The organism is Paenirhizobium selenitireducens ATCC BAA-1503 (assembly GCF_000518785.1).
GTDB classification, from domain to species: domain Bacteria; phylum Pseudomonadota; class Alphaproteobacteria; order Rhizobiales; family Rhizobiaceae; genus Allorhizobium; species Allorhizobium selenitireducens.
Genome location: NZ_JAEG01000001.1, coordinates 453,015 through 510,215 on the forward strand (window position 1 = coordinate 453,015; position 57,201 = coordinate 510,215).

Below are 57,201 nucleotides of genomic sequence, written 5' to 3' on the forward strand. Positions count from 1 at the left end.
GGTCGTTGTGCTTGCCGCCGGCGCGCACGCATTTCTGCGCCGTTGCCGCCGTGGAATAAGGACGGTGCTCGAGCCCGGTAAAGACGTTCTTGAACTGCACCATGCCGGCATTGGTGAACATCAGCGTCGGATCATTGCGCGGCACCAGCGGGCTCGACGACACGATCTCGTGGCCGTTCGCCTTGTAGTAATCGAGAAAAGTCGACCGGATGTCGTTCACGCCGCTCATGTCATGCCCTTCATTCTGGCCGGAAACCAGCCAATCCGCGAAAATCAATGGCTTTTATCGCCCGCCATCCCCCCTGTCCAGCCGCCGAACGCAAAACCGGCCACACCTCTTTCGATATGTGGCCGGTCTTTGATCTGAAAAATGACAGAGCGCAGCAATTATGCGTCGCCGGCATCGCCCTCTTCGCTGTCCGGACCGCCGTTCTGCAGGAACTTTTCGGCAATCAGCCCGGCATTCTGCCGCAGCGCCATTTCGATTTCCTGTGCGAGCGCCGGGTTGTCGCGCAGGAACAGTTTGGCGTTCTCGCGGCCCTGGCCAAGTCGCTGGCTGTTGTAGGAGAACCAGGCGCCCGACTTTTCGACGATGCCGGCCTTGACGCCGAGGTCGACGAGCTCGCCGGTCTTGGATACGCCTTCGCCATACATGATGTCGAACTCGACCTGCTTGAAGGGCGGCGCCATCTTGTTCTTGACCACCTTGACGCGGGTCTGGTTGCCGACCACCTCTTCGCGGTCCTTGACCGCGCCGATGCGGCGGATGTCGAGACGGACCGAAGCGTAGAACTTCAGCGCATTGCCGCCGGTGGTGGTTTCCGGAGAACCGAACATCACACCGATCTTCATGCGGATCTGGTTGATGAAAATGACCATGGTGTGCGACTTCGAAATCGAAGCGGTCAGCTTGCGCAGCGCCTGGCTCATCAACCGGGCCTGGAGACCCGGCAGGCTGTCGCCCATCTCGCCCTCGATTTCGGCGCGCGGAGTGAGTGCGGCAACCGAGTCGATGACCAGAACGTCGATCGCGCCGGAGCGCACCAGCGTGTCGGTGATCTCGAGCGCCTGCTCGCCGGTGTCCGGCTGCGAGATCAAAAGATTCTGCAGATCGACGCCGAGCTTGCGGGCATAGACCGGATCAAGCGCGTGTTCGGCGTCGACGAAGGCGCAGATGCCGCCCTTCTTCTGCGCTTCGGCGATCGTCTGCAGCGCAAGCGTCGTCTTGCCCGAGCTTTCCGGGCCGTAAATTTCAATGATTCGCCCCTTCGGCAAGCCGCCGATGCCGAGCGCAATATCGAGGCTGAGCGAACCGGTCGAGACCGTCTCGATTTCGACCACGCTCTCGTTTGCCCCGAGCTTCATGATCGAGCCCTTGCCGAACGACCGTTCGATCTGCGAGAGCGCCGCTTCCAATGCCTTGCTTTTGTCCACCGATTTGTCCTCTACGAGCCGCAAAGAATTTTGTGCCATCTGGTCCACCTTTAGGTTATTGAAGCCGCATAGGCAATGAAGCAGCCGAAGGCCAAGATGTACACGTTTTGTTCCAATCTGGCAATACCCTGCCAAACTATTGGTTTTCTGCCGTATTCCGGCGTGCGTTCGCTTTTTGTCCGGATTGTCCGGATCCCCGCTGACATCAGCGCCAGACCGTCTTTTTCCACCGGCATTCGCAGCGTCGATTCGCAGCCTCCGGCCCACCCGAGGGATTACCGATGAGCCTCGACATCCTTGTGCTGGGCGGCGCCCATATCGACCGGCGCGGCCGCCTGGACGGTCCCACCCGCATGGGTGCCAGCAATCCCGGACGGTGGCTTGAGGAGCCCGGCGGCGGCGCCTTCAACGCCGCCTGCAACCTGGCCCGCCTCGAACGCCGGGTCCGCCTGGTCGCCCCGCGCGGCGGCGACGCCTATGGCGAACGGGTGGCGGCGGCGGCGGAACAGGCCGGCATAGAGGATTGTCCGGTTGTCTTTCTCGACCGCGCCACGCCGAGTTATACGGCGATCCTCGAAGCCGACGGCAACCTGATCGTCGCGCTCGCCGACATGGCCCTCTACGACCTGTTCTCGGCCCGACGCCTGAAGAGCCGGTCGATGCGGAACAGCCTGGCGCTGGCGCCCCGCCTGCTGTGCGATGCAAACCTTCCCGGCGAGACGATCCTGGCCCTGGCAACCAGCGCCAACCGGCTCGGCAAGCCGATTGCGGTGATCGCCATTTCTCCGGCCAAGGCGACACGGCTCAAGGCCTGCCTGCCGCTTCTCGACCACGTCTTCATGAACGCCGCCGAGGCCGAAATCCTGGCCGGCGGCCGCGCCGACGATCCGTCCGACTGGCCGGCCATGCTGCGACGGGCCGGCCTGCGCGCTGGCACAGTCACCATGGGCGCCGGCGCGACCGTTGCGTTCGACGATACATGTATCGCCCTGCTCGCCCCGCCGCATCTCGATCAATTCTCCGACGTGACGGGCGCTGGCGACGCCTTTGCCGCCGGCTACCTTTCGGCCAGCATGGCCGGGGAACCGATCGCTGAAGCGCTGCGCCATGGCACGGCCTGCGCCGCGATCACCCTGCTTTCGCCGCATGCCACGGCGCAAAACCTCACGCCCGATCTCCTAAAGTCGGGGCTGGCCCTTGTGCCGGCGGCCGCTATCCTGTCATGACACCTGCACGAGAATCCCGGACACGACCATGAGCAAATCCATTTCGCCCCTTCTGCCGATCGTCTATTCCAGCGAGGTCGTCGCCGCAAAGGCGCGCGGAGCCCCGATCGTCGCACTCGAATCGACCATCATCACCCACGGCATGCCTTATCCCGGCAATCTGGACATGGCCCGCAGCGTCGAGCAGATCGTGCGCGACAATGGCGCGGTTCCGGCCACCATCGCAGTGATCGAAGGCGTGCTGCATATCGGCCTCGAGGCCGAGCAGATCGCTGCCCTCGCGCAGATGAGCAGCGTGATGAAGCTGTCGCGCGCCGATCTTGCCTTCGCGCTCGCCGAGCGGCGCACCGGCGCAACCACGGTCGCGGCAACGATGATCGCAGCGGCCCGCGCCGGCATTTCGGTCTTCGCCACCGGCGGCATCGGCGGCGTCCATCGCGGTGTCGAGGAGAGCTTCGATATTTCCGCCGACCTCGAGGAACTGGCCCGCACGGCGGTCATCGTCGTCTCCGCCGGCCCCAAGGCCATCCTCGACATCCCCAAGACGCTCGAGGTGCTGGAGACCCGCGGCGTTCCGGTCGTCACCTACGACAGCGAGGAGTTCCCGGCATTCTGGTCGCGCAGCTCCGGTCTGCGCAGTCCGCTCAACCTGCCGAGCCCGGCGGCGATCGCCAATTTCCAGCGCATGCGCGAACAGCTCGGCATCGACGGCGGCATGCTGATCGCCAATCCGGTTCCGCTCGAGGACGAGATCGCGCGGGAAGAGATGGAAATCTATATCGGCCGGGCGCTGGCCAGCGCCGAGCGCGAGGAAGTCACCGGCAAGGAGGTGACCCCCTTCCTGCTCGACACGATTTTCCACATGACCAGCGGCCGCAGCCTGAAAACCAATATCGCACTGGTGGAGAACAATGCCCGTCTCGCCGCCGAGATCGCGGTTGCGATGAACGCCTGAAAAGTCGGCCGCTTCAGCTCAGATAGCCCAGCCGGACCGCCTCGCCTAGCGCATGCTCGAGACGGTCCGTGCCGAGCTTCCGGCAAAGAGAACCGACCAGATAGTTGACCGTGCGCGTCGACAGCGAAAGCCGTTGCGCGATCGCGTAGGTATCCAGACCGGATGCGGCCATCTCCAGACACTCGATCTCCAGGCTGGATATGCCGGTTCTCTGCCAGTCACGCCGCTTTTCCAGGGCCTCCATGCGGTCGAGAAGATGGATCGACAGGAAGCTGAACTCATCCAGTTCCGCCGCCGACAGGGGTTCTCGCTCGCCGTAGAGCCCGAAGATATGCTTGCGCCCGTCGAGCGTCGGCAAGGTAGCATAGGCGGCCCGGCTCATGCCGTGTGCCGCGAGAAGGGCCATCAACTGCTCCACCTGCGGTGACCTGCGGGCCCTGTCCGTCAGATCGCTCTCGTGCCACTGCCAGACAAGTCGATCGGACGAGACGAGAATGCGGACCGGCGCGACCGGAAGTCCGCCGATGGCATCGAACCCTTCGATAAAACCGGCAGGAACGTTGGTCAGGAGAATCTGGTCACGCAGCGTGTCCGTCGAGGCCGGGCGCGAGGAAAAGAGCTTGAAGTAGCGGAACTGGAAACGTTGCAGCAGGAAATCGATCGCGGTGCCGATCTCGCTCAGGCTTTGCGCCGTCTGGATACGGACGAGCAGGTCTCTGCTGCCGCCGTCTGACACCCCGTCTGCGTCCATCCCACCTCGACCAAATGCCGGATTGCCGGCCGGGCGACCTCTGCGCCCGACCGTTCAAATCACCAGGCGTGCGGCGAGAGACCGCCTGCGGGCAATTTGACAGAAGTCAAGAGCAGTAGGCCAAGGAACGGGGCAAATGTCAATTTGATCCGTCGAGCATTTCGCGCACGGCCACCGCAAGCTGCTTGAGGGAGAACGGCTTCGGCAGGAAGCCGAATTTCGCATCGGCCGGCAGATTGCGGGCGAAGGCATCCTCGGCATAGCCGGAAACGAAGATGAATTTCATGTCCGGATACTTCTTGCGCAGCTCGGTGAGCAGGGTCGGCCCGTCCATTTCCGGCATGACGACGTCGGAAACGACGATGTCGACGGCACCGTCGAGCTCTTCCAGGATGTCGAGCGCCTCGACCCCGGATCCGGCCTCGTGCACGGTATAGCCGCGGGTTTCCAGCATGCGCTTGCCGCCGCGCCGAACCGCCTCCTCATCCTCGACCAGCAGCACGACGGCGGACTTGCCGGTGAGATCGGCAGGTTCGTCCTTCGCGGCACCTGCTGCCCCCTGGGCAACACCGGAAGCGCGGTCGTCGCCGGTCGAAGCGACGCCCCCCGCCGCAGCGCTGGATGCAGTCGCCGGGACAATTTCGGGGATGTGGCGTGGCAGGAAGATGCGGAACTTGGTGCCGCGTCCGACTTCCGATTCCGGATAGATATAGCCGCCGGACTGCTTGACGATGCCGTAGACCATGGCGAGGCCGAGGCCCGTTCCCTTGCCCACTTCCTTGGTGGTGAAGAAGGGCTCGAAGATCTTGTCCATGATCTCCGGCGCGATGCCGGTCCCGGTGTCAGCCACCTCCACCAGGACGAACTCTTCCTCCGGCAGGCCGCGATAGTTGAACGCAGCGGCCTCGTCGGGCGAGATGTTGCGGGTCGTCACCGTGATCGTCCCGCCGTCCGGCATGGCATCGCGGGCGTTGACGCACAGGTTGATCAGCACCTGCTCGAATTGCGACAGGTCGGTCTTCACCGCCCACAGGTCGCGGCCATACTCGACCTTGAGCTTGACATTGCTGCCGGAGATCAGGCGGTCGACCAGCATGCGCAGATCGCCGATCACGTCGGTCAGGTTGAGCACGCTCGGCCGCATGGTCTGCTTGCGCGAGAAGGCGAGCAACTGGCGCACGAGAACCGCCGCGCGGTTGGCGTTGCGCTTGATCTCCATCAGGTCGGCAAAGCTGGAATCCGACGGCCGCGCCTGCAGCAGCAGATGGTCGGAGGAGAGGAGGATCGCGGTCAAGACGTTGTTGAAGTCATGCGCAATGCCACCGGCGAGCGTGCCGACGGCATTCATCTTCTGCGTCTGCGCCATCTGCGTCTCGAGCGCCTTCTGGTCGGTCACGTCGACCGCGTAGACGATCGCCGCCTCTTCCGGCGCCTCGTCGCTCTGGTCGATCACCGCATTGACGTAGAAACGGAAATGCCGCGTGTCGTTGACCGGGTGACGGCTGTCGATCGGCGCGATGTCGACCTGGCGATCCTTGGCCGCGGCCAGCGCCTCATGGAAGCGCTCGCGCTCGTTTTCGTGGATGACGACTTCCAGCTTGCCGCCGCGGTCGACGTCGTCGCGGCTGACGATGTCAGAGAACAGCTTGAGGAACGGCGCATTGGTGCGCAGGATCCGCCCCTCGCCGTCCACCGAGGCAATCGCCATGGGCGTGTTGTTGAAGAAGCGGGTGAAGCGCATCGAAGCGATCGACGCCGACTGGTCGCTGCCGCCTTCCTGACGTGCCAGCACGATCGAACGGCTTTCGCCGGGCGCGCCGTCGCGGGCCGAGCGGACCCGGTGGACGAGCCTGACCGGCAGGCTCTGGCCGTTGACGCGGCGAAGGTCGAGATCGAGCGTCTCGGTCTTCGACTGACCCGGCTCCGCCTGGACGGAATCGATCAGCGCCATACCCTCGCCGGCCACCAGATCGGCGATCGTCATCGAGCCGGGGCTGAACTGGGTCAGATCGACGCCCAGCCATTCGGCCAGAGTCGCGTTGAGATAGTAGATCTCACCCTTGCGGCCGGCCGAGAAGAAGCCGGCGGGCGCATGGTCGAGATAGTCAATGGCGTGCTGCAGTTCCTTGAAGAAGCGCTCCTGGTCGTCGCGCTCGGACGTGATGTCGCTGATCTGCCAGATATGCAGCTTCTTGCCGAGACTGCGCTCGCCCGACAGCAGCCGTGCCTTCAGCCGGTACCAGTGGGCGCCCGAGCCGCTCGCCGTGTGCGTGCCGAGCGGCTTCAGCAGCCGGAATTCCTCATAACCTTCGCGGCCTTCGCGAAGGCCATTGGTCAGGCGATAGAGCGCCTCGCTCGATTCGCGGTAGCGCGACAGCAGCGCCTCGAGCGTCTGCACCTCGGTCGCCTTCTTGGCGCCGGTCATGCGCCCATAGGAACCGTTGGCATAGACGACGCGGCCGTCCTCGTCGGTGATCAGGATGCCTTCCGGCTGGCTGGCGAGAAAACCGCGCGCCAGCGTGTCAGAATGCGACTGCGGCATCACCTCGACGAAACCGATCACGGCGGCGACGATGAAGAATATGCCCATCATCGCCAGGATGCCGAGAATGCCGAGCACGAACTCGTTGTCGAGCTGGCCCTTGAAGAGAACGAACGCGACCGCGGCCCCCAGCAACACGACGGCCAGCAGGATGACGCGCAGTGCCGTACCCGAACGCGTTGCCCGATCCACCAGGGGACCCTCGTCGTCTGCGCCCTTCGGCTCTCTTGTCATATATGCCTCGTGCTCGAACCCGGATGCCGCGTTGCCGCCTGCGATGATGGAAGGAATCGGGCGTGTCGATCATCTTTAGCAATTTGCGGCAGCCGCAAAAAGCTCCGTGCAGGCATATTGCGCGCGCCCATACACAGCAATCCCCACAGGAATGCCGCATTTTTCAAGGAACATGCATCTTTTACCCGAAGCGCCGGCCGAGCCGGCCTCCCTGCCCTTGCCGGATTGCGAAATAGACCGTCTTCTGCCAGAAAGCGGAAAAGGAGAGCCCGACATGTTTGACGAACTGAAGACCGCCTATGCGGACCGTTTTCTGGTCGCAGCACTCGGCGTCAGCCTTGCGCTTCTGTGCCTGTTCATCGTGCTGTGGCTGCTGCGCAACCGCGCGCCCTCGCCCTTCGTCCGCGGCGGTCGCAACCGCCAGCCGCGTCTGCAGGTCCTCGATGCCGCCGCGGTCGATGCCCGTCGCCGGCTTGTATTGGTCCGCCGCGACAATGTCGAACACCTGGTGATGATCGGCGGGCCGACCGACATCGTCATAGAAAGCGGCATCGGCGACGAGCGCGCCTATCTGTCGGCAACGCCGGTCCGGGACACACCCTTGCAGGTCGCTGCCGACCTTCCGCCAGCCGCACAGCCGCAACCCGCACCCGCTCCGCGCGCTCTCGACCGCATGGAGACCCCTGTGGCGCCGGCCGCAAGGCCCGAAGCCGTGCCCGCGACGCGACCCGAAGCGCCTGTCGCCGCCCGCCCCGTGACGCCCGCACCCGCCGCGGCACCGGCGCCGGTGTCCGCCGCCGCCGTAGCGAAGGCCGCTGCCCCAGTTGCAACCCCGGCACCAGTACAGGCGCCGCAGCTCCGGCCGGAACCGAGCGCGGAGATGCGTGCACCCGAAGCGCCGAAGGTCGAGGCGGCTCCCTCGCCGACGCCGAGGCCGGAACCTGCCGCACCGCTGCGGGATGCGGCCGATTTGGCCAGGCCGGAAGGCGTCCGAGCCGAACCCCCGGTCCTGCGCCCCGTCTCCGAGGTGCTTGCCCAGTCGCCGTCCGTCACCGCCGCAAGGCCCGAGCCGAAACCTGCCCAGCCCGTTCCTCCGGCGGCTCCGGTGATGCAGCCCGCCGCTCCGGCGCCTGTCGCTGTCCCCGCCCCAGCCGCCGCACCCGAGCTTCGCCCGGTCGAGGCTTCGGCGCGCTTTGCCACGCCGGCAGCCGCCGCCGTGATGGCGGCGCCATTCGTCGCGCCGTCGCCTGAAATTGCGCCAAGGCCCGCAGTCGATTTGCCGACCATCCCGCAGAGCGATGCCGCCGATATCCTCGAAGCCGCGCGCCAGCGCGTGCTATCGCCGGTATCCGGGCCATCACCGCGCAGCGACGCCCGCGCAGATCTGCCCTCCGCCGCACCGGAAGCCGCTATGCGGTCTGGAGAGCTAAGCGAGTTCGAACGCGTCCTGGAAGAAGAGATGGCGCTGCACCTGGCAGCAAACGACGCCCAGCCGATGGCGCCTGCACCGTTCCAGCCCCTGTTGCCCGAGACACGCGCCGACCGGCCCGTCGTTCCGCCGATGGCGACGCCCGTGCGCGTCGACCCGGCGCGTCCGTCCGCAGCCGCGTCGCAGGAGCCGGACCTGCAGAACGAGATCGCCCGCATCTTTGGCGAGATGTCCGCCGATCGCAACTGAACCGCGGCCCGCTTGCTCCTCAACGCAAAAATGCCGGCGCGAGCCGGCATTTTTCACATCGGCCTTGCGGCCGTTCGATCTGAAAGACAGGCTGCATCCAGCGCCGCCTTATTCGTCGCGATACACCTTTTCGCGCCGCTCATGGCGCTCCTGCGCCTCGATCGACAAGGTCGCGATAGGCCGGGCGTCCAGGCGCTTCAAGCCGATCGGCTCGCCGGTTTCCTCGCAATAGCCGTAGGTGCCGTCATCGATCCGCTGCAGGGCGGCATCGATCTTGGAGATCAACTTGCGCTGCCGGTCGCGGGCACGAAGCTCGATGGCACGGTCGGTTTCGGAGGATGCCCGGTCTGCAAGGTCGGGATGGTTGGCACTCTCTTCGGCCAGGTGGCCGAGGGTTTCACGCGCTTCCCGGAGGATGTCGTTCTTCCATGCGACCAGCTTCGCGCGAAAGTAAGCCCGCTGGCTCGCGTTCATGAACTCATCGTCTTCCGAGAGAACATAATTGCTAAGATTGATCTTCTCACTCAACGCGATTCTCCTGAAGAACATCTCAATGGCGGGCTGTATATCCTTTCGATAACCGGGGTTCAAGCCTAATGGGTGAATGTTAAGGCATTTTTAAATCTGTCATATTTTTAGGCTAAGGGCATATTTTTTCACCGCTATTTGGCACTTCGGCAGCACCTCGGCCGGCCGGGCCTACAGCGCCCGCATCCGACTGTGGTCTAATCGGTTTGAACGCCTGTTGACGGACCTCCCCGACAAAAGCTAGTTCAGGGTAAGAAAGCCCAGTCGCGGAATTCCTTCGGATGACCCTCCTAGCCTCGCCTCCCCAACGCATCTACCTTATGAGGCACGCGAAGTCCGGCTGGGCGAAACCCGGCGAGCGCGACTTCGATCGCCGCCTGGACGACGCCGGCTTGATCGAGGCAGAGCAGGTCGCAGGCGTGGCGGCCAAACGCGGCTATCGCCCCTCCATCGTGCTGTCGTCCTCGGCGGTGCGTTGCCGCCAGACCGCAGAAGCCTTGCGCCGCTCGATTGACGGGGCGACCGAATTCCGCTTCCTCGACGAACTCTACAATGCCCCGGCCGACGCCTATGTCGACCTGATTGAGCAGAGCCGGCAATTCGACTCCGTCATGCTGGTCGGCCACAATCCGGCAATCGAGGAACTGTTCGCCACGCTGGTCGGCATGGATGCCGTCAACCGCACCATCCCGGAAGGCTACCCGACCTCCGGCCTTGCGGTCCTCGACCACCAGGCCGCCGGTGGCGACTGGATCCTCACCGATTTCATCGCCTGACAGCCCCGGGCGCGGCCATTGAGAATCCGGCTGCGACGATCCGGGGGCCGTCCTGTCCTTTTTCCTTGGCCGTCCGCTTCCTATATGCGGGAGGCACATCACGCGGGGACGAATGAATTGCCGCCATCCTTGACCAGCTTCACCGACGAAGCCGCAATCGCACTCGACAATCTCGCCGACCGCGCGGCGAACCTCGTCAATCCGACCATCCGCCTCGGCGTCACCGGCCTGTCGCGCGCCGGCAAGACGGTGTTCATCTCCTCGCTGGTCCACAATCTGCTGCATGGCGGACGCCTGCCGCTGTTCGAACCGATCAGGTCCGGCCGCGTCACCGCCACGCGCCTTGAGGAACAGCCGGACGATGCCGTGCCGCGCTTCCAGTACGAGGATCACATCCGCGCCCTGGTGCGCGAGCGGATCTGGCCGGATTCGACCCGGGCGATCTCGGAGCTTCGCCTGACCATCGAATACAAGAGCGCCAGCGGCTGGAACCGCATGTTCTCGCCCGGCCGCCTGTCGATCGACATCGTCGACTATCCCGGCGAATGGCTGCTCGATCTGCCGCTGCTCGCCCAGGATTTTCGCCAGTTCAGCGACGCGACGGCGCAACTTGCGCTGACCGGCATCCGCACGGAGCTGGCGCGCGACTGGCTCGACCTGTGTGCCGCGATCGACATGGACGCGCCGGCCGACGAGATGGTCGCCCGGCAGCTGGCGACCACGTTCACCGCCTATCTGCGCGCCTGCAAGGCCGACGAGCGCTCGCTATCCACCCTGCCGCCCGGCCGCTTCCTGATGCCCGGCGACCTCGACGGCTCGCCGGCGCTGACCTTCGCGCCGCTCGTCGGCATGCCGGAGACGCGCGCGCCGAAGGGATCGCTGCGTGCCATGATGGAGCGCCGCTTCGAGGCCTACAAGACGGTCGTGGTGAAGCCCTTCTTCCGCGAGCACTTCGCAAGGCTCGACCGGCAAATCGTTCTGGTCGACGCGCTGCAGGCGATCAATCGCGGCCCCGAAGCCGTGCAGGATCTGGAACGTGCGCTCGCCGACGTGCTGGCCTGCTTCCGCGCCGGCACCAACAATGTGCTGACCTCGCTGATCCGCCGGCGGATCGACCGCGTGCTGGTGGCCGCCACCAAGGCCGACCATCTGCACCACGAAAGCCACGACCGGCTCCAGGCGATCACCCGGCGGCTGGTCGATCGCGCCATCCAGACGATCGGCATGTCGGGCGCCGGCATCGACGTCATGGCCATCGCCTCGGTGCGCGCCACCCGCGAGGCAACCGTCAAGCGCGACGGCCATGACCTGCCGGTCATCGTCGGCACGCCGATGGCGGGCGAGAAGGTCGGCGCCGAGCGCTTCGACGGCAATCGCAAGACTGCCGTCTTTCCCGGCGACCTGCCGGACGATGCGGAAGCCTTCTTCCGCTCGATCGACGAAGGCGCGGACCGTCTTGACCTGCCCGAGCTGGACATCGTGCGGTTTCGTCCGCCGCTGCTCGAGGAGACCGGCGGCGGGATCACGCTTTCGGTGCCGCATATCCGCCTCGACCGCGCCATGCAGTTCCTGTTTGGAGATCGCCTCGCATGAAAAGGCCCCCGTCACCGCCGCATGCCGCTCCGCGCCGTCCCGCGTCCTTCGCCATCGAGCAGGAGATCGCGGTAGCCCCGAAGGCCAGTGGCCCCAGGGCGCCGCAGAGTTTCGACGACGAGATCGAAATCACGCCCGACGAGGCCGACCCGTTCATCGGCGGCGACCTCGCCGCGGTCGAACCGCTGGCGATTGCCCGGCCGCGCCGCCGTGGACTGTCGCTCGGCAAGATCACCGCCGGCGCCTTCGGCCTGCTCCTGTCGCTGGCGATCGGCCTGTGGCTCGACGGCTTGATCCGCGACCTGTTCGCCCGCTCGGACTGGCTCGGCTATGCCGCGCTCGCGGTGCTGGCCGTCGGCCTGCTCGCCCTGTTCCTGTTGCTGGCGCGCGAGGCCGTCGGCCTCTACCGGCTCGAAGCGGTGCAGAACCTCAAGGCCGACGCCGAAAAGGCCGTAGCGGAAGGGCGCAAGCCCGCCGCCCGAACCGTTGTGCGGCAGTTGATGCGGCTCGTCTCGACCCGCCCGGAAACGGCGCGCGGCCGCGCCACGCTCGAAGCGAGCGAGGAGGACATCATCGATGCGCCGCAACTGATCGAGCTTGCCGAACGTGAACTTCTGGCGCCGCTCGACATCCGCGCCCGCGGCCTCATCCTCGGCGCCTCGAAGCGCGTCTCCGTGGTCACGGCCGTCAGCCCGCGGGCCATCGTCGACCTCGCCTATGTGCTGTTCGAGGTCTTCCGCCTGGTGCGGGCCATGGCCGAGCTCTATGGCGGCCGGCCGGGCACCGTGGGCATGTTGCGGCTCCTGCGCGACGTCATCGCCCACCTCGCCGTCACCGGATCGATCGCCGTCGGCGATGGCCTTGCCCAGCAGATCCTCGGCCACGGGCTCGCATCGCGGCTTTCGGCGCGCCTCGGCGAAGGCGTGATCAACGGCCTGATGACCGCGCGAATCGGCATCGCCGCCATGGACCTCTGCCGCCCTCTGCCGTTTCGCGCCGTGAAGCGACCCGGCATCGGCGATTTCATCTCCGACCTCACGCCCAGCATGACAGGCAGGCCGGATCAGCCTATGAAGTGACGACCGGCTGGGAGAATGGCCGCTTTTCCCGTTGCCCACGGCTTCTTTTGCGTCTAGGGCAAGGATGCATTAACCATCTCCCGTTAGTTTGACGGCAGGTTATTGGTTGCTCGTACCAAGGTTTGAGTCAATGTCGCTCCGTATCTTCTCGCCAGTCGGCCGCATTGCCGTCATGTCCGTCGTCGCATTGACGGTTACGGCACCGGTTGCCGATGCTGCATCGCGCGACAAGCGCTTCTTCCAATCGGTCGCCGGGGTCTGGAAAGGCCCGGGCGAGATTGTCGCCGGCAAGTACAAGGGCACCAAGTTCACCTGCAGCCTCACCGGCCTGCCAGCCGACGGCAACCTGACCGGCATCACGCTCGACGGCACCTGCCGCGTCGGCGTCTTCTCGCAGCCGATGAAGGCGACGATCGCAGAGGTCGGCGGCAAGTATCAGGGCCAGTTCCTCGACGGCGCCGAAGGCAAGGGCCTCGACATCGTCTCCGGCGCCGTGACCGGCGACCGCGTGGTCATGGGCATCAACCGCAACAAGCTCAACGGCGCCATGGTCGCCCGCCTGCAGAACGACAGCGCGATGAACATCACGATTTCGGTCAAGGTCGAGGATCGCATGGTCCCGGTGATCGGCCTGAAGCTCAACCGTCAGGCCGACGCCTACGCCGGCTCCGTCAAGAACTGACGCGCCGCGGCCAGTGCCGCAAGCGCCTGCTACCGCGATCGCCTGCCCTCTGCCGCGCCACCAGGCGCGGTTTTCGTTTGCGACGACGATGCCCTCGGCACTGCTCAAGGCGAGCCAGTCGGCGACCGCCCTGCCCTTCACCTTGAGATCGCCGGCGATATCGGCAAGCGGCATCAGCACGAAGGCGCGTTCCGTCATGCGCGGATGCGGCACGGTCAACGCCTGCTCGTCAATCTCCAGGCCGTCATAGGTCAGGACGTCGATGTCGATGGTGCGCGGCCCCCAGCGCTCGGTCCGCACCCGCTTCATGTCGCGCTCGATGTCGAGGCAGGTCTCGAGCAGCTTGAGCGGCGAAAGACGCGTCTCGATGGCGGCGCAGGCATTGTAGAAATCGGCCTGGTCGATCTTGCCCCAGGGCGGCGTGCGGTAGAGCCGCGACACGGCTGTAACCCGGCAGTCGTCGCGCGTGTCCAGCCGGCGCAGGGCCAGGCCCATGGCCGCGACGGGGTCGCCGATATTGCCGCCGAGCCCAAGCGTGGCCTGGCGCCAGTCGTCCTCAACGGAAGTGTTCAACGCTCACCTGTACGTAGTCGAGGATTCCAGGCACCGGGGCGCTCGGCTTGCGCACCGAGATCTTCGCCCGGCGGATCTCCGGGAACCGGGCACACAGCTCCTTGGCGATCGTCAGCGCCAGCGCCTCGATCAAGAGGTGCCGGCTGGTGGTTACCGTCTTCTCGATCACCTTGAAGGCGACACCGTAGTCGACCGTGCCCTCCAGCGCGTCGTTTTCCAGCGCCGCCCCGGCCGATACATCCAACTCGGCATCGACGTAGAAGCGCTGGCCGAGGACCTCTTCCTCCGGATAGACCCCGTGGCGGGCGAAGAACGCACAGTTCTTCAGGGTGATCGTATAGACGTCCGTCATCGCGCCTGTCCTTTGCCGGATTCTCGTTGGGCCGCGATCATAGCATCGGCGACGGCCAGCGCGTCCCGGTTGATCGCGACATTGTGCACCCGGAAAACCGAAGCGCCCTTCAGCCTGAGCAGCGCGGTGGTGGCCGCCGTCGCCGCGTCGCGCTCGCCGGCGTCGCGGCCGGTCAGCGTGCCGAGGAAGCGCTTGCGCGATGTGCCGACCAGCAGCGGGTAGCCGAGCGCCAGCAGCTCGTCGCAGCGCGCCATCAGCGCCATGTTCTCTTCCACCGTCTCCTTGGCGAAGCCGAAGCCGGGATCGAGCACGATCGCCTCGCGCGCCACCTTCGCTTCCGCGGCGATCGTCAGCGACCTTTCGAGATAGTCGAACTGGTCGGCGACCACGTCGGCCAGCCGCTCACGCCCGCGGCCCGTATGCATGACGCAGAGCCCAGCACCGGTCGCGGCAGCGATCGCGGCGATTTCCGGCTCCTTCTGCAGGCCGTAGACGTCATTGATGATGTGGGCGCCGGCCGTAACGGCCAGGCGCGCAGTCGCGGCGCGGTAGGTGTCGATGGAGATCAGCGCCTCCGTCTCGCACGCCAGCCTCTCGATCACCGGCAGCACCCTGTCCTGCTCTTCCGCGGGGCTGACGGGCGCCGCCCCCGGCCGGGTCGATTCACCGCCGATGTCGAGGATGTCCGCGCCGTCGGCGAGACAGCCAAGGGCGTGCTCGACCGCCTTGTCCACGCTGAAATGCCGGCCGCCGTCGGAAAAGGAATCGGGCGTGACGTTGACGATCGCCATCAGCCTGCCCTTGCCGTCGAGGGAAATGCCGCGTCCGTGGGCGGCCCGCCAGTATGCGCTCGTTCCGATGGTCACAGCGCGGTCCCTTCCGGCGAAAAATCGCACCCGTCGATATTGCACTCTCAGAGCCTATGCCCCAAGGTCGCGGCGAATTCAACACGACGGACACCGAGAATGAAGACTGCGCGCCGTTTGAGCGTCCTGACAGCCGCTGCGGCACTGCTATTCGGTCTGGGCGACGGAGCCAGCGCCGAGACGATCGTGCGCAAGTCGATCTCCTATTTCCAGATCGGCGGCACCACGGCCGAGGATCTCGACCGCGAACTGGAGCGTCGGGGACCGGAAACCCGCAGCAGCGGCTCGCGCCATCCGGGCGCCACGCAGATCAAGTTCGGCGGAGAACTGACCTATGTGCATTCCGCCGGGCAGTGCCGGATCGGCGAAACCAAGGTGACGCTCAACACAAAGATTATCCTGCCCAGCTGGAAGAACCGCAAGAAGGCCCATGGCGACCTTGCGCTCATCTGGGACGCCCTGTCGAGCGACATCAAGCGTCACGAGGAACGCCACGCCGAAATCGCCCGGCAGTATGCGCGGCAGCTGGAAAAGGCATTGAAGAAGCTTCGTCCGCAACGTAACTGCGAGGCCATGCAGGCCAAGGTGGCGGAAGCCACCGACAAGGTCATCTCGGCCCACGACGCCGCGCAGATGGACTTCGACCGAGTCGAAGCGATCAATTTCGAGAATCGCATGATTCGCATTCTCGAATACCGAGCGAAGCGCAATTCCCCCAAGAATTGAGGTGGGCAGGATCGCCAGCCAGACAAAAATGCCACAGGGCTTGCGTGAAACTTGCAAGCGAGCCTGTGAATAACTGGCTATTTCTCGGCGTGGTACTTGATCATTTCCTGAAATATAAATGTCATCAAGTTCAGTTCATCACGTTTAGACGGTTCCCGAGTTCTCCCTGGCGCATCCTGGTGCCACAGGTGTTCCCTCCCTCGCCTGAATATGGCGATGCGCCCTCCTGCCCCGCTCCTCGCTGACCGAAGAGCGGGGCTTTTTTTGGCTTTGTCAGCCCTGGCGTTCGGGAACGCGCACGACGAGGCCGTCAAGCGCCGGCGTGACCTTGATCTGACAGGAAAGTCGGGAATTGGGCTGCACGTCGACGGCGAAGTCGAGCATGTCTTCTTCCATCGGCGAAGGCGCCCCGACCTTTTCGCTCCAGGCTTCGTCGACATAGACATGACAGGTGGCGCAGGCGCAGGCGCCGCCGCATTCGGCCTCGATGCCGGGAACGGAATTGCGCACCGCATTCTCCATGACCGTGGATCCTTCGGCCGCAGCGAGTTCAAAGCGCGTGCCGTCGAAAGCGATGATGGTGATTTGTGCCATGATGAGGTTTCCAGACTTCGCCGATTGTAAAAAACGGCGAAGTCATCACCCAAAACCGCAGGGCAGTCAACATTCGGCGAGCCAAAATTGCAGCCAGCCACCGCATTGCAGCAAGCTTTGCTTGCGCAATGCGCAACCGTCAGCGGCAGAGCTTGAGGATGAAGTTTTCGGCTTCGATCACCCGGGCGGCAATTGCGGCGACCCGGCCGGCGTCCGGACCATCGCGCTCGACAGCTTCGGCCGCGTGGAAGACCGCATGGGCGCCAACCGCATCGGCGGCATTCTTCAGGCGCTGGGCGATCACGACGCGGGCCGTACCCTCGGACTCGTTGGCGAGTGCCTGGAGGCAGCCGCGGGCCTGACGGGCAAACATCTGCAGGATTTCGATTTCGACCGCCTTGTCGCCCTTGGTCGTGGTGGCCAGCTGGACCAGGTCGATCGGCCGGTCCTTCGATGGGCAACGCCCGCCGTTGTTTTCGGGGGCTTCGAATGCGATATTGAGTGCGGCCATGGGACGATTTCCTTCTTATGGGTTTTCTTGGTACCGGCATCCTCGGCGATGCAGCATCCACATCCGGTTAAACCCGCGCCCATCTGCCGGCAAAACCTTACGATATGGTTAATGACCCCTAAACCGCCGAACCGTATGGTTTTTCACGCGCTAATTTAGTTTAAATGCTGTTAACAATTGCTCCATCGCATTAGGAATGCCGCCCCCACTTAATTGTCTCTGCTTTCTGAATGTGTCACTACGGTACGGATGATGTGGGTGAAGGGTGGAAACCTTTGCCCTCAAGCCGGATGATGATAGGAAACGATCGTCATGCTCTTGATAAGGGGCGGTTCCGGCGGCGTATTCCGATGGAGATTTCATCTGGCGTGGCGGCAGGATGGGGTCCCCTTGAAAAGTTGTTTTGCCGGGCGCCCCGTCGCGAGCGACCAGGGGTGGCAGGCAGGACAGCTCAATAGGCTTGGTAACGAGGCGTAACCCTATGGCGAACAACAAGACGGTCGAGTCGATTGACGACAGCGCGTTCCAGGCGCTGGAAGCGGCTCTGAGGATCGATTTCGACGAACAGGAGACGCCGGCCGCCCGAGGCAGGCAGGCGTCAGACGCACCGGAGGCCAAAGTGTCCGAGTCCAGCAACCAGCGTCCTGCCGCTCCCAAGAAGTCGACCGAGCGTCGCCCGGCCCGCGGCGCCGACCTTGCGCCCGAAATGGCCCCAAAGGCGCCCGCCTTCGAACCCGCCAACGACGCATCCCGCCGCAACCCCGCTGCCATCATGAGGACGCTGGAAGGCGCCTCCATGCCCGGCGCCATGCGCAACGCGACGATCGTCTCGGTGCTGTGGATGCTCGGCGCCATCGGCCTCAGCCAGCTTCTCTACGGCACCGCCATATGGCAGGCGCCCACCGTCGCCGACGTCGTGGCCATGCCCGGCGTCGTTGCGATCTTCGTCGGCACGATCATTCCCGTCATGCTGTTCTTCGCTTTCGCCATCATGATGGCGCGTGCCCATGACCTGCGCAATGCGGCGCGGTCGATGGCAGAAGTCGCGCTGCGCCTTGCCGAACCGGAGACTATCGCCTCCGAACGCATCATGACGGTCGGCCAGGCCGTGCGTCGCGAAGTCTCGGCGATGAACGAAGGCATCGAGCGCACCATCGCCCGCGCCACCGAGCTCGAAACGCTGGTCCATTCCGAAGTCACCGCGCTCGAACGCAGCTACAGCGACAATGAGCTTCGCGTCCGCGGCCTCGTCCACGAACTCGGCTCCGAGCGCGACGCGATCGTCACTCACGCGGAACGCATTCGCAGTTCCATCGTCGGCGCCCACGACCAGCTGAAGGAAGAACTGTCGCTGGCGACCGAAGAGATCGCGGTCCGCCTCGCCACCTCCGGTGAGGCATTCGCGTCGCTGATCGACACTCGCGCCGCGGCCCTGATGGAAAAATCGGACGCCGCCGCAACCTCGATCGGCAGCCTGCTGTCGAGCAAGACCGAAAACCTCGTCCAGACGCTCAGCGCCTCGGGCATCTCGCTGGCCAGCGAGTTCGACACCCGCCTGCAGCAGCTCACCGGCACCCTGCAGCAGCGTGGCCGTGAACTGCTCGGCGAATTCGAGACCCGCGCCTCGACCCTCGACGCCAATACCGAAAAGCTCAACGCGGCGCTGAGCGAGCGCGCCCGCCAGCTCAACGAGACGCTGGCCGAACGCACCCGCGAAATCGCCGACAGCCTGACGAGCGGCGAACAGGGCATCACCAGCTCGCTCGACGAAGTACTGGCAAAACTGAATGCGACGCTCGACGACAAGGGCGCCGCCTTCCGCCACAGCCTGCAATCGAGCGCCGACGACGCCATCGTCGACCTCGACCTGCGCTCCGGCCTGTTCGAGGATCGCCTGCAGGCGACCATCGGCCTGGTCAACTCGGCCTTCGACGAGCGCGTCGCTGAATTCGCCAGCGCCTTCGACCAGCGCGCCGGTTCGCTCGACAGCAAGCTGATGGAAAGCCTTGCCCGCATCAACGAGACCGTCACCGGCGGTTCCGAGGCGATCGACGGCATCCTCAATTCGAGCATCGAGCGCCTCGGCTCGACGCTGACCGACCAGTCCTTCGCGCTGGCCACGGCGGTCGGCACGGGCCAGGAACTGATCGACGACGCTCTGTCTACCCGCGCCCAGGAAATCGCCGACGCCATGTCCGCCCGCGCCCTTGCGCTGAGCGAGAGCCTGGAGAACGCCCACAAGCGCATCGATGCCGTCATGGAAGAACGCGGTGGAGCACTCTATTCCGCCCTTTCCGACAACCAGAACCGCTTCGAGGAAACCCTGTCCAGCCGCGCCGAGACCATCGTCAATGCGCTGGCGGGCAACCAGGATCGCTTCGCCGAGACCCTCGACAGCAAGGCCCGCGAGATCGCCGATACGCTGGCCAGCGGCCAGCAACGCCTCGACCAGACGCTGGAAGGCCGTGCATCGACCCTGATCGAAGCCGTGTCCGGAACCGAGAGCCGCCTCGCCGAGGCACTCGACCGCCGCACCGCGACGATCATCGAAACCGTGGCTGACGCCGACCAGCGCCTCGAAGCCGCCTTCGCCGACAAGGCCGAAGCGATCCGCAGCGCCTACAGCGAAAACCAGGACCGCCTCGACCTGTCGCTGGCCGGTCATGCCGCCTACCTCGCCTCCACGCTGGAGCAGGCCGGCGAGCAGCTCGAAAAGTCGCTTGGCGAGGGCACCAGCCGGATCGGCGAAACCATGGCGTCCGGCCTTTCCGGCATTGGCGACACGATGGCTTCGGGTCTTGCCGGCATCGACGGCAAGCTCTCCGATACCCATGAACGCATCCGCGCAACGCTGGAAGAACGCGGCAATGCGATCGACCTGACGCTGCGCTCGGCCCAGGAGCAGCTGGACGGCACTCTCGCCGAACAGGGTGCCGCGATCGGCGCTTCGATCGCCGCTTCCACCGGCATGCTGGAAATGACGCTGGAGGAGCGCGAGGAAGCGCTGCGCCGCGCCATCGACGAAAGCGGCAAGGCGCTCGACGAACGCCTGCGCGGCACGGCCGGTGCGCTGACCAGCCAGATCGGCGAAGCCGCCAGCGAAATCACCCGTACGGCGCAGGATTTTTCGGGTCGCATCGAACAGTCGGTCGGCGGCATGGCGAACCGTATCGACGATACCAGCACCCGCATCGAGGTCAGCCTCGAAACCCTCGAGGAGCGGATCAAGAACGGCCTTGACGGTGTCGATACGCGCATCGGCGATGCCGGTGAGAAATTCGCCGGCCGCCTGACCGAGAAGGTCTCCGATCTCGAGCGGGTCGGAAGCGATGCCGTGGAGCGCGTCTCGCGCGTGCTCGATGACGGCGCAACCAAGGTTGCCGAGACCTTCGACAGCCGCACCGCCCAGATCGACGAACGCCTGTCGACCATGGACCGCGCCCTCAATATCGGCCTCGACAACGTCAACCGCACGATCGAGGGCAAGGCCGCCGGCCTCGCCGCCGCGTTGCGTGGCGCCGTTGCCGATGCCGCCCGCGACCTCGACGGCGAAGCCCAGCGCTCCGTCGAACTGCTCAACCAGACGGGCGCCCAGTTTGCCGAGCGGATCGGCGAACGCAGCGCCGAACTCAGCCGCACGGTCGAGGAGAAGTCCGAAGACCTCGCCAACCGCATTTCCGAAACGCAGACCCGCCTTGCCGGCCAGGCAGCGGCCGTGGCCCAGACCTTCGCCGAAGCCGGCGACGTCATCGCCAACAAGGTGGCGGAAGCGGAAGCCCTCGTCGGCAGCCAGATCTCGGCGCTGTCGGGTACACTCTCGGATGCCGGCTCGGCACTCGAGGCCCGGGCAACCGCGATCCGAGAGCAGCTTTCCGGCAATACCGCAGAAATCACCTCGACCATGGATGCCGTCGAAAAGGCGCTCGAAGCGCGCGGCAACACCATTCGCACGGTGCTCGACGAGCGAACCCGCGAACTCAACTCGATGCTCGCATCCCGCTCGGCCGAACTGTCGCGCCTAATCGACGAGAAGGCGGCCCCGCTGGTCGCCGACTATGCCGAGACCGGCCGCACGGCCGCGGAGCGGATCGCCGAGGCAGCGGCACTGAGCACCGAACGCCTGCGTGCCGAGAACAATGCGATCGTCGATGCGATCGGCTACCGGGCCGACAAGGCGGCCGAGACCATCAATGCGGCCGAGACGAGCCTGACGCAAAGCGCCGGACGCCTGATCGATCGCCTGAGCGAAAGCAATTCGGGCCTCGCCAACATGATCGAGCAGGTGGCCGCCAATATCGTGGCTGCCGATGGCCAGCTTGGCCAGACGACCGAGCGCTTCGCCGCAACCACGTCCAAGGCCGCCGACCTGCTGCAGACCTCCGGTCGCCTGCTCGATGGCAAGCTCGAGCGGCTGGCCGCCGTCTCCGGCGAGACCCTGTCGCAGGTCACCTCGATCGTCGGCCGCTTCGGCGATCACTCGAAGGTCCTGAGCCAGGCCTCCGACCTTCTTTCCGCCGCCCAGTCGAACCTTGTCGGCACCCTCGAGGAACGCCAGCAGGCGCTCCGCGATCTCGCCGTCGGCCTCGTCAAGCGCTCGGAAGAGATCGAGACGACGATGCAGAACCTCGGCAACATGGTCGACAGCGCATTCGAGCGCGCCGAACAGCGGTCGGGGCAGGTCGCAGGCAACCTGCGCCAGAGCATCCAGACCTCCTTTGCCGACATCGGCAAGATCCTGTCCGAGACGGAAAAGCAGGCGCTCTCCACCGCCGGCAACATGCGCGGTGCGCTGATGTCGGCTGGCGAAGACGCCAACCGCGCCATCGAGAAGACCCTGTCGGAAGCCGAGAAGCGTTCGGGCGACCTCGCCGACCGTCTGCGCGGCGGGCTCACCGCATCGCTATCGGACGTCGACAAGCTGCTCGGCGAAGCCGGGCGCAAGTCCGACGGTGCCGCCAACCATCTGCGCGAAGCCATGCGCCAGGCGGTCGAGGAAGCGGTCACCCGCTTTGCAGGCGCGACCGACGAGATCCGCCGCTCGGCCCAGGACATCCGCAAGGAACTGGACATGACCCGCAGCGAGCTGAAGCGTGGGGCGTTCGACCTGCCGGAAGAGGCCAAGGAAAGCGCTGCCGCCATGCGCCGTGCCGTGTCCGAGCAGATCAAGGCGCTGCAGGACATCTCGCAGCTCGTCGGCCGTTCGACCCAGGTCCTGGAAATCTCCGAGCCTGTCGCCCGCAAGCTGGCCGAAGCAAAGCCCGTCGAGGCACCGAGAAGGCCCCCTGCGCCCGCTCCGGCTCCCGTCGTCGCCCAGCAGCCTGCGCCGGCACCTGTCGTGGCCCCCGCTCCAGTACCGGCACCGGCACCGGCCCGCGCGATGGAGCCGCTTGGCCTGCGCGGCAGCATCAATCCATCGACCGCCCCTGCTCCCTCTGCAGGCGGCGTATCCGGCGGATGGATCAGCGACCTGCTGCGCGGCGCCTCGCGCGACGAGCATGAGGAAGCGGTCGCGGCACCCGCTCCGCGCGCGCCCGCACCCCGTCCGGCCGCCGAGGCCCCGGCCGCACCGCGCCAGGCCGACACCCGCAATCCGCGCCACATGGTGGAATCGCTGAACTCGCTGTCGGTGGACATCGCCCGCGCCATCGACCACGACGCATCGGTCGATCTGTGGCGCCGCTACCAGCGTGGCGAGCGCGACGTCTTCACCCGCCGGCTCTATACGCTGAAGGGCCAGCAGACCTTCGACGAGATCAAGCGCAAGTATGACCGCGAACCGGAGTTCCGCGTCGCCGTCGACCGCTACATCGCCGACTTCGAAAAGCTGCTCGGCGACGTCGCCCGCACCGACCGCGACAAGACCGTCACCCAGTCCTACCTGACCTCCGATACCGGCAAGGTCTACACCATGCTGGCCCATGCCGCAGGTCGGTTCAGCTGAGACCGGAACGCCGGCGGGTTACCGCCGGCCGTTGACGGATAGGACGTAGAAAGACAAGAGCCCCGGCGCCTCAATGGCCCGGGGCTCTTTCTTGTTTCTCGCGTATGAGGCACCGAACGACCGGGTCCCCGGCTGCTGCCCTTAGATCTGGGTCAGCGTCCAGGCGACGATTTCCGCACTCACCCGGCCGAAGGCCCGGTCCATGGCGCGGATATAGGCCTCGTTGGACGAGCCCGACGCCGGCTCGCTGGCGCTGAACACCTTCTGCGCCTTGACTGCGCCGTTGCGGTCGTTGAGCAGCTTGACGGAGATCTCGACGATCCCGCGGTCGCCACCGACCGTGTCGATCTCGAAGGCTCGCACATCGGTGATCAGCTGGTAGTCGATGGCCAGACCCTGGCCGGGCTTGCCGACGCCGTCCAGCTTGCCGGTGTTCTCGAAGGTTTCGACCAGCTTGGCCTGAACCATCCGGGTCAGCTTGTCGCTCCACTGCGAGTTCGACAGATAGCGGATCTCGGAGGGCGAGACGCGCACCAGCACCTGCTCGCTGTCCAACGCCTTCAACGCCGACGGATCGGCGACCAGCAGCTGGCGGCTGCGGGCCGGCGCGCTGCTCTTGACGTCGGGTGCCGCCGTGATGTCGAACGTATCGTTCGCCGCCTTCGACCCGCAGGACGACAGACCCGCGACCAGCAGCGGCACGAGGATCGCCGCCCTCATTGCCGTCGTGCAACGCGCCATGCTAGCGGCTCCGCCCATGTGACCCCTGCCCCTTCCCGTCCTGTTCGTCATCGTCTCGTCCGCCCGTCAAACTGCTTGACGTTGTCGCCGCCGAACAGCAGCCGCTGCGGATCATTGTCGAAATTTGTAATCGCGTCGTTCAGACCGCGCACCGTCTGGCGCGTATCGGTGACCAGCGACTGGATGTCCCTGAGCCCGGTATTGGAGAAGCGCGCCAGATTGTCGGCGATCGGGCCGATCTTGGAATTCAGGTTGTCGGCGGCACCGCGGATCGATTGCAGCGTCTTGCGCGCCTCGGCGCTCAGTGAATTCGCCTCGCCGGAACCGAGGAAGGAATCGACCTTCTTCAGGATGCCGTCGATCTGGTCCGATGCATTGTTCAGCTTGTTGGAAAGCTGGGTGAAGTCGGTGATCGCCTGGTCGATGTCCTGGGTGCGATCGGTAATGCTCTGGCTAAGATCCTTGAAGCCGCTGATCGCTTCGCGCGCATCGGCGGATGCGACCGAGACATCGTCCATCACCTGGGTGATCTTCTGGGAATCGACCGCGGCGATCACCGCATCGACCCTGCCCAGCGTCCTGTCGGCATTCTCGCCGAACTTCTGGAAGGTCGCAGCCGTGTCGCGGAAGGTCTCGATCGCCGGGCCGATCGTATCCGAGGCGTCGGCGAAATTGCCGGTGAACGCCTCGGTATTGGTGAGAATCTGGTCGATCTTGTCCGAATTGAGCGCCTTGAACAGGCTCTCGGCCGCCCCGAGCGTCGAGTCGAGCCGGCCCGACAGGCCGGAGACCGAGTCCGACAGCGCGCTGACGCTTTGCAGGAACGTGTCGATGCCATCGGCATTGTCGGCCAGCGACTTGGAGAAGGTCTCGGCATTCTTGACGGTATTGGTCAGCGGATCGCGGGCATCGGTGAGGAAGCCCTGCAACTGGCCGATCGCATCGTCGGCACGCTTCAGGATCTTGTCGGCGGTCGCCAGAAGGTTGGTGACGCTCGACTGATCGGCGAGCAATACCGCCGGCTCACCGGTGGCGATCGCCTTCTCGAGAATATTGGCGTCCCCCGCATTACCGCCGGACAGTTCGATATAGGCCGCCCCGGTCAGGCCCTGAATCTCGAGCACCGCCTTGGTCGAGGCGGTGACGGGAGCGTCGGCCCGAACCTCGGTGAAAGCCACCGAGAACTGCGGATCTTCCTTGTCGATGTAGAGGCTGCGCACCGAGCCGACGGCGATGCCGTTGAAGCGCACCGGCGAACCGATGCTCAGGCCGTTGGCCGAGCCCGGGATGCGGATGGCCAGCGGCGCGAGCGTCCCGCCACGGCCGTACTCCGCCATCCAGTAGACGAAGCCGAAGGCGGCCGCGATGACGAGCATCGTGAAAAAGCCGACGATCGCATAATTGGCTTTGGTTTCCATCAGTCAGTCACTCTACCGGATACCACCGGGTCGCCCCGGCGAGGAATGGAACGGGCCCGCTTGCCCCTGAAATAGGATTTGACCCACGGATCGTCGCTGGCGAGCATATCTTCTAAGGTGCCTTCGACCAAGACTCGCTTTTGTCCCAGAACAGCAATGCGGTCGCAGACCGAAAACAGGCTGTCGAGGTCATGGGTGACCATATAGACGGTCAATCCCAGCGTGTCGCGCAGTCTCGCGATCAACTCGTCGAATTCCGCGGCCCCGATCGGGTCGAGGCCGGACGTCGGCTCGTCGAGGAAGACCAGATCCGGGTCGAGCGCCAGCGCGCGCGCCAGTGCCGCGCGTTTGATCATGCCCCCGGACAATTCCGACGGATACTTGTCCGCCGCATCCGGGTCGAGGCCGACCAGATCCAGTTTGAGATAGGCAAGCTCATCCATCAGCCACTTCGGCAGGTCGAGATATTCACGCATCGGCAGCTGGATGTTCTCCTTCACGGTCAGCGCCGAAAACAGCGCACCGTGCTGGAACAAGACGCCCAGCCGCGTGTCGAGTTCCATCCGCGTGCGCTCATCCACCGTATTATAGTCGGAACCCAGGATTTCGATCGCGCCCGAGCGGCGCGGCAGCAGCCGCAGGACCGTGCGCATCAGCACCGACTTGCCGGCACCGGACGCGCCGACGAAACCGAGAATTTCGCCGCGATAGATGTCGAGGTCGAGATTGTCGAGAACGACCTTGCTGCCGAAGGCGACCGTCAGGCCCTTGACCGACAGCACCTTCTCGCGCTCGTTGTTGTCCACCGCCTCGGTCTCCGTGTTCACGCCCGCCACCTCAGAAGTCGATTGCCGAGTAGAAGATCGCGAACAGCGCATCCACCAGGATCACGACGAAGATCGCCTTCACCACCGCCGCCGTGACATGTCGTCCGAGAGACTCGGCGCTGCCACCGACCTTCATGCCCTCGACTGCGGACACGATGCCGATGATCAGGGCCATGAAGGGTGCCTTGATCATGCCGGACGCCACGGTCGAGTAGTCGATCGCATCATGCAGACGCGTGGTGAACACGTCGAAGGTGATGTCGGAGTAGCTCCAGGCGACCACGGAGGCGCCATAGAGCGCCGAGAAATTGGCGATGATGGTCAGCAGTGGCAGCACGACGGTCAGGGCCACCAGACGGGGAAACACCAGGACGCCGATCGGATTGAGACCGATTACCTTCAGGGCATCGATCTCCTCGCGCATCTTCATCGAGCCGATCTCGGCCGTGATCGCGCTGCCGGAACGGCCGGCGATCATGATCGCCGTCAGCAGAACGCCGATCTCGCGCAACTGAAGAATGCCGACAAGGTCGACGACGAAGATCTCGGCGCCGAAATAGCGCAGCTGGAATGCGCCCTGCTGTGCAATGATCGCCCCGATCAGGAAGGACATCAGCATGATGATCGGCACCGCCCGGACACCCATGTGATCCATCTGGGTGACCACAGAGGCCGGAGAGATGCCGCTGCCGCGTCCGAGTTTGGTCTGCGCACCGTGCACGGCAGAGCCGAGCACGAACATCATCGCCACCACGTCGAACCAGAGATCGACAATCGCCTTGCCGACCGGTGCGAACAGCCGCTCGAACAGTGGCCCCTTGGCAGGAGGCGGGGCCGGATGCTTGACGTCTTCCGGCAGGACCCGCAGCAGTTCGCGCATCGCCGGGGTGCCGCCGGTCAGCTTGATGTCGCCACCCGCTTTCTGGCGGGCGGCGACGAAGCGGCGGACCAGCCAGGCGCCTGCCATGTCCATTTCCGAAACCGCGTTGAGATCGACCTCGATCGGCCGGGTGCCGTCCACCGGAACGAGGCGCCCATTGTTCTGCAGCAAGGTGCCGAGGCTGTTGTTGCGCCAGGCGCCGGACAGCCGGATGCGATGCCCCTCGCCCGGCAAATCGTCGATATCAATCGCGGCGCTCTCTGGGTGTACCGACTTCAAGGTTCTGACAACTTCCACGCATTGCGCCACACGGGCTCAGCCAAATCGTCTTGCCAGCGCAAATCACTCAAGCGCGCAGTATAACGAGCCGGGCCGGCAATGAAATCCTTAAGGAAGCGTTTATCGCCGCGCGTCACCATGAAGACACACGCGCCGCGGCCAGACCCGGCAGACATACGAATTCGCGTCGAGGCTAAGCCGCCTGGACGTCCTTCGCATTCGCCACTTCGGCGGTGATCGCCACGGCTGTCGCGCGGGGCGGCGCAAGGGCGGCGATCTTCTTGGCGGAGGCACCGATCAGATGGCCCCAGGAGATCAGCTCGAAGCGCCCGTCGAAATGCTCGACGATCGCCGTGCAGCTTTCCACCCAGTCGCCGGTATTGACGTAATGGATGCCGTCTATGTCTTCCATCACCGCATGGTGGATATGGCCGCAGATCACGCCATCCACGTCGTTGCGTCGGGCCTCCTCGGCGACGACGCGCTGGAATTCGCCGATGAAATTGACGGCCTGCTTCACCTGCAGCTTGGCCCAGGCGGAGAACGACCAATAGGGCATGCCGAGGCGGCGACGAACCGCGGCCAGCAGGATATTGATGTTGATCGCCATGTCGTAGGCCCAGTCGCCGAGATAGGCGACGAGGCGGGCATTGCGCACCACGACGTCGAATTCGTCACCGTGCAGAACGAGATATCGCTTGCCGTCGGCGGTCTCGTGGATCATCCGTTCGGCGACTTCGATGCCGCCGAAATGGGTGCCGGGAAAGCCGCGCAGAAATTCGTCATGATTGCCGGGAATGTAGACGATCCGGGTGCCCTTGCGCGCCTTGCGCAACAGCTTCTGGACGACGTCATTGCAGTCCTGCGGCCAGTACCAGCTGCGCTTCAGCCGCCAGCCGTCGACGATGTCGCCGACGAGAAAGATGGTCTCGGCCTCGTGGGTGCGCAGGAAATCGAGCAGGAAGTCCGCCTTGGCCGCCTTCGAGCCGAGATGCACGTCGGAAATGAACAGGGTTCTGAAGTGACGGATTTCCGAATCTGTATTCACGGTCATGGGCCTCTCGCTTGACGAGCCTTCGCCCCATCCAAAACCAGACTCGTGTTTCAGGATGATGACAGGCCGGCCCGCCAGCGGGTAGCGAACGGAAAACCGCCTATTGCTGGACCAGTTCGGGCAGTTCCAGACGGGCGATCTCGCCCGCCTCGGCGCGATCGACGCCGAGAGATACGAGAATAAGCTCGGCCACTTCGCTGCCCGCCTCACGCCAGCTCTTGTAGCCCTCCAGCACCAGCATCATGCCCGACAAGGTCGCGCCACCGATGATCGCGACCATGGAGGTGACCTGCTCCGGGCCGATGGCATAGCGACCATTGCCGATCGCCTTGACGATCTCTTCCGTCGACGATGCGGTCAGCAGTCCGCGCAGCGACTTGTTGCTGAAGCCGAACTGCACGATGAAGCGGCCCCATTGCGGCTCCTCATGCGCCCGGCGCAGGAAGAGGCGGATGCCGCAGGACAGCCGGCGCGCCGGATCGGCGATCTCGACGATGCTGACCCGCACCCGTTCCTGCATCTCGCAGGCGAGATCGCCCGCGACCTCCTCGAACAGCCGGTCGGGATTGGGCACGGCATTGTAGATCGTGCCGCGCGCCACGCCCGCCTCCTCGGCGAGATCGCTCACATTGACCCGGTTCGCGCCCAACCGCGCGAAAAGACGCATCGCCGCCTCATGGATGCGACACTGAACTCCAGACTTCACGGCCGACTCCCTTCAGAACTTCCTACTCGTAGCGCACCGGGCGCCTACAAGCCAAGACCCACATAAATTTTCTAGGGCAACAACGTTGACATTTGAACATAAGTGTTCAATATGAGCCATGAAAGTTCAGACCCCCAAACGACAGGCCACTGAGAGCCGCCGCGCGGGACATCCACCAGGAGAACAGATCGTGGAAAAGATACTCGTCGCCCTGCTTGTCGCCACAACGCTTGCCGGCTGCTCGCAAACAACCCGTCCGGCGGACGAAAAAAAGACCGCCTGCGCCTATGCCGGCCTGTCCGACGAAGAATGCGCGAAGTCGAAGTTCGGCTATCGCGGTGCGACGGCGCCCTCCATCGCTTCTCCCTCAACCTGAGACCCAGCCCCCGTCTTTGCTGGATCTGAGGCAAGCCCGGCGCTCCCCCGCCGGGCTTTTTCACGTGCCCGGCAACGGCTCAGCCCGACAAAATCGGTGAGGAGGGCGGCGAAGTACTCCCAGTCCCGTTCATTTGGTGTATGCAGGAACGCAATCCAAAGGAAAAGCGGACACGGGAAAGCATGGATACCAAGGACAAGAACAAGTCGCAGCCGACAACCGCCACGGCAGACCTCGACGAGCAGGCACTTTTCTACCATCGCTATCCGCGACCGGGGAAACTGGAAATCCAGGCGACGAAGCCGCTCGGCAACCAGCGCGACCTCGCGCTCGCCTACTCGCCCGGCGTGGCGGCGCCTTGTCTTGCCATCCGCGATGAACCTGAACTGGCGGCGGAATATACCGCCCGCGCCAACCTGGTCGCCGTCATCTCCAACGGCACGGCCGTGCTCGGGCTCGGCAATATCGGGCCGCTTGCCTCCAAGCCGGTGATGGAAGGCAAGGCCGTCCTGTTCAAGAAGTTCGCCGGCATCGACGTCTTCGACATCGAAATCGACGCACTCACCGTCGATGCCATGGTCTCGACCATCTCGGCGCTCGAACCGACCTTCGGCGGCATCAATCTCGAGGACATCAAGTCGCCGGAATGCTTCGAGGTCGAGCAGCAGCTGCGCGACAAGATGAACATCCCGGTCTTCCATGATGACCAGCACGGAACGGCGATCATCGTCGCCGCCGCGATCCTCAACGGCCTGGAACTGGCCGGCAAGAAGATCGAGGACGTCAAGATCGTCGCCTCCGGCGCCGGCGCTGCAGCCCTCGCCTGCCTCAATCTCCTGGTCATCCTCGGCGCTCGGCGCGAGAACATCTGGGTCAACGACATCGAGGGTCTGGTCTATATCGGCCGCGAAGTGCTGATGGACCGCTGGAAGTCGATCTACGCCCAGGACAGCGACAAGCGCACGCTTGCCGAATCGATCGACGGCGCCGACGTCTTCCTCGGCCTGTCGGCCGCCGGCGTGCTGAAGCCGGAACTGCTGGCGAAGATGGCGGAAAAGCCGCTCATCATGGCGCTCGCCAACCCGACGCCGGAAATCATGCCCGATCTTGCACGCGCCGCGCGCCCTGACGCGATGATCTGCACCGGCCGCTCCGACTTCCCCAACCAGGTCAACAACGTCCTGTGCTTCCCCTACATCTTCCGTGGCGCGCTCGACTGCGGCGCAACAACGATCAACGAGGAGATGAAGATGGCCGCCGTGCGCGCCATCGCTGCGCTTGCCCGCGAGGAAGTCTCCGAGGTTGCCGCCCGCGCCTATTCCGGCGAATCACCGACCTTCGGGCCGAACTATCTCATCCCCTCGCCGTTCGACCCGCGCTTGATCCTGCGCATCGCGCCGGCTGTCGCCAAGGCGGCCGAGGAAAGCGGCGTGGCGCGCCGTCCCATCACCGATTACGATACCTATTTCGACCAGCTGAACCGCTTCGTCTTCCGCTCCGGCTTCGTCATGAAGCCGATCTTCGCGGCCGCGAAGAAGGCATCGAGCAAGCGTGTGATCTTCGCCGAGGGCGAGGACGAGCGCGTCCTGCGCGCCGCCCAGGTCTTGCTCGAGGAAGGCAGCGGCAAGCCGATCCTGATCGGCCGTCCGCACATCATCGAAAGCCGCCTGCAGCGCTTCGGCCTTCGCATCCGTCCAGGCGTCGATTTCGATCTGGTGAACCCCGAGGACGATCCGCGCTACCGCGAATATGTCGAGGACTATTTCGCCCTGGTCGGCCGGGCCGGCATCAACCCGGAAGCCGCCCGCACGATCGTGCGCACCAACAACACCGTGATCGGCGCGCTGGCCGTGCGCCGCGGTGACGCGGACGCCCTGATCTGCGGCGTCGAAGGCCGTTTCGACCGCCACCTGCGCGATGTCGCCCAGATCATCGGCAAGAAGCCGGGGGTGCGGGCCTTCTCCGGTCTCAGCCTGCTGATCTCGCAGCGCGGCGCGATCTTCTTCACCGACACCTTCGTCACCTACAACCCGTCCGCCGCCGAGATCGCCGAGATGACGATCCTCGCCGCCCAGGAAATCCGCCGTTTCGGCATCACGCCGCGGGCCGCGCTCGTGTCGCATTCGAATTTCGGCTCGCGCGATTCGGAAAGCGCCCGCAAGATGCGCGAAGCCCTGCAGTTGATCCGCGCCCAGGCGCCCGATCTGGAAGTCGATGGCGAGATGCAGGGTGGCTCGGCGCTCTCGGAGGCCTTGCGCAAGCGCGCCATGCCCGACAGCACGCTGACCGGCGAAGCCAATCTGCTGGTCTTCCCCAACCTCGATGCCGCCAATATTTCGCTCGGCATTGTCCGCACCATGATGGACGCGCTGCATGTCGGACCGATCCTGCTTGGTGCCGCCCTGCCCGCCCACGTGCTGTCGACCTCGGTCACCTCGCGCGGCGTGGTCAACATGGCCGCCCTTGCCGTCGTCGAAGCCGCACAGCCGGACTGACGACCGCACCCGCGCCTGTCCCGGCGCCTCCCGCAAACGCCCCGTCATCGACGGTGACGGGGCGCTCCACCAGACAAGCGCGCTATCCAAATTACCGGCTGGACATCGTGGCCTCCGACGAACACTCTTGCCCCATATTTTTGCAGGGTTTCAGGAATGACGGACCAGGGCGGCTACTTCGACCTGCTGGACTGGCTGCAAGACCAGAAGGTCGTGCGTCCGCTCCCGTTCTTCAGGCAGATGCAGGCCGCCTTCGGCATCGCCCACATCTTCTACATCGACGCCGTGTGCACGCCAGCAGGCATCAAAGCACACCGCTTGTGCCACACCTTCAGCGCCGCTGCGGTAAATGCGGTCAAGGCGCTCGGTCCCTCCGTCTTCGAACCTCCGCTCCGCCTGGCGCTGGCAGCGATCCGGCCGCTCGACTGGAACGTGCTCACGCAGGGCACCCCGGCCCGCGATGGCCTCGACCAGGTGGCCGAGCGCCTTGGCATCACGCCCTGCGGCGTCGCCTACCCGCTCCTCTCGCGCGAAGGCCGCCAGGCCATATTCGCGGTCCATATCGATGCCGAAGCCTGCGATTGGCACAGGTTTCGCCGGTCTCATGACCGCGACCTGCAGGCGCTCGCAATCGAATTTCATGCCTCGCTCCTCCACGGTAGCGAACCCGGCGGCGGCGTAAACGAGGCGGCACCCCGGCTGACGCGACGCGAGCGCCAGGCGCTCTACTGGGCGGCGGCCGGGAAGAGCTACTGGGAGACCGCCGTGATCCTCGGCATCACCGAGCGCACGGTTCGCTATTTCATGTCCAATGCGCGCCGCAAGCTCAATGTCGTGTCCAATACCCAGGCGGTCGCCGAGGCGGCCTGGCGCGGTCTTCTCCCGGGCTCCGACCTGCACTGAGCACCCCCGCCCGCTGCGGCGCACAAGCATAATCCGCAATTGCAATTCCGCGACCTGTCGCTACCGACAGTTTCATTTTATAGCCATTTCGCCATCTTTCAGTCGCCTGGACAACTAAGGGAGACTGGAATGATCCGGATCATCAATGGCGCCAATCGCAACGAATACCCCGAGGAAATCGCCGTCATGCACCGGCTGCGCAAGCGGGTGTTCCACGATCTTCTCAAATGGGACGTGACGGTCAGGGACGACTGGGAAATCGACCACTACGACGAAGCCAACCCCATCTACGTCTTGTCCTATTCGCCGGAGGGCCTGCTGCGGGGCTCGCTGCGGCTGATGCCGACGCTCGGCCCCAACATGCTCGACGATACCTTCCCGATCCTGCTCGGCGGACGGCCGGAGATCCGCAGCGCCGAGATCTGGGAATCGAGCCGCTTCTGCATCGAGCCGGAGATCTCGCAGGACCGCGCCTCGAACCAGGTGACGATTGCCGCAGCCGAACTGATGTGCGGCGTCGGCGAGATTGGCCTTGCCACCGGGCTCAGCCATATCGTCACCGTGACGGACGTCTTTCTCGAGCGCATGTTCCGGCGCATGGGCTGCCCGGGCGAGCGCATCGCCGAGCCGCACAAGATCGGCTCGGTCCATGCCGTCGCCGTCGCATGGGAAGTGACGCCAGACCTGCTCGCACGGATGAAGGCGATCGCCGAAATCGAGGGACCGCTGCTGGTCGAGCCGATTTCGATCGAACAGCCCCGCGCCGCCTGATACCACCAGCGAAAAGCCGAAGCGCCGCAGCCACCGCGGCGCTTCGCGCGTTAACACAGATTTGTGTTCCCGTTTGGCGCTTTGTCCCTCGCAGACTATAGTAAAAATGCCTATAGGCTCCGCAGTAATCCGTACACGGACCGACGCCGACCGGGGATGCGACTTGCACCATCGCAGAAATCGATTGCTACTGACGCTGGCCGTCATGTTCACCTGCCAGCCGCTCGCTGCGCAGGCGTCGGTCGTGTGCGAAAGCCTGCGGCTGCGGCTTGCAGCCCAGCCGGAAGTGATTGCCGACACGAGCGAAATGCGCCGTTATTCCAGCGCCATCGCCCGGCAGAATCTGGAAATCCGCAAGGTCCGCTACGACATGCGACGCCTGCGCTGCGAGGGAGCGATCGTCGAATACCGGGCCGACGGCACGAGCCAGTGCGGCGAGCTTTCCACCGCGCTTACGCGCATGGAAAGCAACAAGCAGATGCTCGCCGGCAAGCGCGACGCGCTGCGTCACGAAGGTGCCGGCGCCAACCCGACCCGGGCGCGTCTTCTGGCGGCGATCGAGGCCAATGGCTGCAACGCCGACCAGCCAGGCCCGACCGATGCCCCGATAGCACTGCCCGGCGCGCTGAGCCGACCGGGCGACACCACGGAGCCGGTAAGCGAAGCAAGCCGGGCGGGCCGTTTCCAGACGTTTACCGGGCACGGCAGCCTCAGAACGCTGTGCGTGCGAACCTGCGACGGTGCATTCTTCCCGATCTCGTCGAACACCTCGCCGCTCAACTTCCGCCGCGACGCGCAGATTTGCGAGCAGATGTGCCCGGAAACCGAAACGGAACTCTACTACCATTCGATCCGCACCGAGGAGAGTGCCGACATGGTCTCGGCGGAGACCGGCCAACCCTACCGGGTGCTGCCGACCGCCTTCGCCTACCTGAACCGTTCGAGCGGCGACAACCCGTCCTGCGGCTGCGACCTCGCCGGCTACTATCGCCGGATGCAGGGTGAGACGGCACAGGGAAATGCCGGCGGCGGCAACAAGGCGGTCGTCGAGATCGGCCGGTCGGCGGCAGCAAGCGGCACGCCGAATGGACTGCCCGCGCGGGCTACCCCGGCAAGGCCGCAGGATCGGGCCTATGACCCGCAGTCCGCGGCTGTGCGCCAGATCGGCCCCACCTTTCTGCCAACCGCGACCAGCGACATCGATCTGCGCAATCCGGCGCTGCCGGGCCCCCAGCCCCTTCAGTAATAGGCTCGTTGCCGACCGCAAGGATCGGTCTCACCCGCCCGCCGAAAACATAAACGGCCGGGCGAGTGCCCGGCCATCTGCTAGTCTTTCTGCATGACCTGTTCGATCAGGCGGCGCGCGCCTTCGCCGGCGCGTATCCGCGACGGCTGCCGCTGATGTCAAACTGCCCCACCTGGGTGAACAGTTCTTCTGCCTCCTGCGCCAGCTTGTGCGCCGAGGCGGTGGACTGCTCGACCATGGCGGCATTCTGCTGGGTCACCTGGTCCATCTGGTTGATCGCACCATTGATTTCGGACAGGCCGGTGGCCTGCTCGTGGGCACCGGTGACGATGGCGCGGATGTCGTTGTTGATCTGGGTGACATTCGCCTGGATCAGGCTGAGGATTTCACCCGACTGATTGACGAGCGAAACGCCGGAGCTTACGGCCTCGCTCGATCGGGCAACCAGTGCGGTGATTTCCTTGGCTGCATTGGCCGAGCGCTGAGCAAGTTCACGCACTTCCTGGGCGACGACGGCAAACCCCTTGCCGGCCTCGCCTGCGCGAGCCGCTTCGACACCGGCGTTCAGGGCCAGCAAGTTGGTCTGGAAGGCGATCTCGTCGATCACCCCGGTGATCTTGCCGATCTGCGACGAGCTTTCCTCGATATTGTCCATCGCGGCGATTGCGTTTCGGACGATCTCATCCGACTGCTGGGCTTGGCGGTTGGCCTCGCCCACCTTGCGGCTGGCGCTGTCGGCGATCGACGCCGAATTGCTGACCGTCGTGGTGATCTGGTTGAGGGCGGCGGCCGTCTGCTCGAGGGCGGCGGCCTGCTGCTCGGTGCGGCGCGCGAGGTCGTCCGAAGCGGAGCGCATCTCGGCGGAGCTGGAACGGATCTCATGCGAGATGCCGGCAATATCGGACATAGCGGTCTGCAGTCTGGCGGCCGACTGGTTGAAGTTCAGGCGCAGGCGATCATATTCGCCGTGGAAGGTCGTGTTGATGCGGGATGCCAGATCCCCCTGAGCCAGGCGGTCGAGGGCTTCTGCCAGGGCATCGACGGTCGTCTTGGTGCGGTTGAGTTCGACGATGCGCTCGGCATCGTTCATCGACTGGATCTCGGCGAGACGCTCGCGATTGCGCTGCTCCTCGACCTCGGCTTCGCGGCGGGCGATGAGGTTCTCGCGGAAGTTCTTGAAGGAACGGGCAAGATCGCCGATCTCGTCGGCGCGATCGATACCGGCAAGCTCGACGTCGACATGGCCTTCGGCCAGCTTGTTCATCGCCGCCGTCGCGCGGTTCAGCGGATTCAGCAGGCGCCGCATGACGAATGCCGCAAGACCGGCGCCGCAGGCCAGCACGAAGACGCCGAGCGCCGCAAGGATAAACGCCATGTCATGCGACTGCTGGCGGGCCGTGCTGATATCGGCCTCGGCCTTGGCTCCCTCGCGATCGACGACAGCCGTGACGATGGCGCTCGTCGCCTCGATCTCCTTTTGCAGCGCATCCGAGAACCCGTCGAAATTGCCCATCAATTTATTGCCTTCCGTCGCACCGCCGGCGATGAAGGCATTGGCCATCTCGATCCCGGCCTTGTGGAATTCGGCATAGCGCTCGGACAACAGCTTCATTGCCGGGACAAGATCGGGGGCGTTAAGTTTCTGGGCCAGAGCGTCGATCCGAGTGACGAGTTCGGCGAGGCGCGCGGCCTCCTGCTCGGCCAGCAGGAATCCGTCGTCGAGGCCGTCCTTCGCCTGCGTCGCCGAAATGTCGGTCAAGGATTCCTGGGTGCTGACGATCGCCAGCTCCACTTCCTTCTGGCTGGCGATCAGTTCGCGCAACAGGACGTCTGCCTTGCGCTCTTCCTCGTAGAGACTGATGACGGCCTCAAGCTGCCGCTGCCCTGCGATATCGGAAACGGCGATCACCGAGACACTGACGAGAACGAGTCCGCCGATGGCAGCGGAAACGGCCCTGCCGAGGCGAATTTTGAGAAGATTCATGGTGGCCCCAATTGACGATGAAATGTTGAAAGAGCCTCGCCGAGCCATTCGGCGCGCAACATCTGCATCATGCGGTTGGTGGAGCAAACTCCCAGGCAGAGCAAGTTTTAGCCAATGATGTTTAATGAATATTAAACATAGCGGTCGAGTGCAGGACTGCTGCAAGATACAACCAAAAGCTTACATCGCATCGAGCTGCCGGACATTTCCCCAAACTTCGTCGAAGACAAGCTCCTCGATCGGCAGCCTTTGCCGCCAGCCTTTCAACGCCAGTTCGGGCTGGTCGTAGAGCCGGTCAACATAGCCGACGCAGAACCAGCCGATCACTTCCACATGGGCCGGAATGCCGAGCACGGCGCGCACATCGTCCTGATGGAAGATGCTGACCCAGCCTACGCCTACACCCTCGGCGCGCGCGGCAAGCCAGAGGTTCTGCACGGCACAGACGGTCGAATAGCTGTCCATGCGGGGATTGTGGGTCCGCCCCAGCACCACGGGCCCGCCGCGGGTCGGATCGCAGGTAACGCAGATGCCGAGCGGCGCCTTGCGGATGCCTTCGAGCTTCAGCCGCATATAGGTCTCGCGCTGCTCGCCGCCGAACAGGGCCGCGGCTTCCTCGTTCGCCTTGGAAAAGGCCCGCCACACCGCCTCGCGTCGCTCCGTGTCCCGCACAAGAAGAAAATTCCACGGCTGCATGAAGCCTACCGAGGGCGCGCTGTGGGCGGCGTCCAGCAGGCGGGCGATCAGGTCTTCGGGTAATGGATCGGGCAGGAACTGGTCCCGCACGTCGCGGCGGGTCCGGATCGCTCGGTAGACGGCCTCGCGCTCTTCCACAGAAAAGGCGCCAGCCCGGACGAGATGGTCGTTCGGTTCGTCGTGCATCGTTTTATCCCCAACAATGCGTCCGACCGCCTGCCGTCCTCGCAGGCTAAGCCTATCTTGCCAGGCCGGTCTTCTGACTGGGCTTCATCTGCACCGCGCCGACCTTCCCGGCCCCAAAAGGGCCAGTGGCTCGAACCGTCTGCGGTTCGTTGGCGCGAGGCATCCACCTCACAGCGTTGGGCACGTGCCGGAATTCCACCGGCTTCCCGATTCTCCCGCCCCGGAAGGGCGGGCACCTGACGGAAGAATGTCTACAGCATCATGGCCCGAAGGCAAGACGGCTTGCCCGTGTCTGCCTAACCGGCCGCCGGGGAATAGCGGACATAGGCGAATTCGTCGCCATCCGGAGACCAGCACGGAACGTTGATCGTGCCCTGTCCGCCGAACAGTTCGAACAATGTCTCCGGATTGCTCCCGTCCGGATCTACGAGCCGCAGCCGCACGTCGAGATCGCGCGGATGGTCGAAGACGTCCGGGTCGTAGGACAAGAGCAGGACCTTGTCGCCCTTCGGCGACGGATGCGGAAACCAGTCGCCGAATGCGCTGTCAGTGATCCGCTCCGCCGCACCGCCTTCGAACGGCACGCGCCAGATCTGCATCCGCCCCGAGCGGCTGGAATTGAAATAGATCCATCGGCCATCCGGCGAATAGTCGGGACCGTCATTGCGGCCCTCGCCGAAGGTCAGCCGGCTCTCGTCTCCGCCTTCAATGGATATCGTATAAATGTCGAACAGGTCGTTGCGAATACCGCAATAGGAAAGCGTGCGGCCGTCCGGCGACCAGCCGTGCCAGTAGGACGGCAGATTGCGCGTGACCTGGCGCGGCGTGCCGCCCTCAGAAGGCAGGATGTAGATGCACGACTTGCCGTGCTCCACCTTGTCCGACACGACGATATATCTTCCGTCCGGCGAGATCCCATGGTCGTTGTTGCAGGCCGTGGCAAAACCGGTATCGATCTGCACCGGCGCGGCACTGCCGTCCGCCGGCAGCCGGTAGAGCAATCCGTCGCCATTGATGACGAGGGAGGCGCCGTCCGGGCTCCAGTTCGGCGCCTCGACCAGCCGGTCCGTCTGCCACACGACGCGCCGGGCGCGGCTGCGGATATTGAAGATCTCGACGGAACTCCGCATCGCGCGCTCCCTTTGGGCCTCGGGAATCGCCTCTGTCAGCGATCCCGGAAACGGTTGGTGATCGGATAACGCCGGTCGCGACCAAAATTCTTGCGGGTGATCTTCACGCCCGGTGCCGACTGGCGGCGCTTGTATTCGGCGAGATAGAGCAGATGCTCGACGCGGTGCACGGTGGCGATCTCATGGCCGCGCGCGACGATCTCGTCGACGGACATTTCCTTCTCCACCAGGCATTCGAGGATGTCGTCCAGCACCGGATAGGGCGGCAGCGAATCCTGGTCCGTCTGGTTGGGCCGCAACTCCGCCGACGGCGCCTTGGAGAGGATGTTGGCCGGGATGACCTCGCCCGAGGGCCCGAGCGCGCCCGGCGGCACATGCTTGTTGCGCCACGCGGCCAGCGCATAGACCTGCATCTTGTAGAGGTCCTTGATCGGATTGAAGCCGCCGTTCATGTCGCCGTAAAGCGTCGCATAGCCGACCGACATTTCCGACTTGTTGCCGGTCGTCACCACCATCGAGCCGAACTTGTTGGAGATCGCCATCAGGATCGTGCCGCGGGCACGGCTCTGCAAGTTCTCCTCGGTGATGCCGCTCTCGGTTCCCTCGAACATGTCGGAGAGCGCGGAGAGGAATCCGTCCACCGGCTCGCCGATCGGCACGGTGTCGTAGTGACAACCGAGCGCCTTGGCGCAGGCGGCAGCGTCAGTGAGCGATTCCTTGGAGGTATAGCGATAGGGCAGCATGATCGCCCGCACGCGCTCCTCGCCCAGCGCATCGACGGCGATCGCCGCGCAGATGGCCGAGTCGATACCGCCCGACAGGCCCAGCACGACGCTCTTGAAGCCGTTCTTGTTCACATAGTCGCGGAAACCCAGCACGCAGGCGCGATAATCGGCCTCTTCCTTTTCCGGAATGCGCGACATCGGCCCCTCGCCGCAGCGCCAGCCGTCGGCCGCACGCTTCCAGGTGCTTACCGACAGGGTGGATTCGAACTGGCTCATCTGAAAAGCCAGCGTCTTGTCGGCATTGAAAGCGAAGCTCGCGCCGTCGAACACGAGTTCATCCTGTCCGCCGACCTGGTTGGCAAAGACAAGCGGCAACCCGCTTTCGATGACCTGGCGCAACGCCACCTGATGGCGGATGTCGAGCTTGTCGCGATGATAGGGCGACCCGTTTGGCACCAGGAGGATCTCGGCGCCGCTTTCGGCCAGCGTCTCGCAGACGCCTAGGTCGTTCCAGATCTCCTCGCAAATCGGTATCCCCAGGCGCACCCCCCGGAAATTGTAGGGGCCGGAAATCGTGCCCTCGACGAATACGCGCTTCTCGTCGAACTCGCCGTAGTTCGGCAGATCGACCTTGTCGCGGATCGCGGTGATTTTGCCTGCGTCCAAAAGAGCGACGGAGTTGTGCCGACCTTTTTCGCCCTGGCGCGGGAAGCCTATCACGACGCCCGGCCCACCATCCGCGGTATCGGCGGCAAGCTGTTCAACCGCCGTGCGGCACGCCTTCAGGAACGCCGATTTCAGCACCAGATCCTCCGGCGGATAGCCGGAAATGAAAAGCTCGGTGAGGAGCAGCAGATCGGCCCCCTGGGACGCGGCTTCGGACCGCGCCTCCCGGGCCTTGGCGAGATTGCCGGCGACGTCGCCGACAGTCGGATCGAGCTGCGCAATGGCAATGCGGAGGGTGTCGGATCGGGTCTGAATATCGCTCATGACCCTCGTTTAGCGCGGGACGCTCGCCTTCGCAATGTCGCCGAGCGAAAGGGGCGTGCCGCGCTGCAACAGACGGTGTTGAAAATCGCGGGAACAAACCGCCGCGCCGCATGGTTCATCTAGCGTTCATGACGACTATGTGACAGCTATGCGACAGTTTTGTTAAACTTCTTGACGATTGCTGGAGAGCGCGTTGGCTGAGATTATCTCCGAGCCCGGAATGTCCATTGCGAGTGCAAGTATCGCCCGCCAGGGCGAGAAAGCTGCGCGTTCGCAGCGCGCCGTGGCGCTGCGTCCGGCGATAAGGCTCGTCAACTCGCTGGTACTGGCGCTCCTAACGATCATCGTGACCGAATGGCTGGCGCGTGGCACGCTGATCGACGTCTCCGACTACCTTCTCTCTCCGGCCCGTCCCGGCATGGTGGCCGTGCTGGCGCTCTTCCTGCTCTTCATTGCCGCCGACGCGCTGTTCGGCAGGGCCTACCAGTCCGCGCTGATCCTCGTGCCGCTGGCGATCCTGCCGGCCTTCCTGTCGATGCAGAAGCAGCAGTACCTCTCCGATCCGCTCTATCCGAGCGACATGCTGTTCGGCCGCCAGATCGGCGAGCTCGTGCCGGTGATGTTCGCCGCCCGGCCGTTCGCCTCGATCGGCCTGGTCCTCGGTACACTCGCAGCGCTTGGCCTGCTCGGCTATCTGCTGGTGCTCGGACGCCGCCACTTTCCGCAGCTTTCGGCGTCGTCGAAGCTCTTCCGCCTCATCGTGTCCCTGCCCCTGATCGGCGGCTTCCTGTCGCTGATGGACCCCAACTCGTTCTCCTATGTCCGCGACCGGCTGAACATCGTGCCGATGATGTGGGACCAGCAGGAAAACTATCGCCACAACGGCTTCCTGCTCGCCTTCGCCTTCAACGTGCCGATGGCCAATGTCCAGGCGCCGCAGGGCTATGGCGCCGACGTGATCACCGACATCGCGCCGGAGCGGCTACCCGCGACCTTCTTCGGCGGCCGCAATGCCGACGTGATCATGGTGATGAGCGAGTCGCTGTGGGATCCGACGCGCCTCAACAACGCCGCGTTGTCGCCCGATCCGATGCCGACAATCCGCGCCAATTCCTCCGGCAACCTGTTCTCGCCGGAATTCGGCGGCATGACCGCCAATGTCGAATTCGAGGCACTGACCGGCTTCTCCAATGCCTTCCTGCCTTATGGCAGTATTCCCTATCAGCAGTATGTGCGCCGACCCCTGCCCTCGCTCGCCACTTTCTTCGCTTCGAAGGGCTACACGACACGCGCCTTCCATCCGTTCCAGAGCTGGTTCTGGAACCGGGCCAATGTCTACCAGTCGCTCGGCTTCCAATCCTTCATGTCGGAAGAGAACATGCCGGTGATGGACAAGCGTGGCCTGTTCACCTCGGACGACGCGCTGACCAAGGAAATCATCCGCTCGGCCGACCAGACCAAGGAACCGTTCTTCTTCTTCGCCGTCACGCTCCAGGGCCATGGTCCCTACGAGAAGAACCGCTATGCGAAGAACACGATCGACGTGCAGTCCGCGTCGCTTGCACCGGAAAACCGTGACAGCCTGGCGACCTACGCCCAGGGCGTGCGCGAAGCCGACAGCAGCCTCAAGGCCCTGATGGACTGGGCGAAGAAGCGCCGCCGCGAGACGATTATCGTGCTGTTCGGCGACCATCTGCCGCCGCTCGGCAATGTCTATACCGAAACCGGCTACATGCCGGACGTGGTCGCCACCCGCAAGGCTTCGGTCGGCGTGATGAAGCGCGAGCACGAGACGCCGCTTGTGGTCTGGTCGTCGAAGCGCGGCGTGCAGAAGGATCTCGGCTCGGTCAGCCCGTCGCAGCTGCCCTATTACGTGGTTCGCCTCGCCGGCTACCGGCACGCCTTCTACACCGGCGTCCTCGGCCGGCTGCACGAACGTTATGCCGTCGTGGACCGCCACCAGCTGATCGAGCGCAATGACCGTCCCCGCCCCGACTGGGCGACCTCCGGTGCGCCGATCGATCCGCTGATCCGCGACTACCGCTACCTGCAGCACGACCAGATGTTCGGCGAGGGTTTTGGCACGGAGCGCTTCTTCCCCGAGCAGGCGGAGCGGCTCGACGCCCCGGCCAGTTGACCGGTCCGGACGGTTTCGTCAAACCGATGACGGATTTCGCGCGCGACGGAACTCCGTTCCCCATCTTGCGTCGATGACGTAAACCGGCCATTGACACAAAACGGATATGAAAATTGTCTAGCCAGCACTTAGGCTTTCGTGCCGCGCCGTCCTCCCGCTCGCCGGAGAGCCGGCCGGAATGCAGGCCCACCCGATGATGTTCAAGACCTTTAGCAAAGCGTAAACAAGCCATGCGGCCACTGACCCGCACCGAGATTGCCGCCAACCCTCTGTTTCCGACGATCGAGAAACAGATCGCCGAACACCTGATCGGCATACACGTGCGCACGCCCCGCCTGTCGCGGCTGAAGGCATCGCATCGCAAGTGGCTGATGACCCATTCGCTGTTCGCCCTGTCCCTCCAGCGTCGGGACGACGACCCCTTGTCGGGGCTGACGGCGACCCGCTTTGTCGAGATCGTCATGAAGCTTGGCGCAGCGAGCCGCAACACCGCGACCGCCTTCCTCGCCGAACTGGTCGCCTACAAGTTCCTGCGCGACATTCCCGATGTACCCGACCGTCGCGTGCGCGTTCTGGAAACGACCGAAACCGCCTATGATGCCATGGAGGCCTGGTTCATGGGGCACATGGCCTGCCTCGACCGCCTGGATGGCGGCACGCGCGAGCAGACCGCCACCGCCGATCCGCGCATCTTCCGCATCGCCCAGCCCTTTGCCGCCGCCCATCTGGTCGAGGATCCGGCCTGGCGCGATCCGCCCGACAGCATCGGCCATTTCCTCTGGTCGGATCTCGGCGGCATGGTTCTCCACCATCTCATTGCCCGCATTCCCGGCACCTCGGCCGATGCGGAACGCATCGACGTCGGCCCGCTGTCGCTGCCGGAACTCAGCGAGGTCTACATGATCTCCGCCACCAACCTGAAGCGCATGTTCAAGAAAGCCGAGATCGATGGCCTGCTGGGCTGGCAACTGCCACGCCGGCGCGGATCGCTGTGGCTGTCGCGTCATTTCGTCAACGACTACTTCGCATGGCAGTCGGCGAAGTTCGCAGCACTCGAACAGGCTTTCCACCATGCGACCGGCGAACTCGGCATCACCCTGCCGGTGCTGCCGTCGCTCCAACCCCTGCCGGTTCGTCAGGCAGGCCTGCCGGCCTGAAAGGCCGGCAGTTTGTCATCGATCTCGTAGAACGCGCCCTTGTCGGCACAATAGATGTGATAGCCGCCGGCAAGCCCGCTCGGCTGGTCGAAGGCCCCGGCCATGACCGAGATACGGTCGCTGCCGTCGCGCAGCCAGAAAAGCGCCGAACCGCAGCGCGTGCAGAAGCCCCTTTGCGCCCCGTCGCTCGACCGGTACCATCCGATCATGTCCTCGCCGGCCAGATCCATGCGGTCGCGCGATACGTCGGTCGCCGCATAGAAGAGGCCCGTCTGGCGCCGGCATTGCGAACAATGGCAGAAGACGACTTCGCGCAGGGGTCCCCTTGTCCGGAAGCGGACGGCGCCGCACAGGCAGGCCCCGGTTCTCTGCTCGTCCATTCAGCGCCCCCCAATTGGCAAAAAGAAACCGGGCCAGCTTGGGGAAGCCGGCCCGGTTGGTCAAATGCGCTTATCTGAAGCTAAGCTTCAGCCGTTTGCGACCATCATCCGCTTTTCATCGCGGCCGCCCTTCATCCGCTCGGCGAGCAGGAAGGCCAGTTCGAGCGCCTGGTCGGCATTGAGACGCGGGTCGCAATGGGTGTGGTAGCGATCCTGCAGGGCTTCTGCCGTGACCGCACGGGCACCACCGGTGCATTCCGTCACATCCTTGCCGGTCATCTCGATGTGGATGCCGCCCGGATGCGTGCCTTCCGCGCGATGGATCTGGAAGAAGCTCTCGACTTCCGACAAGATCCGCTCGAACGGCCGGGTCTTGTAGTTGTTGAGGGTGATCGTGTTGCCGTGCATCGGATCGCACGACCAGACCACCTTGCGGCCCTCGCGTTCGACCGCACGGATCAGCTTCGGCAGGTGATCGGCGACCTTGTCGTGACCGAAACGGCAGATCAGCGTCAGACGGCCGGCTTCATTGGCCGGATTGAGCGCGTCGATCAGCTCGATCAGGTTGTCGGCCGTCAGCGACGGGCCGCATTTGAGGCCGATCGGGTTCTTGATGCCGCGGAAATATTCAACATGTGCGTGGTCGAGCTGGCGGGTGCGGTCGCCGATCCAGATCATATGGCCGGAGGTCGCGTACCAGTCGCCGGAGGTCGAGTCGACGCGGGTCATCGCCTCTTCATAGCCAAGCAGCAAGGCTTCGTGGCTGGTGAAGAAATCGGTTTCGCGTAAGGCCGGCTGGTTGTCGGAATTGATGCCGATCGCCTTCATGAAATCCATGGTCTCGGAAATCCGGTCGGCAAGCTTGCGGTAACGCTCGCCCTGCGGGCTGTCCTTGACGAAGCCGAGCATCCACTGATGGACGTTGTCGAGGTTGGCATAGCCGCCCATGGCAAAGGCGCGCAACAGGTTGAGCGTCGCTGCCGACTGGCGGTAGGCCATCAGCTGGCGTTCCGGATTGGGAATGCGCGCCTCTTCGGTGAACTCGATGCCATTGACTATATCGCCGCGATAGCTCGGCAACTCAACCCCGTCGATCGTTTCGAAATCCGACGAGCGCGGCTTGGCGAACTGGCCGGCGATGCGGCCGACCTTGACGACCGGCAGCTGAGCGCCAAAGGTCAGCACGACAGCCATCTGCAGGAAGGCGCGGAAAAAGTCACGGATCGTGTCGGCACCATGCTCTGCGAAGCTCTCGGCGCAATCGCCGCCCTGCAGCAGGAAGGCGTTGCCTTCAGCCACATTGGCGAGATGCTTTTTCAACCGGCGCGCCTCACCCGCGAAAACCAGCGGCGGAAAGGTTGCAAGCTGCGCTTCGGTCGCGCGCAGCGCCGCCATGTCCGGATAGGCCGGAACCTGCTTGATCGGCTTGCTGCGCCAGCTGCTTGGGGTCCAATTCTGTGCCATGATCGTCACCTGCTGTTCGAAATAGAACGGCCTCCTCCCGGCCGCTTTGGATCGGGGGCTTATAGACCCTAATATTTGCCTTGCAAAGCCGAACTTGAAGGGCCACCGGCAACGATTCTGCCGGGGCGTCGAAAAAGACACCCACCTTTCGCCATCAGACGATGACTGCCGACCTCGCGTGCCGGAAATCCCCGCACTTGCATTTACATGGACGTAAACGTAAGTTTTTCGCTTGTTGGGCGTGGGAGATGGAGGAGATCAGCCATGCAGCACCGGACCGCCGTCGCGCGCGAAGAGATCACATTTGCCGCAAAGGACCGCTTTCCCCTCGCCGGAACCCTGTTCCAGGGGGACGGCGATGGCCCCCTCGCCCTCATTTCGTCCGCCGCCGCCGTGCCGCGCGGCATCTACGCCCGCTTTGCCGAACACCTTGTCGCCGAACGCGGCTTTCGCGCCGCGCTGACCTATGACTACCGCGGCGTCGCCGGCTCCCGCATCCCCCGCGACTGGAAGACCCGGCCAAGCATGGCCGACTGGGCGGAGAAGGATATGGCGGCGGCCATCGACCGCCTGGAGAGCGTCGCGCCGGGCCATGCCATGGTCGGCATCGGCCAGTCCTTCGGCGGCCAGGGCCTCGGCCTCTGCGGCCGTGCCAACCGCTTCGACCGCTATCTGATGGTCGCGGTGATGTCGGGTCACTGGGCCTACACCGCCGAGCCCTACAAGGTCTTTGCCTCGATGAACCTGGTCGGCGTGCCGCTCGCCTTGCTGACCGGCCGCGTCCCGGGCTGGATCGGGCTGGGGCAAACGCTGCCCGGCACCGTCTTCCGCCAATGGGCCCGCTGGGGCCGTTCGCCGGACTATTTCTTCGCCGACCGAAAGATGGATGCAGCGCGCCGCTTTGCCGAAGTCCGCACCCCGATCCTGTCGATCGGCGTCGAGGACGACGTGTGGGGCACGCCGAAGGCCCAGGAGGCCATCCTCAAGGCCTATGTGAATGCCCCCGTCGAGCGCATGCGCGTATCGCCGGCGGTGACCGGACAGCCGATCGGCCATCTCGGCTTCTTCCGTCCGGCCTTTCGCGACAGCCTGTGGAAACCGGCGGTCGACTGGCTGAGCGATAGCCCATCGTCGTCATCGGCAATCGCCTCCTGAGCCAGGCGGCGCGAATTTCAAACGATTAAAGCGACAGAATCTCCACTTCCGACCACTTGGTGATGGAGGCTGGCGTCCGTCGAAAAATTATCATACTCTAATCTTCGGATGCGAGCGGAGGGGCTCGCGTCCGGAGGGTTTACATCAAGCTTCGCGCCAGTCTCGACCGCTATAGCGGATGAGGCAGGGATCTTCTGCCTTTCGGGGAACGGCGTGGGCTGCTCCCGCGTATCAGTAACGATCATGAGGATCAGTGCTATGGCGTATGATTGGAGTGGTGTTCGTACCAGGCGTATCCGGCGGTTGAAATTCGCAATCGCGTCCTGTCTCGGGCTGATGGTGCTGGCGGCACCGGTTCTGGCCTTCACCTGAAAAGAACTTTGCTCACAACGGAACCCGCGCTGCGTTCCGGCGTTTGAGCATGGTCGGACAGGCGCCAAGGCGCATGTCCGAGGTTCCTTCCGTATCAATTGCCCCGTCATCGACGGGGCTTTTTTCGTTTCAGGGCCATCCTCCAGCGCGCAGAAGACAGGATCTCCGTTTACACCCGCTCACCGTTCCTGATCCGATAGCTCGGGCTGTACATGGTCACCAGTTCCTCCGCTGCCGTCGGATGCACCGCCATCGTCCGATCGAAATCGTCCTTGGTGCAACCGGCCTTGAGCGTGATGCCGAGGATCTGCGCCATCTCGCCGGCATCGTGGCCGAGGATATGCGCGCCCACGACCTTACGGTCGGCAGCATTGACGATCAGCTTCATGATGGTCTTTTCATTGCGCCCGGAAAGCGTCGCCTTCATCGGCCGGAACTGGGCGCGGTAGACCTCAAGGTCGCCGAACCGTTTGGCCGCCTCCTCCTCCGACAGACCGACGGTCCCGATCTCCGGCTGCGAGAACACCGCCGTGGCGATCATGTCGTGATCCGGCGAGGTCGGATTGTTCTTGTACTCGGTCTCGATGAAGCACATCGCCTCGTGGATCGCCACCGGCGTCAGTTGAACGCGGTCGGTGACGTCGCCGAGCGCGAAGATGCTCGCGACATTGGTGCGCGAATACTTGTCGACGACGATCGCCCCGCGCTCGTTGATCTCGACCCCTGCCGCCTCAAGGCCGAGCCCCTTGGTATAGGGATCGCGTCCGAGCGCCAGCATGACCTGGTCGGCAACCAGTTCGCCGCTGTTCTTCGTGGCAGCAACCAGCCGCCCGTCGGGAGCATTGCTCACCTGTTCGATGATGTCATGGCACAGGATGCGGATGCCCTTGGCCTCCATCGCCTCATGCAGGCCGCGCCGCATGTCATGGTCGAAGCGGCTGAGGATCTCCGCGCCACGATAGATCAGCGTCGTCTCGACGCCGAGGCCGTGGAAAATGTTGGCGAACTCGACAGCAATGTAACCGCCGCCGGCAATCACGATCGCCCGCGGCAGTTCCTTCAGGTCGAAGGCTTCGTTGGACGAAATGCACAGCTCGTGGCCGGGAAGCGCTGCATGGGGATTGGGAGCGCCGCCGACGGCGATGATGATCTTTTCGGCGGTAACGATCTTTCCGGACTTCAGCAGGCGCACGCTGTTGGGGCCAGCCAGCTCGGCACGCGTTTCGAGGATCTCGGCGCCGGCATTGTCGAGCCCCTTCCGGTAGAGGCCTTCCAGTCGGGCGATTTCCCGGTCCTTCGCCGCCACCAGCGTCGGCCAGTCGAAACGGGTCTCGCCGACGGTCCAGCCATAGCCGGCCGCATCCTCGAAATGCTCGTGGAACTGCGAGGCATAGACGAACAGCTTCTTCGGCACGCAGCCGCGGATGACGCAGGTGCCGCCGAAGCGGTATTCCTCAGCGATCGCGACCTTCTTGCCGAGCGCGGCGGCGATCCGGGCGCTGCGCACGCCGCCGGAGCCGCCACCGATCACGAACAGATCATAGTCAAAACCGGACATGGCGAATCTCCTTGCAAATCAGCGGTACGGATGGTCGCCCTGATATAGGATGCGGTGTCACCAAAATAAAAGCCCGGAACGTGTCCGGGCTTTGCATTTCTCAAGAAGCGGCTGAGCTCAGGGCTTGGGGGCCGCAGGCGTGGCACCGACTTCCTTGAGCATGGCTTCGTTGGCCTGCTTTTCCAGGTCGCGGGCGACGCCGGCGGTCCAGATGTCGGCGGCCTTCATCAGTTCGCGGATGGCGATCGGGCCGTCCTTGAGCAGCTTCTTGCCGGCCTCGCTTGTGTAGAAGGTCGTCATGGTGTTGAGCTCTTCGATGGTGAAAGCCTTGGCATAGACCAGGGCCGCCTCGCGCTCCAGATCGCCACGGCGCGGCGCAAGCTTCAGAGCTTCGGCATCCACCGTTTCGGAGATCTTGTCATCAAGGTTCGGATAGGCCTGGATGAGCTGAGCCTTCAAACGATCCGAAATATTCGGCAGGATGGAATCGAGCCGATCGGTCGCGCCCAGCGCGGTGATCGCGGCGCGCGCCGCCTGAATGTGTTCAGCCGAGATTTCCTGTGCCTCGGCGGAAAAGCCCATGAAGAGGCCACCGGCAATGACGGTGACAGAAGCGAAACGCCCCAAACCCGAAAATTTGACCATGAAATCCATTGCTCCTGTTTAGATCTTTGCGTCCATGACCCGCGCCCCCGCCGGTCCGGCGATGATGGCAAGCGAGGCCAGATTGATGAATAGCCCGTGCTCGACAACACCGGGGATCGTGTTGAGCGCAATGGCCAAGGCCTCTGCATCAGGAATGCGGCCAAATGATGCGTCGAGGATGAGGTGGCCGCCGTCGGTGGTGAAGAGCCCGTCGCCGGAAGCGCGCAATTTGAGTTCGCCGGTGAGCCCCAGTCGCTCGGCCGTCTTTTCCACCGCGATCCGCGTGGAAGCCTGGCCGAAGGGATTGATCTCGATCGGCAGCGGAAAGCGGCCAAGAACGTCAACGACCTTGCTCTCGTCGGCAATGACGATCATGCGCTCGGAGGCCGCGGCGACGATCTTCTCGCGCAGCAAGGCTCCGCCGCCGCCCTTGATCAGCCGAAGCTGCGCGTCGACTTCGTCGGCGCCATCGATCGTGAGATCGAGCTGCGGCAGCTCGTCGAGCGATTTCAGGGGCACGCCGAGTTCAAGGCAGAGACGCGCCGTGCGTTCCGAAGTCGGCACACCCTCGACCTTCAGGCCTCCGGCCACTTTCTCCGCCAGAAGCCGGACAAACTCCTCCGCGGTGGAACCGGTGCCGATGCCGAGACGCATTCCGTCTTCGACATGCTCCAAAGCTGCAGCCGCAGCCTTTATCTTCATCTCGCGGGCGTCCATGCGCCAAAAGCTCCTGTCCGTTTCGTCGTCAGCTGTTTACACGCCTCGCCGGGCAAACGAAAGCCCCTTTCCGATACCGCTGTATCGGTTGCCTTTTGTCACTATTTCGCCTACCCGGCTTGTGCAATCCCGCGTTCCATCAGCCAGCGACGGAGCATGCCCTTGATAGCCCCCACGATCGTCTTCGACCTTGACGGTACGCTCGTCGACACGGCGCCGGACCTGGTCTCCAGCCTCAACCATACGATCGCCGTCGCCGGGTTGCCACCGGTCGGCTACGAGGACCTGACCCATCTGGTCGGCCATGGCGCCCGCGCCATGATCGCGCGCGCCTTCGCGCTGCGCGCCGTGCCGCTGGCCGAAGAGGAACTCCAGCCCCTGCTCGATCGCTTCATCGATCACTATACGGCGGGCATGCCGGGCGAAAGCCAGCCGTATCCCGGCCTCGTCGATGCCCTCGGCCGCTTGAGGGAAGCGGGCTTCCGGCTCGCCGTGTGCACCAACAAGATGGAGGGGCTGGCGGTGCCGCTGATCGAGAAGCTGGGTCTCGCCCATCATTTCGCCGCCATCGCCGGCGGCGACACCTTTCCCGTGCGCAAGCCGGATCCCGGCCACCTGACGGCAACGATCGAGAAGGCCGGCGGCGATCCGACCCGCGCCGTAATGGTCGGCGACAGCATCAACGACATCCTCGCCGCCCGGAATGCCGGTATCCCGTCGATCGTCGTGCCCTTCGGCTATTCCGATCGCCCGGTCGAGGAACTTGGCGCGGACCGGCTGATCCGCCACTTCGACGAGCTGACGCCGGCGCTGCTGTCGGAGCTGATCGGGCGGGCTTGACGCCCGCCCTCTTTTCTTAGCTGCGCGGCGCGCGGGCGTCGCTGATCGCCTTGAAGGCCTTGCGGGTTGAATCGTCGCGGCCGTAGACGTCGTCGAAATAGTCGACCCCGCCGTCCTTGTTCGGCCAGGCGGTGAAATACGACACATAGACCGGGATCTTCTGCGGCACCTGCACCGCCCGGTTTTGGCCGGACGCGATCTGCTTGGCGATCTCGGCCGTCGTCGTGCCCATCACCGCCGCCGCCATGACGCGCGGCTCGGCCAGGCGCACGCAGCCATGGCTGAGCGCGCGCATGTCGCGCTGGAAGAAGCTCTTCGACGGCGTGTCGTGCATGTAGATCGAGTGCGAATTCGGGAACAGGATCTTCAGCTCGCCAAGCGCGTTGTCGCTGCCCGGAGGCTGGCGAACATCGACGCTGTGGGTGGAGTTCCAGTCGATCTCGCCCGACGAGACCTTGCGCCCGCCATAGCTCACCTCATAGCCGAGCCGGTCCAGATAGCTGGGATCGGCCCTGAGCTTGGGCAGCATTTCGTTGACGATGATCGACTTCGGCACGCCCCAATAGGGATTGAACTCGACCGTCTCGATCTGGTCCTGGAAGAAATAGGTCTGGTTCGACTTCGACCCGACGACCACCCGCATGGCCAGCTGCTCGCGGCCCTCGTTGAAGTAATAGGCGGTGAAGGCCGGCTGGTTGATGAAGACGTAACGCTGGCCCAGATCGTCAGGCAGCCAGCGCAGCTGTTCCATGGCGATGACAAGCTTGTCGATCTTCTCGGCATTGCTGTGGCCGGTCAGCGCACGAATGGTCGCGCGACCGACGACGCCGTCGGGCTTCAGGCCCCTTTCCTTCTGGAAGGATTCGACCACGGCGACCAGTTCGGGGGTGTATTCGGGCGCGCCCCCATAGGCCGAAAGCACGGCCGCATGGGTCGTCTTCAGCGCTTCGGAGCCTTCGGTCCCGATCGCGGCGAGGATGTTGGCGAGTTCCGGATTGCTCTGGCCGGGCTTGAGCAGCGTGCCGGGCGCAATTTCGACCCGGGCGCCCGCCTGGCTGTCGGCCGCGCGCAAGCGGCCAAGCTCCGCCTTCATGGCCTGGAACTGCGCATTGTCGGGATCGCGCGAGCGCAGATAGGCGGCAACATCCGGGCTCAGCCGCAGCATGTTGAGGACGGGCTTCAGATTGACCGCCTTGCGCTTGAAGTCGTGATAGCCGGAAATCTTGTTCGGATCGACCCGGCCGCGCGCCGTGTCGGTGGCATAGGTCAGCAGCTTGGCCGACAGCGCCACCTCGAACCGTGCCAGATCGCGGAAAAGCTTGTCCGGATCGGACGGATCGGCCGCCTCTGCCGGCAATGCGACCGCATAGTCTTCCGGCGCAAGCCCGGCCTCGGAGGCCTGTGCAAGTCCCTGCATCGCCTGCCGCGCCCGCTCGGTGATGCCCGCTTCGGTTACCCAGATCAGCGGCTTGTTGTCCTTGAAATAGGCTTCCACGGCAGCCGCGATCTCGTCGGGCGCACGCACCCCCGTCTCGGCGAGGAAACGGCGCACCTGCGGCTGGTCGCCGGCAAGGGCCGGGCTTGCCGCATTGACGTCAGCGGCGACCGGTGTGTTCGGCGCCTTGATCGCGATCGGGCGCGTCGCCTCGGCCTTGTAGGTGTAATAGCGCGGCCCCGCGACCTTCGGCAGCGGCTCCGGATCGCCCATCTCCAGCCCGCCCCGCGCCTGGGGATCGAGGATCGTGCTTGTGCCCGTGCCGGACCGTTGGCTGGATTTGCCCGGTCCGCCGCGCAGCAGATCGAGAAGCGTGGCCGCCTCCGCCGCCTGAGGCAAGGCATTGAGGCTCGTCATCGCAGCCAGCACTGCCGTTGCCGCGATCTTCTTGTACTTTGTCATTCTCGCACTCGTTCCAGGTCTGTCGTCGCGAAGCGGCGCACGGGGCCGCCGCCGTTCATGGCGCGGATCACTAGCCGATAGGCATATCATTGAAAAGTTGCCGACGCTTCGGCGCCGAAGCCAACCGGTTTCAAATTTGCGTGAGTCCGCAAATGCCGGAGAGCCGGCATTCGTCCAGACTTTAATGAAAATACTCGTTAAATTTTCCTTTACCGGCCACCAAAAGCTTCTGCCCGCCCAAGGGTGAACGAGACCGGCGGCGCGATTTTGCCTGGCCGCGTGCCAAATATGACACGCGGCACCCAGGGCTTTCAGTCCGGCGCCTTGCTCCCGTCGGCCAGCAGCCAGCGCGAGAGCACCAGGGCGAGCGACGCCCCGACGAGCTGTGCCACGACAAAGGCCGGCACATCCGCGAGACGGATCCCCGCAAAGCTGTCGGAAAAGGCACGCGCCAGCGTCACGGCCGGATTGGCGAACGAGGTGGAAGCCGTGAACCAGTAGGCCGCAGTGATGTAGAGCCCGACCGAGAGCGGAATGCTTTCCGGCCTGTGCCGGCGGGTGAGCAGTATGGTGAGGAGCAGACCGAAAGTTGCCACGCCCTCGGCGATCCATTGCCCCGATCCCGTGCGCGCCTTGACCGACATCTGCAGCACCGTGAGATCGAACATCAGATGCGCCAGCCATACGCCGGCAAGGGCGCCGGCAACCTGTGCCATCACGTAGGACGCGGCTTCCTTGCGTGAAATCTCTGCCGAGGCGAGCATGACCAGCGTCACCGCGGGATTGAAATGCGCACCCGACACCGGCCCGAACATGGTGATCAACACGACGAGGATCGCGCCTGTCGCAAGCGTATTGCCAAGCAGCGCCACCGCCACATTGCCGCCGGCAAGCGCCTCGGCCATGATGCCCGAGCCGACCACGGTCGCAAGAAGCAGGGCAGTCCCGAGACACTCGGAGGCGATCCGTCTGGCTGTCGTCACGATTTTCCGCCCTTGGCCCTGATTGGGATCACTGCTTGCCGATCTCGCTGATCCGCTTCTGCAGTGCGAGCCGGTCGAGGCTTGCGATCGGCAGATTGACGAAGATGGAGATGCGGTTGTTCAGCATCCGGTAGGTGTCGGCAAAAGCCAGCGCCTTCTCCGGATCCGTGCCTTCGACGGCCGCCGGATCCGGAACGCCCCAATGGGCGGTCATCGGCTGGCCAGGCCAGACCGGGCAGGATTCGGCGGCGGCCGAATCACAGACCGTGAAGACGAAATCCATCTTCGGCGCGCCGGGCACGGCAAACTCGTCCCAGCTCTTCGAGCGCAGGCCGGAGACATCGTAGTTTGCCCGCTTGAGCAGATCGACCGCCATCGGGTGAACCTCGCCCTTCGGGTGAGATCCGGCGGAATAGGCCGTGAAGCGGCCCCGCCCCTCGCGGTTGAGGCAAGCCTCGGCAAGGATCGAGCGGGCAGAATTGCCCGTGCACAGGAAAAGCACGTTGAAATGTTCTTGGGTCATAGTGTGAACCTTCAGCAACGACAGGTGATTTCTTCGAGAATCGGCCGACACAGCTCGGGCGAACCGCCGCAGCAGTCCTCGAGCAGGAAGCCCATGAGTGCGCGCATCGCCTCGAGATCGGCGCGATAGCGGATATGCCGGCCTTCGCGCTCACTGCTCACCAGGCCGGCATTGGCCAGCACGGTCAGGTTGGCCGAGAGCGTGTTGGCGCGAAAATTGAGCGCCGTGGCGATGTCGCCGGCGTTGAGTCCTTCGGGGGCGTGACGCACCAGCAAGCGGAAGATCGCCAGCCGTCCGTCATGGCCGAGCGCCGAAAGCGCGTCGAGAGTCTGCTTCGTATCCATACTTCCAGAAATCATGAATTATCGAAATTTACAAGAGACCGCGGCGTGAATATTTAACCTGAATTACGCAGTCAATATTCCGCCACCCATTGCGCCGGACACGACGAAGACTAATTATCCCGGCACGAAACAATTCGAGAGCAAGGCCAGCACGATGAGCAAGACCCGCACCGAAACCGACACTTTTGGCCCGATCGAGGTCGCCGCCGACCGCTATTGGGGCGCCCAGGCCGAACGCTCCCGCGGCAACTTCAAGATCGGCTGGGAGAAGCAGCCCCTCTCCGTCGTGCGCGCGCTCGGCATCGTCAAGCAGGCGGCGGCGCGCGCCAACATGGCGCTCGGCGGTCTTGCCCCCAGCATCGGCGATGTCATCGTCAAGGCGGCGCAGGAGGTGATCGACGGCAAGCTCGACGACCATTTTCCGCTGGTCGTCTGGCAGACCGGCTCCGGCACCCAGTCCAACATGAACGCCAATGAGGTGATCTCCAACCGGGCGATCGAAATGCTCGGCGGGGTCATGGGCTCGAAGAAGCCGGTCCACCCGAACGACCACGTCAACATGAGCCAGTCGTCGAACGACACCTATCCGACGGCCATGCACATCGCCTGTGCCGAACAGATCGTCCGCCACCTGATTCCCAATCTGAAGCACCTCCACGAAGCCCTTGATGCCAAGGCGAAATCCTTCGCCCACATCATCAAGATCGGCCGCACCCACACACAGGATGCCACCCCCCTGACGCTCGGCCAGGAATTCTCCGGCTATGCCGCCCAGGTTGCCTCGGCGATCAAGCGGATCGAACTGACGCTGCCCGGTCTCTACGAACTCGCGCAGGGCGGCACGGCCGTCGGCACCGGGCTCAATGCTCCGATCGGCTTCGCCGAAAAGGTCGCGGAGGAAATCGCGAAGATCACCGGCCTGCCCTTCGTCACAGCCCCCAACAAGTTCGAGGCATTGGCGGCCCACGACGCCATGGTCTTTTCCCACGGCGCGATCAATGCCGCAGCCGCCGCCCTGTTCAAGATCGCCAACGACATCCGCTTCCTCGGCTCGGGCCCGCGCGCAGGCCTTGGCGAGTTGTCGCTGCCGGAAAACGAACCGGGCTCGTCGATCATGCCGGGCAAGGTCAACCCGACCCAGTCGGAGGCGCTGACCCAGGTCTGCGCCCATATCTTCGGCAACAATGCCGCCATCACCTTTGCCGGCAGCCAGGGCCATTTCGAGCTCAATGTCTACAATCCGATGATGGCCTACAACTTCCTCCAGTCCGTGCAACTGCTCGGCGACGCAGCCCGCTCCTTCACCGACAATTGCGTCACCGGCATCGAAGCGCGCGAGGACAATATCCGCAAGGGCGTGGAAAACTCGCTGATGCTGGTGACCGCGCTCAACACCCGCCTCGGCTACGACACCTGCGCCAAGATCGCCAAGACCGCCCACAAGAACGGCACGACGCTGCGCCAGGAAGCGGTCGGCGGCGGCTATCTCAGCAACGAGGAGTTCGACGAACTGGTGCGGCCGGAGCTGATGATCGGGCCGAAGTAACCGCCTCGCGCCCACAGGCGCGCGCCCTTCGGATGACTGGCGCAGGGGGATTCCTCTTTGCCCGCGAATCCGCTAATGTGGCAATATGCTGCAGATCGCCAAACAGCCGCTGACCGTCTACCTCGATCCGGATACGATCGCCCGGATCGACGCGATGGTCAGCGCGGGATATTGCGGCAATGCAAGCCAGTTGGTGCAAGAGGCACTTTCCCTGTGGCAGTCGGCCGTCAATCAGCGGGAATTCGAGCAGGAGCTCAAGAAGGCCTACGAGCGTGGCATGGCCCTGAGGGGCCGCGACAATGTCCATGCCGCGGACTTCCTGCGCACACTGGGCGATCGCGCCTGAGCGGGATGGCCATACCGCCTCCCTCTTTAGAATCATTGAAATTTAACGCCCGCCGCCGTAAACCACCGCCATCCGACAACCTGCCTCCGAAAGGCTTTTGACTGATGGCTGACGCTCTCTTTCCCCTCGGCGAAGACACCACCACCTACCGCAAGATTTCCTCCGACTACGTATCCGTCGACACCTTCAAGGGCCAGGAAGTCCTGTCCGTTGATCCGGAGGGCCTGCGCCTGCTCGCCGAGACGGCCTTTGCCGACATCAACCATCTGCTGCGCCCCGGCCACCTCAAGCAGCTCGCCTCGATCCTTTCGGACCCCGAGGCGACCGACAATGACCGCTTCGTCGCCTATGACCTCCTGAAGAACGCCAATATCGCCGCCGGCGGCGTGCTGCCGATGTGCCAGGACACCGGCACGGCGATCATCATGGCCAAGAAGGGCCGCAAGGTCTGGACCGAGGGCGGCGATGAGGTGGCGCTCGCCAAGGGCGTGATGGACGCCTACGAGCGCAAGAACCTGCGCTATTCGCAGCTGGCGCCGCTGAAGATGTTCGAGGAGAAGAACACCAAGACCAACCTGCCGGCCCAGATCGACATCTACGAAGAAGGCGAGGACGCCTACAAGTTCCTGTTCATGGCCAAGGGTGGCGGCTCGGCCAACAAGACCTATCTCTATCAGGGCACGCCGTCG

49 protein-coding genes, 1 pseudogene and 1 riboswitch (2 of these 51 running past the window's edge) are annotated in these 57,201 nt (G+C 64.4%); of the genes and pseudogenes, 21 read left to right on the plus strand and 29 right to left on the minus strand.

Annotated elements, in window-relative coordinates:
- Together alaS and recA are read right to left on the minus strand one after the other, a co-directional pair.
- On the minus strand, window positions 1–229 hold the beginning of the coding sequence (gene alaS, locus L867_RS0102240) for an alanine--tRNA ligase (RefSeq protein ID WP_028735373.1). The gene continues 2,432 nt to the left of window position 1, outside the view; the window shows 229 of its 2,661 coding nt (coding positions 1–229); the start codon lies at window positions 227–229; its stop codon lies off the left edge, out of view.
- 158 nt (window positions 230–387) lie between these two features.
- Window positions 388–1,473, minus strand: coding sequence for a recombinase RecA (gene recA / locus L867_RS0102245; protein ID WP_028735374.1), 1,086 nt, complete (start codon window positions 1,471–1,473; stop codon window positions 388–390).
- A 242-nt stretch (window positions 1,474–1,715) separates the two neighbouring features.
- Between recA and L867_RS0102250 the strand changes: the two genes are divergently transcribed.
- Both L867_RS0102250 and L867_RS0102255 read left to right on the plus strand, forming a co-directional pair.
- On the plus strand, window positions 1,716–2,660 hold the full coding sequence (locus L867_RS0102250; protein WP_028735375.1) for a carbohydrate kinase family protein: 945 nt from the start codon (window positions 1,716–1,718) through the stop codon (window positions 2,658–2,660).
- A gap of 28 nt (window positions 2,661–2,688) precedes the next feature.
- Window positions 2,689–3,615, plus strand: a complete 927-nt coding sequence (locus tag L867_RS0102255) for a pseudouridine-5'-phosphate glycosidase (protein WP_028735376.1) — start codon at window positions 2,689–2,691, stop codon at window positions 3,613–3,615.
- A 13-nt stretch (window positions 3,616–3,628) separates the two neighbouring features.
- On the opposite strand, the gene L867_RS0102260 is transcribed toward L867_RS0102255, so the two are convergent.
- Complete coding sequence (locus L867_RS0102260; RefSeq protein WP_028735377.1) at window positions 3,629–4,366, minus strand: helix-turn-helix transcriptional regulator; 738 nt, start codon at window positions 4,364–4,366, stop codon at window positions 3,629–3,631.
- 139 nt (window positions 4,367–4,505) lie between these two features.
- A complete protein-coding gene (gene cckA / locus L867_RS0102265; RefSeq protein ID WP_028735378.1) occupies window positions 4,506–7,142 on the minus strand; it encodes a cell cycle histidine kinase CckA in 2,637 nt (878 codons plus the stop codon).
- A 274-nt stretch (window positions 7,143–7,416) separates the two neighbouring features.
- Here cckA and L867_RS0102270 point away from each other — a divergent pair, with 274 nt between their 5' ends.
- Window positions 7,417–8,820 carry a flagellar biosynthetic protein FliO gene (locus tag L867_RS0102270; RefSeq protein ID WP_028735379.1) on the plus strand — a complete coding sequence of 468 codons (1,404 nt, stop codon included), beginning with the start codon at window positions 7,417–7,419 and terminating at the stop codon, window positions 8,818–8,820.
- A 108-nt stretch (window positions 8,821–8,928) separates the two neighbouring features.
- Here L867_RS0102270 and dksA read toward each other — a convergent pair whose 3' ends face one another.
- Complete coding sequence (gene dksA, locus L867_RS0102275; RefSeq protein WP_028735380.1) at window positions 8,929–9,348, minus strand: RNA polymerase-binding protein DksA; 420 nt, start codon at window positions 9,346–9,348, stop codon at window positions 8,929–8,931.
- Between the two features lie 320 nt (window positions 9,349–9,668).
- Here dksA and L867_RS0102280 point away from each other — a divergent pair, with 320 nt between their 5' ends.
- From L867_RS0102280 to L867_RS27880, 4 genes are all read left to right on the plus strand, one after another.
- Window positions 9,669–10,124 (plus strand): SixA phosphatase family protein, encoded by a 456-nt coding sequence (locus L867_RS0102280; RefSeq protein ID WP_232363857.1) that lies wholly within the window; start codon window positions 9,669–9,671, stop codon window positions 10,122–10,124.
- A 117-nt stretch (window positions 10,125–10,241) separates the two neighbouring features.
- Window positions 10,242–11,717 carry a YcjX family GTP-binding protein gene (locus L867_RS0102285; RefSeq protein ID WP_028735382.1) on the plus strand — a complete coding sequence of 492 codons (1,476 nt, stop codon included), beginning with the start codon at window positions 10,242–10,244 and terminating at the stop codon, window positions 11,715–11,717.
- Entirely contained in the window at window positions 11,714–12,796 is a 1,083-nt protein-coding gene (locus L867_RS0102290) for a YcjF family protein (RefSeq protein ID WP_028735383.1), read from the plus strand. The genes L867_RS0102285 and L867_RS0102290 overlap by 4 nt, the downstream gene beginning before the upstream one ends.
- 130 nt (window positions 12,797–12,926) lie before the next feature.
- A complete protein-coding gene (locus L867_RS27880) occupies window positions 12,927–13,478 on the plus strand; it encodes a hypothetical protein (RefSeq protein ID WP_084638451.1) in 552 nt (183 codons plus the stop codon).
- Between the two features lie 54 nt (window positions 13,479–13,532).
- Here the strand turns inward: L867_RS27880 and folK are convergent.
- From folK to folP, 3 genes and pseudogenes are all read right to left on the minus strand, one after another.
- A pseudogene (gene folK, locus L867_RS24355) lies at window positions 13,533–14,051 on the minus strand (2-amino-4-hydroxy-6-hydroxymethyldihydropteridine diphosphokinase); the annotation flags it as partial.
- Window positions 14,035–14,403 (minus strand): dihydroneopterin aldolase, encoded by a 369-nt coding sequence (folB, locus tag L867_RS0102300; RefSeq protein ID WP_028735384.1) that lies wholly within the window; start codon window positions 14,401–14,403, stop codon window positions 14,035–14,037. The gene folB and the pseudogene folK, both read right to left, overlap by 17 nt.
- Complete coding sequence (gene folP, locus L867_RS0102305; RefSeq protein WP_028735385.1) at window positions 14,400–15,269, minus strand: dihydropteroate synthase; 870 nt, start codon at window positions 15,267–15,269, stop codon at window positions 14,400–14,402. Before folP ends, folB begins: the two co-directional genes overlap by 4 nt.
- A 99-nt stretch (window positions 15,270–15,368) precedes the next feature.
- On the opposite strand from folP, the gene L867_RS0102310 reads away from it, so the two are divergent.
- Window positions 15,369–15,995, plus strand: a complete 627-nt coding sequence (locus L867_RS0102310; protein WP_051438765.1) for a DUF922 domain-containing Zn-dependent protease — start codon at window positions 15,369–15,371, stop codon at window positions 15,993–15,995.
- Between the two features lie 273 nt (window positions 15,996–16,268).
- Here the strand turns inward: L867_RS0102310 and L867_RS0102315 are convergent, their stop codons facing one another.
- Entirely contained in the window at window positions 16,269–16,589 is a 321-nt protein-coding gene (locus tag L867_RS0102315; RefSeq protein ID WP_028735387.1) for a 2Fe-2S iron-sulfur cluster-binding protein, read from the minus strand.
- Between the two features lie 139 nt (window positions 16,590–16,728).
- Complete coding sequence (locus L867_RS0102320; protein WP_028735388.1) at window positions 16,729–17,100, minus strand: hypothetical protein; 372 nt, start codon at window positions 17,098–17,100, stop codon at window positions 16,729–16,731.
- Between the two features lie 481 nt (window positions 17,101–17,581).
- On the opposite strand from L867_RS0102320, the gene L867_RS0102325 reads away from it, so the two are divergent.
- Window positions 17,582–23,041 carry an apolipoprotein A-IV repeat region-like domain-containing protein gene (locus L867_RS0102325; protein ID WP_028735389.1) on the plus strand — a complete coding sequence of 1,820 codons (5,460 nt, stop codon included), beginning with the start codon at window positions 17,582–17,584 and terminating at the stop codon, window positions 23,039–23,041.
- A 141-nt stretch (window positions 23,042–23,182) separates the two neighbouring features.
- Here the strand turns inward: L867_RS0102325 and L867_RS0102330 are convergent, their stop codons facing one another.
- The 6 genes from L867_RS0102330 to L867_RS0102355 form a co-directional block, all read right to left on the minus strand.
- Window positions 23,183–23,782: an ABC-type transport auxiliary lipoprotein family protein gene (locus L867_RS0102330; protein ID WP_408605936.1), complete on the minus strand. Its 600-nt coding sequence runs from the start codon at window positions 23,780–23,782 to the stop codon at window positions 23,183–23,185.
- 47 nt (window positions 23,783–23,829) lie between these two features.
- Entirely contained in the window at window positions 23,830–25,200 is a 1,371-nt protein-coding gene (locus tag L867_RS0102335) for an MlaD family protein (RefSeq protein ID WP_028735391.1), read from the minus strand.
- The gene (locus tag L867_RS24360) at window positions 25,200–26,027 is read right to left on the minus strand and encodes an ABC transporter ATP-binding protein (protein ID WP_232363858.1); all 828 of its coding nucleotides are present in this window, start codon (window positions 26,025–26,027) and stop codon (window positions 25,200–25,202) included. Before L867_RS24360 ends, L867_RS0102335 begins: the two co-directional genes overlap by 1 nt.
- A gap of 10 nt (window positions 26,028–26,037) precedes the next feature.
- Window positions 26,038–27,186, minus strand: a complete 1,149-nt coding sequence (locus L867_RS0102345) for an ABC transporter permease (RefSeq protein WP_028735392.1) — start codon at window positions 27,184–27,186, stop codon at window positions 26,038–26,040.
- Window positions 27,187–27,379: 193 nt separating this feature from the next.
- Entirely contained in the window at window positions 27,380–28,240 is an 861-nt protein-coding gene (locus L867_RS0102350; RefSeq protein ID WP_028735393.1) for a UDP-2,3-diacylglucosamine diphosphatase, read from the minus strand.
- A gap of 100 nt (window positions 28,241–28,340) precedes the next feature.
- Window positions 28,341–28,907, minus strand: a complete 567-nt coding sequence (locus L867_RS0102355) for a TetR/AcrR family transcriptional regulator (RefSeq protein ID WP_051438766.1) — start codon at window positions 28,905–28,907, stop codon at window positions 28,341–28,343.
- 229 nt (window positions 28,908–29,136) lie between these two features.
- Between L867_RS0102355 and L867_RS0102360 the strand changes: the two genes are divergently transcribed.
- The 5 genes from L867_RS0102360 (at window position 29,137) to L867_RS0102380 (ending at window position 34,737) form a co-directional block, all read left to right on the plus strand.
- The gene (locus L867_RS0102360) at window positions 29,137–29,322 is read left to right on the plus strand and encodes a hypothetical protein (protein ID WP_028735395.1); all 186 of its coding nucleotides are present in this window, start codon (window positions 29,137–29,139) and stop codon (window positions 29,320–29,322) included.
- Between the two features lie 182 nt (window positions 29,323–29,504).
- Complete coding sequence (locus L867_RS0102365) at window positions 29,505–31,817, plus strand: NADP-dependent malic enzyme (RefSeq protein ID WP_028735396.1); 2,313 nt, start codon at window positions 29,505–29,507, stop codon at window positions 31,815–31,817.
- 156 nt (window positions 31,818–31,973) lie between these two features.
- Window positions 31,974–32,720 carry a helix-turn-helix transcriptional regulator gene (locus L867_RS0102370; protein ID WP_028735397.1) on the plus strand — a complete coding sequence of 249 codons (747 nt, stop codon included), beginning with the start codon at window positions 31,974–31,976 and terminating at the stop codon, window positions 32,718–32,720.
- 129 nt (window positions 32,721–32,849) lie between these two features.
- Window positions 32,850–33,491: an acyl-homoserine-lactone synthase gene (locus tag L867_RS0102375; RefSeq protein WP_028735398.1), complete on the plus strand. Its 642-nt coding sequence runs from the start codon at window positions 32,850–32,852 to the stop codon at window positions 33,489–33,491.
- Window positions 33,492–33,675: 184 nt separating this feature from the next.
- Window positions 33,676–34,737: a DUF2865 domain-containing protein gene (locus L867_RS0102380; protein WP_051438767.1), complete on the plus strand. Its 1,062-nt coding sequence runs from the start codon at window positions 33,676–33,678 to the stop codon at window positions 34,735–34,737.
- A 106-nt stretch (window positions 34,738–34,843) separates the two neighbouring features.
- On the opposite strand, the gene L867_RS24365 is transcribed toward L867_RS0102380, so the two are convergent.
- The 4 genes from L867_RS24365 to L867_RS0102400 form a co-directional block, all read right to left on the minus strand.
- Window positions 34,844–36,721 carry a methyl-accepting chemotaxis protein gene (locus L867_RS24365; RefSeq protein ID WP_037172477.1) on the minus strand — a complete coding sequence of 626 codons (1,878 nt, stop codon included), beginning with the start codon at window positions 36,719–36,721 and terminating at the stop codon, window positions 34,844–34,846.
- Between the two features lie 180 nt (window positions 36,722–36,901).
- Window positions 36,902–37,603, minus strand: a complete 702-nt coding sequence (gene bluB, locus L867_RS0102390) for a 5,6-dimethylbenzimidazole synthase (RefSeq protein ID WP_028735400.1) — start codon at window positions 37,601–37,603, stop codon at window positions 36,902–36,904.
- Between the two features lie 46 nt (window positions 37,604–37,649).
- A riboswitch (cobalamin riboswitch) is annotated at window positions 37,650–37,858 on the minus strand.
- A 41-nt stretch (window positions 37,859–37,899) separates the two neighbouring features.
- Entirely contained in the window at window positions 37,900–38,733 is an 834-nt protein-coding gene (locus L867_RS0102395) for a TolB family protein (RefSeq protein WP_028735401.1), read from the minus strand.
- Window positions 38,734–38,768: 35 nt separating this feature from the next.
- Window positions 38,769–40,448, minus strand: coding sequence for an NAD+ synthase (locus L867_RS0102400; protein WP_028735402.1), 1,680 nt, complete (start codon window positions 40,446–40,448; stop codon window positions 38,769–38,771).
- A 220-nt stretch (window positions 40,449–40,668) separates the two neighbouring features.
- On the opposite strand from L867_RS0102400, the gene L867_RS0102405 reads away from it, so the two are divergent.
- Both L867_RS0102405 and L867_RS24370 read left to right on the plus strand, forming a co-directional pair.
- The gene (locus tag L867_RS0102405) at window positions 40,669–42,585 is read left to right on the plus strand and encodes an LTA synthase family protein (RefSeq protein WP_037172336.1); all 1,917 of its coding nucleotides are present in this window, start codon (window positions 40,669–40,671) and stop codon (window positions 42,583–42,585) included.
- Window positions 42,586–42,815: 230 nt separating this feature from the next.
- On the plus strand, window positions 42,816–43,742 hold the full coding sequence (locus tag L867_RS24370; RefSeq protein WP_232363859.1) for a hypothetical protein: 927 nt from the start codon (window positions 42,816–42,818) through the stop codon (window positions 43,740–43,742).
- On the opposite strand, the gene L867_RS0102415 is transcribed toward L867_RS24370, so the two are convergent.
- Together L867_RS0102415 and L867_RS0102420 are read right to left on the minus strand one after the other, a co-directional pair.
- A complete protein-coding gene (locus L867_RS0102415; protein ID WP_028735404.1) occupies window positions 43,721–44,122 on the minus strand; it encodes a GFA family protein in 402 nt (133 codons plus the stop codon). The two genes, L867_RS24370 and L867_RS0102415, sit on opposite strands and share 22 nt — an antisense overlap.
- A gap of 87 nt (window positions 44,123–44,209) precedes the next feature.
- Window positions 44,210–45,586 carry a class II 3-deoxy-7-phosphoheptulonate synthase gene (locus L867_RS0102420; protein ID WP_028735405.1) on the minus strand — a complete coding sequence of 459 codons (1,377 nt, stop codon included), beginning with the start codon at window positions 45,584–45,586 and terminating at the stop codon, window positions 44,210–44,212.
- A gap of 264 nt (window positions 45,587–45,850) precedes the next feature.
- On the opposite strand from L867_RS0102420, the gene L867_RS24375 reads away from it, so the two are divergent.
- Window positions 45,851–46,741, plus strand: a complete 891-nt coding sequence (locus L867_RS24375; RefSeq protein WP_037172340.1) for an alpha/beta hydrolase family protein — start codon at window positions 45,851–45,853, stop codon at window positions 46,739–46,741.
- Window positions 46,742–47,282: 541 nt separating this feature from the next.
- On the opposite strand, the gene gor is transcribed toward L867_RS24375, so the two are convergent.
- The 3 genes from gor to rpiA form a co-directional block, all read right to left on the minus strand.
- Window positions 47,283–48,671, minus strand: a complete 1,389-nt coding sequence (gene gor, locus L867_RS0102430) for a glutathione-disulfide reductase (RefSeq protein WP_028735406.1) — start codon at window positions 48,669–48,671, stop codon at window positions 47,283–47,285.
- A 117-nt stretch (window positions 48,672–48,788) separates the two neighbouring features.
- Entirely contained in the window at window positions 48,789–49,316 is a 528-nt protein-coding gene (locus tag L867_RS0102435) for a DUF2059 domain-containing protein (protein WP_028735407.1), read from the minus strand.
- An 18-nt stretch (window positions 49,317–49,334) separates the two neighbouring features.
- Entirely contained in the window at window positions 49,335–50,033 is a 699-nt protein-coding gene (rpiA, locus tag L867_RS0102440) for a ribose-5-phosphate isomerase RpiA (protein WP_028735408.1), read from the minus strand.
- A gap of 156 nt (window positions 50,034–50,189) precedes the next feature.
- Here rpiA and gph point away from each other — a divergent pair, with 156 nt between their 5' ends.
- On the plus strand, window positions 50,190–50,873 hold the full coding sequence (gene gph, locus L867_RS0102445; RefSeq protein WP_028735409.1) for a phosphoglycolate phosphatase: 684 nt from the start codon (window positions 50,190–50,192) through the stop codon (window positions 50,871–50,873).
- Window positions 50,874–50,889: 16 nt separating this feature from the next.
- Here gph and L867_RS0102450 read toward each other — a convergent pair whose 3' ends face one another.
- The 4 genes from L867_RS0102450 to L867_RS0102465 all read right to left on the minus strand — a co-directional run bounded on the left by L867_RS0102450 (window position 50,890) and on the right by L867_RS0102465 (window position 54,620).
- Window positions 50,890–52,770 carry a L,D-transpeptidase family protein gene (locus L867_RS0102450; RefSeq protein ID WP_028735410.1) on the minus strand — a complete coding sequence of 627 codons (1,881 nt, stop codon included), beginning with the start codon at window positions 52,768–52,770 and terminating at the stop codon, window positions 50,890–50,892.
- 311 nt (window positions 52,771–53,081) lie between these two features.
- Window positions 53,082–53,756 (minus strand): aquaporin, encoded by a 675-nt coding sequence (locus L867_RS0102455; RefSeq protein WP_028735411.1) that lies wholly within the window; start codon window positions 53,754–53,756, stop codon window positions 53,082–53,084.
- Window positions 53,757–53,781: 25 nt separating this feature from the next.
- Window positions 53,782–54,276 carry an arsenate reductase ArsC gene (locus tag L867_RS0102460; protein ID WP_028735412.1) on the minus strand — a complete coding sequence of 165 codons (495 nt, stop codon included), beginning with the start codon at window positions 54,274–54,276 and terminating at the stop codon, window positions 53,782–53,784.
- Window positions 54,277–54,287: 11 nt separating this feature from the next.
- Window positions 54,288–54,620 (minus strand): ArsR/SmtB family transcription factor, encoded by a 333-nt coding sequence (locus L867_RS0102465; RefSeq protein ID WP_028735413.1) that lies wholly within the window; start codon window positions 54,618–54,620, stop codon window positions 54,288–54,290.
- Between the two features lie 154 nt (window positions 54,621–54,774).
- On the opposite strand from L867_RS0102465, the gene fumC reads away from it, so the two are divergent.
- The 3 genes from fumC to L867_RS0102480 form a co-directional block, all read left to right on the plus strand.
- Complete coding sequence (gene fumC / locus L867_RS0102470; RefSeq protein ID WP_028735414.1) at window positions 54,775–56,166, plus strand: class II fumarate hydratase; 1,392 nt, start codon at window positions 54,775–54,777, stop codon at window positions 56,164–56,166.
- Between the two features lie 85 nt (window positions 56,167–56,251).
- A complete protein-coding gene (locus tag L867_RS0102475; RefSeq protein ID WP_028735415.1) occupies window positions 56,252–56,512 on the plus strand; it encodes a ribbon-helix-helix domain-containing protein in 261 nt (86 codons plus the stop codon).
- 104 nt (window positions 56,513–56,616) lie between these two features.
- Window positions 56,617–57,201 carry the 5' end (the start) of a fumarate hydratase gene (locus L867_RS0102480; protein WP_028735416.1) on the plus strand. It continues 1,023 nt past the right edge of the window, so only the first 585 of its 1,608 coding nucleotides appear in the window; the start codon lies at window positions 56,617–56,619; its stop codon lies beyond the right edge, outside the window.

What these genes read in the sequence shown, in the direction of transcription:
- L867_RS0102370 (WP_028735397.1), top strand. Translation starts at nt 31,974, where the DNA reads ATGACGGACCAGGGCGGCTACTTCGACCTGCTGGACTGGCTGCAAGAC.
- L867_RS0102405 (WP_037172336.1), top strand. Translation starts at nt 40,669, where the DNA reads ATGTCCATTGCGAGTGCAAGTATCGCCCGCCAGGGCGAGAAAGCTGCG.
- gor (WP_028735406.1), bottom strand. Translation starts at nt 48,671, where the DNA reads ATGTCCGGTTTTGACTATGATCTGTTCGTGATCGGTGGCGGCTCCGGC.
- L867_RS0102260 (WP_028735377.1), bottom strand. Translation starts at nt 4,366, where the DNA reads ATGGACGCAGACGGGGTGTCAGACGGCGGCAGCAGAGACCTGCTCGTC.
- rpiA (WP_028735408.1), bottom strand. Translation starts at nt 50,033, where the DNA reads ATGGACGCCCGCGAGATGAAGATAAAGGCTGCGGCTGCAGCTTTGGAG.
- L867_RS0102320 (WP_028735388.1), bottom strand. Translation starts at nt 17,100, where the DNA reads ATGGCCGCACTCAATATCGCATTCGAAGCCCCCGAAAACAACGGCGGG.
- L867_RS0102395 (WP_028735401.1), bottom strand. Translation starts at nt 38,733, where the DNA reads ATGCGGAGTTCCGTCGAGATCTTCAATATCCGCAGCCGCGCCCGGCGC.
- L867_RS0102330 (WP_408605936.1), bottom strand. Translation starts at nt 23,782, where the DNA reads ATGGCGCGTTGCACGACGGCAATGAGGGCGGCGATCCTCGTGCCGCTG.
- L867_RS0102355 (WP_051438766.1), bottom strand. Translation starts at nt 28,907, where the DNA reads ATGCGTCTTTTCGCGCGGTTGGGCGCGAACCGGGTCAATGTGAGCGAT.
- L867_RS0102290 (WP_028735383.1), top strand. Translation starts at nt 11,714, where the DNA reads ATGAAAAGGCCCCCGTCACCGCCGCATGCCGCTCCGCGCCGTCCCGCG.
- L867_RS0102435 (WP_028735407.1), bottom strand. Translation starts at nt 49,316, where the DNA reads ATGGTCAAATTTTCGGGTTTGGGGCGTTTCGCTTCTGTCACCGTCATT.
- L867_RS0102375 (WP_028735398.1), top strand. Translation starts at nt 32,850, where the DNA reads ATGATCCGGATCATCAATGGCGCCAATCGCAACGAATACCCCGAGGAA.
- L867_RS27880 (WP_084638451.1), top strand. Translation starts at nt 12,927, where the DNA reads ATGTCGCTCCGTATCTTCTCGCCAGTCGGCCGCATTGCCGTCATGTCC.
- bluB (WP_028735400.1), bottom strand. Translation starts at nt 37,603, where the DNA reads ATGCACGACGAACCGAACGACCATCTCGTCCGGGCTGGCGCCTTTTCT.
- L867_RS24370 (WP_232363859.1), top strand. Translation starts at nt 42,816, where the DNA reads ATGCGGCCACTGACCCGCACCGAGATTGCCGCCAACCCTCTGTTTCCG.
- L867_RS0102315 (WP_028735387.1), bottom strand. Translation starts at nt 16,589, where the DNA reads ATGGCACAAATCACCATCATCGCTTTCGACGGCACGCGCTTTGAACTC.
- L867_RS0102350 (WP_028735393.1), bottom strand. Translation starts at nt 28,240, where the DNA reads ATGACCGTGAATACAGATTCGGAAATCCGTCACTTCAGAACCCTGTTC.
- cckA (WP_028735378.1), bottom strand. Translation starts at nt 7,142, where the DNA reads ATGACAAGAGAGCCGAAGGGCGCAGACGACGAGGGTCCCCTGGTGGAT.
- L867_RS0102465 (WP_028735413.1), bottom strand. Translation starts at nt 54,620, where the DNA reads ATGGATACGAAGCAGACTCTCGACGCGCTTTCGGCGCTCGGCCATGAC.
- gph (WP_028735409.1), top strand. Translation starts at nt 50,190, where the DNA reads ATGCCCTTGATAGCCCCCACGATCGTCTTCGACCTTGACGGTACGCTC.
- L867_RS0102475 (WP_028735415.1), top strand. Translation starts at nt 56,252, where the DNA reads ATGCTGCAGATCGCCAAACAGCCGCTGACCGTCTACCTCGATCCGGAT.
- L867_RS0102325 (WP_028735389.1), top strand. Translation starts at nt 17,582, where the DNA reads ATGGCGAACAACAAGACGGTCGAGTCGATTGACGACAGCGCGTTCCAG.
- L867_RS24365 (WP_037172477.1), bottom strand. Translation starts at nt 36,721, where the DNA reads ATGAATCTTCTCAAAATTCGCCTCGGCAGGGCCGTTTCCGCTGCCATC.
- L867_RS0102250 (WP_028735375.1), top strand. Translation starts at nt 1,716, where the DNA reads ATGAGCCTCGACATCCTTGTGCTGGGCGGCGCCCATATCGACCGGCGC.
- L867_RS0102450 (WP_028735410.1), bottom strand. Translation starts at nt 52,770, where the DNA reads ATGACAAAGTACAAGAAGATCGCGGCAACGGCAGTGCTGGCTGCGATG.
- L867_RS0102335 (WP_028735391.1), bottom strand. Translation starts at nt 25,200, where the DNA reads ATGGAAACCAAAGCCAATTATGCGATCGTCGGCTTTTTCACGATGCTC.
- L867_RS0102460 (WP_028735412.1), bottom strand. Translation starts at nt 54,276, where the DNA reads ATGACCCAAGAACATTTCAACGTGCTTTTCCTGTGCACGGGCAATTCT.
- L867_RS0102255 (WP_028735376.1), top strand. Translation starts at nt 2,689, where the DNA reads ATGAGCAAATCCATTTCGCCCCTTCTGCCGATCGTCTATTCCAGCGAG.
- L867_RS0102270 (WP_028735379.1), top strand. Translation starts at nt 7,417, where the DNA reads ATGTTTGACGAACTGAAGACCGCCTATGCGGACCGTTTTCTGGTCGCA.
- recA (WP_028735374.1), bottom strand. Translation starts at nt 1,473, where the DNA reads ATGGCACAAAATTCTTTGCGGCTCGTAGAGGACAAATCGGTGGACAAA.
- L867_RS24375 (WP_037172340.1), top strand. Translation starts at nt 45,851, where the DNA reads ATGCAGCACCGGACCGCCGTCGCGCGCGAAGAGATCACATTTGCCGCA.
- L867_RS0102415 (WP_028735404.1), bottom strand. Translation starts at nt 44,122, where the DNA reads ATGGACGAGCAGAGAACCGGGGCCTGCCTGTGCGGCGCCGTCCGCTTC.
- L867_RS0102420 (WP_028735405.1), bottom strand. Translation starts at nt 45,586, where the DNA reads ATGGCACAGAATTGGACCCCAAGCAGCTGGCGCAGCAAGCCGATCAAG.
- L867_RS0102400 (WP_028735402.1), bottom strand. Translation starts at nt 40,448, where the DNA reads ATGAGCGATATTCAGACCCGATCCGACACCCTCCGCATTGCCATTGCG.
- fumC (WP_028735414.1), top strand. Translation starts at nt 54,775, where the DNA reads ATGAGCAAGACCCGCACCGAAACCGACACTTTTGGCCCGATCGAGGTC.
- L867_RS0102365 (WP_028735396.1), top strand. Translation starts at nt 29,505, where the DNA reads ATGGATACCAAGGACAAGAACAAGTCGCAGCCGACAACCGCCACGGCA.
- L867_RS0102280 (WP_232363857.1), top strand. Translation starts at nt 9,669, where the DNA reads ATGAGGCACGCGAAGTCCGGCTGGGCGAAACCCGGCGAGCGCGACTTC.
- folB (WP_028735384.1), bottom strand. Translation starts at nt 14,403, where the DNA reads ATGACGGACGTCTATACGATCACCCTGAAGAACTGTGCGTTCTTCGCC.
- L867_RS0102310 (WP_051438765.1), top strand. Translation starts at nt 15,369, where the DNA reads ATGAAGACTGCGCGCCGTTTGAGCGTCCTGACAGCCGCTGCGGCACTG.